This window comes from Microcoleus sp. F10-B2, from assembly GCF_036704965.1.
Taxonomy (GTDB): Bacteria; Cyanobacteriota; Cyanobacteriia; order Cyanobacteriales; family Microcoleaceae; genus Microcoleus.
Genome location: NZ_JAUBTB010000062.1, coordinates 1 through 46,359 on the forward strand (window position 1 = coordinate 1; position 46,359 = coordinate 46,359).

At 44.1% G+C, this 46,359-nt stretch carries 29 protein-coding genes, 3 tRNA genes and 3 pseudogenes; 13 read left to right on the forward strand and 22 right to left on the reverse strand.

The window, feature by feature from the left end; translation table 11 throughout:
* Positions 1-157: 157 nt before the first annotated feature.
* The 3 genes from QUA99_RS22200 to QUA99_RS22210 all read right to left on the reverse strand — a co-directional run bounded on the left by QUA99_RS22200 (position 158) and on the right by QUA99_RS22210 (position 2,152).
* The gene (locus QUA99_RS22200; protein WP_333241064.1) at positions 158-1,423 is read right to left on the reverse strand and encodes a glutamate-5-semialdehyde dehydrogenase; all 1,266 of its coding nucleotides are present in this window, start codon (positions 1,421-1,423) and stop codon (positions 158-160) included.
* A 4-nt stretch (positions 1,424-1,427) separates the two neighbouring features.
* On the reverse strand, positions 1,428-1,832 hold the full coding sequence (locus QUA99_RS22205; protein ID WP_333241070.1) for a hypothetical protein: 405 nt from the start codon (positions 1,830-1,832) through the stop codon (positions 1,428-1,430).
* A 248-nt stretch (positions 1,833-2,080) separates the two neighbouring features.
* A tRNA-Gly gene (locus QUA99_RS22210) sits at positions 2,081-2,152 on the reverse strand.
* Between the two features lie 219 nt (positions 2,153-2,371).
* Between QUA99_RS22210 and QUA99_RS22215 the strand changes: the two genes are divergently transcribed.
* The 5 genes and pseudogenes from QUA99_RS22215 to QUA99_RS22235 all read left to right on the forward strand — a co-directional run bounded on the left by QUA99_RS22215 (position 2,372) and on the right by QUA99_RS22235 (position 5,945).
* Positions 2,372-2,512 carry a hypothetical protein gene (locus QUA99_RS22215; protein ID WP_333241062.1) on the forward strand — a complete coding sequence of 47 codons (141 nt, stop codon included), beginning with the start codon at positions 2,372-2,374 and terminating at the stop codon, positions 2,510-2,512.
* Positions 2,513-2,800: 288 nt separating this feature from the next.
* Complete coding sequence (locus QUA99_RS22220; RefSeq protein ID WP_333241059.1) at positions 2,801-4,621, forward strand: ABC transporter ATP-binding protein; 1,821 nt, start codon at positions 2,801-2,803, stop codon at positions 4,619-4,621.
* Between the two features lie 198 nt (positions 4,622-4,819).
* A tRNA-Tyr gene (locus QUA99_RS22225) sits at positions 4,820-4,904 on the forward strand.
* Positions 4,905-4,961: 57 nt separating this feature from the next.
* Positions 4,962-5,033, forward strand: a tRNA-Thr gene (locus tag QUA99_RS22230).
* A gap of 166 nt (positions 5,034-5,199) precedes the next feature.
* A pseudogene (locus QUA99_RS22235) lies at positions 5,200-5,945 on the forward strand (IS1 family transposase).
* A 300-nt stretch (positions 5,946-6,245) separates the two neighbouring features.
* Here QUA99_RS22235 and QUA99_RS22240 read toward each other — a convergent pair.
* The 4 genes from QUA99_RS22240 to QUA99_RS22255 all read right to left on the reverse strand — a co-directional run bounded on the left by QUA99_RS22240 (position 6,246) and on the right by QUA99_RS22255 (position 25,152).
* A complete protein-coding gene (locus tag QUA99_RS22240; RefSeq protein WP_333241057.1) occupies positions 6,246-12,122 on the reverse strand; it encodes an AAA family ATPase in 5,877 nt (1,958 codons plus the stop codon).
* A 64-nt stretch (positions 12,123-12,186) separates the two neighbouring features.
* Entirely contained in the window at positions 12,187-18,111 is a 5,925-nt protein-coding gene (locus tag QUA99_RS22245; RefSeq protein WP_333241055.1) for an AAA family ATPase, read from the reverse strand.
* A 10-nt stretch (positions 18,112-18,121) separates the two neighbouring features.
* Positions 18,122-23,998, reverse strand: coding sequence for an AAA family ATPase (locus QUA99_RS22250; protein WP_333241052.1), 5,877 nt, complete (start codon positions 23,996-23,998; stop codon positions 18,122-18,124).
* Between the two features lie 167 nt (positions 23,999-24,165).
* Positions 24,166-25,152, reverse strand: coding sequence for an AEC family transporter (locus QUA99_RS22255; RefSeq protein WP_333241050.1), 987 nt, complete (start codon positions 25,150-25,152; stop codon positions 24,166-24,168).
* Positions 25,153-25,406: 254 nt separating this feature from the next.
* Here QUA99_RS22255 and QUA99_RS22260 point away from each other — a divergent pair, with 254 nt between their 5' ends.
* A complete protein-coding gene (locus tag QUA99_RS22260) occupies positions 25,407-27,938 on the forward strand; it encodes a VWA domain-containing protein (protein ID WP_333241049.1) in 2,532 nt (843 codons plus the stop codon).
* 341 nt (positions 27,939-28,279) lie between these two features.
* On the opposite strand, the gene QUA99_RS22265 is transcribed toward QUA99_RS22260, so the two are convergent.
* From QUA99_RS22265 to gyrA, 3 genes are all read right to left on the reverse strand, one after another.
* Positions 28,280-29,572 carry a ribonuclease D gene (locus tag QUA99_RS22265; protein ID WP_333241047.1) on the reverse strand — a complete coding sequence of 431 codons (1,293 nt, stop codon included), beginning with the start codon at positions 29,570-29,572 and terminating at the stop codon, positions 28,280-28,282.
* Between the two features lie 222 nt (positions 29,573-29,794).
* Complete coding sequence (locus QUA99_RS22270; RefSeq protein ID WP_333241045.1) at positions 29,795-30,451, reverse strand: Uma2 family endonuclease; 657 nt, start codon at positions 30,449-30,451, stop codon at positions 29,795-29,797.
* A 118-nt stretch (positions 30,452-30,569) separates the two neighbouring features.
* The gene (gene gyrA, locus QUA99_RS22275) at positions 30,570-33,281 is read right to left on the reverse strand and encodes a DNA gyrase subunit A (RefSeq protein ID WP_333241043.1); all 2,712 of its coding nucleotides are present in this window, start codon (positions 33,279-33,281) and stop codon (positions 30,570-30,572) included.
* Positions 33,282-33,564: 283 nt separating this feature from the next.
* Here gyrA and QUA99_RS22280 point away from each other — a divergent pair, with 283 nt between their 5' ends.
* Positions 33,565-34,488 (forward strand): histone deacetylase, encoded by a 924-nt coding sequence (locus tag QUA99_RS22280; protein WP_333241041.1) that lies wholly within the window; start codon positions 33,565-33,567, stop codon positions 34,486-34,488.
* On the opposite strand, the gene QUA99_RS22285 is transcribed toward QUA99_RS22280, so the two are convergent.
* A complete protein-coding gene (locus QUA99_RS22285) occupies positions 34,485-34,673 on the reverse strand; it encodes a hypothetical protein (protein ID WP_333241039.1) in 189 nt (62 codons plus the stop codon). The two genes, QUA99_RS22280 and QUA99_RS22285, sit on opposite strands and share 4 nt — an antisense overlap.
* 278 nt (positions 34,674-34,951) lie before the next feature.
* Here QUA99_RS22285 and QUA99_RS22290 point away from each other — a divergent pair, with 278 nt between their 5' ends.
* Together QUA99_RS22290 and QUA99_RS22295 are read left to right on the forward strand one after the other, a co-directional pair.
* Positions 34,952-35,140, forward strand: a complete 189-nt coding sequence (locus tag QUA99_RS22290) for a hypothetical protein (protein ID WP_242716917.1) — start codon at positions 34,952-34,954, stop codon at positions 35,138-35,140.
* Between the two features lie 496 nt (positions 35,141-35,636).
* Positions 35,637-36,659, forward strand: a complete 1,023-nt coding sequence (locus QUA99_RS22295) for an ATP-binding cassette domain-containing protein (RefSeq protein ID WP_333241068.1) — start codon at positions 35,637-35,639, stop codon at positions 36,657-36,659.
* Between the two features lie 262 nt (positions 36,660-36,921).
* On the opposite strand, the gene QUA99_RS22300 is transcribed toward QUA99_RS22295, so the two are convergent.
* Together QUA99_RS22300 and QUA99_RS22305 are read right to left on the reverse strand one after the other, a co-directional pair.
* Positions 36,922-37,509, reverse strand: coding sequence for a Uma2 family endonuclease (locus QUA99_RS22300; RefSeq protein WP_333241037.1), 588 nt, complete (start codon positions 37,507-37,509; stop codon positions 36,922-36,924).
* 61 nt (positions 37,510-37,570) lie between these two features.
* A complete protein-coding gene (locus QUA99_RS22305) occupies positions 37,571-38,971 on the reverse strand; it encodes an NB-ARC domain-containing protein (RefSeq protein ID WP_333241035.1) in 1,401 nt (466 codons plus the stop codon).
* 203 nt (positions 38,972-39,174) lie between these two features.
* Between QUA99_RS22305 and QUA99_RS22310 the strand changes: the two genes are divergently transcribed.
* Positions 39,175-39,597 (forward strand): hypothetical protein, encoded by a 423-nt coding sequence (locus QUA99_RS22310; protein ID WP_333241033.1) that lies wholly within the window; start codon positions 39,175-39,177, stop codon positions 39,595-39,597.
* Positions 39,598-39,781: 184 nt separating this feature from the next.
* On the opposite strand, the gene QUA99_RS22315 is transcribed toward QUA99_RS22310, so the two are convergent.
* Positions 39,782-40,249: a hypothetical protein gene (locus QUA99_RS22315; protein ID WP_333241031.1), complete on the reverse strand. Its 468-nt coding sequence runs from the start codon at positions 40,247-40,249 to the stop codon at positions 39,782-39,784.
* A 296-nt stretch (positions 40,250-40,545) separates the two neighbouring features.
* On the opposite strand from QUA99_RS22315, the gene QUA99_RS22320 reads away from it, so the two are divergent.
* On the forward strand, positions 40,546-41,097 hold the full coding sequence (locus QUA99_RS22320) for a hypothetical protein (protein ID WP_333241030.1): 552 nt from the start codon (positions 40,546-40,548) through the stop codon (positions 41,095-41,097).
* A 10-nt stretch (positions 41,098-41,107) separates the two neighbouring features.
* On the opposite strand, the gene QUA99_RS22325 is transcribed toward QUA99_RS22320, so the two are convergent.
* The 5 genes and pseudogenes from QUA99_RS22325 to QUA99_RS33220 all read right to left on the reverse strand — a co-directional run bounded on the left by QUA99_RS22325 (position 41,108) and on the right by QUA99_RS33220 (position 43,321).
* Complete coding sequence (locus tag QUA99_RS22325) at positions 41,108-41,590, reverse strand: DUF433 domain-containing protein (protein ID WP_333241028.1); 483 nt, start codon at positions 41,588-41,590, stop codon at positions 41,108-41,110.
* Positions 41,591-41,717: 127 nt separating this feature from the next.
* Entirely contained in the window at positions 41,718-42,071 is a 354-nt protein-coding gene (locus QUA99_RS22330; protein ID WP_333241026.1) for a putative toxin-antitoxin system toxin component, PIN family, read from the reverse strand.
* Complete coding sequence (locus QUA99_RS22335; RefSeq protein WP_333241024.1) at positions 42,071-42,526, reverse strand: hypothetical protein; 456 nt, start codon at positions 42,524-42,526, stop codon at positions 42,071-42,073. The genes QUA99_RS22330 and QUA99_RS22335 overlap by 1 nt, the downstream gene beginning before the upstream one ends.
* 89 nt (positions 42,527-42,615) lie before the next feature.
* Complete coding sequence (locus tag QUA99_RS22340; RefSeq protein WP_333241022.1) at positions 42,616-42,873, reverse strand: hypothetical protein; 258 nt, start codon at positions 42,871-42,873, stop codon at positions 42,616-42,618.
* A pseudogene (locus QUA99_RS33220) lies at positions 42,836-43,321 on the reverse strand (DUF6972 family protein). The gene QUA99_RS22340 and the pseudogene QUA99_RS33220 overlap by 38 nt, the downstream one beginning before the upstream one ends.
* A 131-nt stretch (positions 43,322-43,452) precedes the next feature.
* On the opposite strand from QUA99_RS33220, the gene QUA99_RS22350 reads away from it, so the two are divergent.
* Entirely contained in the window at positions 43,453-44,343 is an 891-nt protein-coding gene (locus tag QUA99_RS22350) for an ABC transporter permease (RefSeq protein ID WP_333241066.1), read from the forward strand.
* Positions 44,344-44,576: 233 nt separating this feature from the next.
* On the opposite strand, the pseudogene QUA99_RS22355 reads toward QUA99_RS22350, so the two are convergent.
* The 3 genes and pseudogenes from QUA99_RS22355 to petN all read right to left on the reverse strand — a co-directional run bounded on the left by QUA99_RS22355 (position 44,577) and on the right by petN (position 45,592).
* Positions 44,577-44,766, reverse strand: a pseudogene (locus tag QUA99_RS22355) (DUF167 domain-containing protein).
* Positions 44,767-44,811: 45 nt separating this feature from the next.
* Positions 44,812-45,411, reverse strand: coding sequence for a DJ-1/PfpI family protein (locus QUA99_RS22360; protein ID WP_333241018.1), 600 nt, complete (start codon positions 45,409-45,411; stop codon positions 44,812-44,814).
* A 91-nt stretch (positions 45,412-45,502) separates the two neighbouring features.
* Positions 45,503-45,592 (reverse strand): cytochrome b6-f complex subunit PetN, encoded by a 90-nt coding sequence (gene petN, locus QUA99_RS22365; RefSeq protein ID WP_071883976.1) that lies wholly within the window; start codon positions 45,590-45,592, stop codon positions 45,503-45,505.
* Between the two features lie 82 nt (positions 45,593-45,674).
* On the opposite strand from petN, the gene QUA99_RS22370 reads away from it, so the two are divergent.
* On the forward strand, positions 45,675-46,154 hold the full coding sequence (locus QUA99_RS22370) for a hypothetical protein (RefSeq protein WP_333241015.1): 480 nt from the start codon (positions 45,675-45,677) through the stop codon (positions 46,152-46,154).
* Positions 46,155-46,359: the final 205 nt, after the last annotated feature.

Here is a 46,359-nt window from a genome sequence, read left to right on the forward strand (position 1 = left end):
CGTCCCGCCCGTCCAGAAAGGACGGGCGGGACGCCCATCCCACAAATATGTGTAAATTATTTAATTCGCGATCCTAAGGGCTTACGCATCGATAATACTATCCCACTTTTGACTTTGGTTTAATATTCCAATAACCAATCCTCAATAACCTATAAGATTAAAAAAGTCCGTTTCCCTGAACGATTTCTTTAATTGTCGTCAGCGTATCTAACCCGATCAATCCCCGGCGATAACCTTTTTGGTTGGACATTCCCAAAAATATCGCATCTCCCCGATTTTGATAACGCCAAAACCGAGGCGAGGCATTAATAAAAGTTGAGGCGCTGTTAACATCCAGAGCAAATTGGCGACTTTCTAAGTAAGATTCAGTGGCGATACAGTCAGCGTGACCGCTGCTGTAGCGGTTGATCCAGCCGATCGCAATCTCTAAACTATCGACGACTTTAAACGCGATGGTTTTGTTTAAATAAGGTTGAGTCCACTCGTATGGTTCCGCCAGCTTCAAGTCTGGGAAATCTGCGACGAGATCGGCATCGGCGCTAATTTGAAAGCCTTTTTCTTTTAAACTGTTCCAAAGCCTGACTAAGGAAGAAGGCTTTTGGTTGCGATCGATGAGCACTTTCTCGATCGCGTTAACAGGATCGGGAACGCTTTGATGGCTGTCCAAAATCATCCACCTTGCCATCTCCAAACTGCCAGTCGGCGACCAATAAAGGTAACAATTTCCCATTGCCGACCTCAAAACTGGTGCTGTGCACAACCTTACCACCTGCTGCACCAAACTTGGCCTGCCGTAGGGAATAATTAAATTGAGATATTGGTCTTGAGTTACCAATTCTCTGATCGAAGCGCCCCGATCCGGTGGCAGTACCTGCAAACATCCCGAGGGCAAACCGACCTCATCGATCGCCGAAACCAAAGCTTCCCCAATTACAGTATTAGTTTGCCAGCTTTCGCTGCCGCCTTTAAGAATCAAACTGTTAGCGCTTTTGAGAGACAAACCCGCGGCGATCGCCCCCAACTCGGGAAACGCCTCGTAAATGAGAGCGATCGCCCCCAGCGGTAGCGACTGACAGTAAACCTGACAGCGATCGACCTGATAAGAAGCATTGATCACCCTGCCGATCGGATCTGGCATTTCCCCCAACCGTTCCAGAATTTGCACGGTTGTCTTGATCCGTTCCGGCGTCAGCTTCAGCCACTCTACTATCAAGTCGGGAATAGCCATGTCCCGACTCGCTTCTAGATCCAAAGTATTTGCTTCTAAAATGTCATTTTGCCGGCGTTTGAGGGCGCCCGCCATTGCCTGCAAAGCAGCAGCGCGATCGGCACTCTTTGTCGCCGCCAACTCCAAAGAAGCTTGGTAAGCGCGGCGCGCGACATTTGCCGCATCTGATGAATGACTAAAATCCTCTATTATCATCTAGCTAACGCCTGTAAGCAAGCCATACCATCAGCGCCGGCAACATGGCTAGCAGCACGGCGACCATTGCCCACAGAATAATATTTGGGCCCGGGGAGTACAGCGCCAGGGGCAACCAAATCACTAGCGGCACCAAAATCATGCCTAGGGCCAGCGGCAAGTAGTGCGCTTTCAAACCCGGATGCGCTCTGTTCCACTGGTTGCCCGTCCACCGCCAAGCCTGCTTGTAAGGATAGTTTGTCGATAGTTGCTCGATGACGTGTCCGCTTTCATCCAATACAAATATTTGCTGACAGCGGTTGCACCCAAAGGCTTCTGTCAACGTTATGGGGACGAGACGACCCCGCCGCCGGCAAGGGCAGGGGTACTCATCGTTTAAGTCAATCTTTGGGGCTTTTTGAGATGGCACGAGCGATCGGATAAAAAAGCGTTTTTGCAAAAATCATCGTTCACATATCCATTTAATTAAACTTGTTAATTCTGCCCGATCGAGGATTTTAAGTGCCTGTTCCGAGCGATCGCCCACTTGGCAATTTTGACTTACAAGTTCTGCATTCCATATTACCACTAACTTAGGTATTCTCTACCACCATTAGGAGTATACCGAAAACTTTCTGGATCTACTTTCCGGTTTTCTTGAGTTTTTTTTATCTTTAAAGCGGGTGACGCGATTCGAACGCGCGACATTCACCTTGGCAAGGTGACGCTCTACCACTGAGCTACACCCGCATTTCCTGCGGTATTAACTATATTGCCTTAGGTATGTTTGTTTGTCAAGTCTTTTATCTAATTTTTTTTTTACCAAATCAGCCCAGGGGCGATCGCGCCCCACTCCCTTTGACATTTGAGCAGCCTGAATTATTAACTAAATCAGTAATTGCCATCGTTTTGACAGCCATCCGCCGACAGCAAAGCTAAAATCAAGCTGGAATTTGGGAGAACACTGCTATGTCAGACTTAAATCGCGGAATCATGAAGTTCAAGGGAGCTGACAGCCCCATTGCGATCGCCATTTCGGCGATTGTCATTACGGGCGGAATCGGCTTCTTGATCTGGTGGGCCCTGCAATCAGCCTACACCTTCAGCTAACAGACTGCTCAAACGTAAAACTTATCAGGCACTCCTCAGAAGGCAGAATTTAATCAAAATTCTGTCTTTTGCATTTTTTGCCCTTAGTCGTGAGCTTTTTGCCAAGGAATGCCGATAGATGCCTGACCATTAAAGGATGGCCGTAAATCACCCGATCGGGCGAGTCGCTAGCACGATCCAAGATGGCTCTCCGATCGACTACTTTTGTAGTACACTTGTAAACAAGGCGCGCCGAGAGCGCAGTTTTAGATGCAAGTGTTTGCAAGGGTTGTATCTCAACACAAATTTATGGCAAGCTTTCAGGACATCTTCAAATACTACAGTCGCTACTGGAAAATATCAGTTTACAGCATAGGCGCATCCAGCGTTTTGGCGCTAGCCGATTTGCTTGTTCCCTACGCGATCGGTCAAATATTAAACGTATTGTCGAGTCAACCTACAGATACAGTAACCCAAAAACTGATAGCAGCGATCGCCTCTGTTACCGAGAACTCACCCAACAAAATATTATCGCTATCCGTCTTGCTGGGCATAATTTTTCTGGTAACTGTCGCCAAAGCACCGATACAGCCTTGGGTGGGAAATTGGTTCCACTGGGCGATACCGTTGAGGGCAAGGCGCGATCGAATGAGAGGTGCGATCGGCAAAATCCTCACCTTACCTCTAGAATTTTACGACGAAAACAACGCCGGACGGATTGCCAGCCGCATCGCCAAAGGTATCGCCAACCATACTTGGACTTACCCAGAAATTGCGGGCGAATTCATCCCCGAAGTCGTCCGCTTAATCGGCATTTTTGCCGTTATCTGGTTAATTGAGTGGCGGATTGGCTTATTAATTTTGGTTTCATTCCTATTTATCCTCAGTTTCACCCTCAAAAGTCTGCAACGGTTGACTGCGCGGGAAGAAATTCTGGATGAATACATCGAAGATACCGAAAGCCGCAACTCGGAAATTATCACCAACATCAAAACAGTCAAAGCTTTTGCGACAGAAAGCGATGAACTCAAAAGGCAAACAACCAGACTCGATCGCGAATTAAAAGTCGTGATCCACCGCATTCACAAAGGATACGTCACCCTGGGGACATACCAGCAGACAATCGTCCAGTTGTGTTTGTTTTCAGTTCTCGGTTTTAGCCTAGCAGCCACAGTTGCAGGCAAAATTTCCCTCGGATATTTTGTTACCGTCTACACGTTGGCAAGCATGGCATATTCCCAACTGCGTCCGATTAGCATTATCGCCGAATTATTGGCGCGCCGCTATTCTTCAATGATCCGGTTCCACGAGTTTATGCAAACGCCAGACGGTGTTGATGCGGTCAATTTAGCAGAAAATGCTCGATCGGCACAGCCACCTTATCAATTTACCGGCAAAGTTGAGTTCAGCGGTTTGACATTCGGGTACGACAGTCAAAAACCAGTTTTGCAGGATGTGAATTTATTGATTCATCCGCGTCAGACGGTTGCATTAGTCGGGCGATCGGGTTCCGGGAAATCGACTTTAGTTAAACTCCTGTTTCGCTACTTTGAACCCAACGGAGGCCGGATTCTGATCGACGGAGAAGATATTCGCAGCTTAGACGTGACTCGCTACCGCCAGCGTTTAGCGATTGTCCACCAAGAAGTAGACGTTTTTAACGGTACTTTGCTGGAAAATTTGACTTACGGAAACAGAAACGCAACTTTCGAGCAAGTTGAGGATGCTTGTCGCATCGCCAAAGTAGACGATTTTGTGCGGCTGTTGCCCCAAGGTTACTATACCGTAGTCGGGGAGAGAGGAATGCGGTTGTCCGGCGGTCAGCGGCAGCGGTTGGGGATTGCTAGGGCGCTGTTGGTGGAGCCGGATGTGTTAATTTTTGATGAGGCTACTTCTAGTTTGGATTATGAAAGCGAGCGATCGATCCAGGTAGCCATGCAGAATATTCTCGGTACGCGCACCACCATAATTATTGCCCACAGACTGAGTACAATTCGGGAAGCCGATGCGATCGTCGTGCTCGACGGCGGTAGAATCGTCGAAGTGGGCAGTCACGACGAACTCTTGAGTCAACAAGGCATTTACCGCCGCCTGCACTCCCTGCAAGAAACTGGGGAATTAGTGAATTAGGGATTTGGGCTAAGTCTAGACTTGGGGTAATCCGGGCAGGCACCAAGCCTAGACTTAGCAATGCGCACCTGAAACTGTATTCAATTTTCCTGTCTGCCCCTAAATAACTTATGTGTTCTCAACTTAATGATTAAACTTTTAAATATAATGTTGCAAAAAAACAAGAAGCTGCTAGGATGTTTAACTGTGGGTACAAATGGGTCGGTGCCCGAGCGGTTAATGGGGGCGGACTGTAAATCCGCTGGCTACGCCTACGCTGGTTCAAATCCAGCCCGGCCCACCACAATTTAAATAAAAATAAAAAGTTAAAAATTTTAATTTAACATTCTTAATTTTTTATGCCCGTGTAACTCAGTGGTAGAGTACCTCCTTGGTAAGGAGGAAGTCACGAGTTCAAATCTCGTCACGGGCTTACTGGTATCTAGTATATCCCTCAAGGGTTTCAGGTTCATTACATCACAAGAAAATCCCTTTTCCACTCAACTTTCGCGCTAATGGTTTTCGGCGTTGCTGAATTAGAGTACGATCAATTGAGAGTGCGATCGCCCAAAAATAACACTTCACAAAACGAAGAGGTTATGCGTCCTGAATGCCAGTCAACTCATGTTAATAAAAATGGTCATAAAAAAGGTAAACAGAATTATATTTGTGTCGGTGGGGGTAGACAATTTATAGATTGCTATCAACCTCATAAAGTTTACTCGGAAAATGTGCAACGTGAATGTCTCAAAATGTATGTCAATGGTCTGGGTTTTCGAGCAATTGAGAGGATTTGCATGAGTACATCACACAAGCATTATAAATTGGGTATAGCTTGTAGGAGAATTGCTCCCTGATGCTTACGAACCAGACACAATTCCCCTGGTGGGAGAACTTGATGAACTAGAAACGTTTGTTGGTAAAAAGATGTTGGTAAAAAAAAATAAGATTTGGTAAGCGACGGCAGTAAATCACTTTCAGCCAGGGATTTTAGGATGGGTATTGGGAACTCATAGTGCTACAACTTTTCTGCCACTATGGGAGCTAGTTGGCAATTGGAAATGTTACTTTTATATCACAGATGGATGGCCAGTTTACCCCATGTTTATTCCAGATGGAGACCAAATTATCTGTAAAACTTACATGACCAGAGTAGAGGGCGAGAATACGCGACTACGACATTATTTTGCTAGACTTCATCGTAAGACACTGTGCTATTCTCCAGGAGGGAGAAATGCTCAAACATTCAATCAGGTTAGTAATTCATTATCTTAAGTTTTGGGGTGTTCCGGTTCCCTATCCATCGTATCATTTCAATCGCGCTCAAACGAGGCAAATCGGGTAGCCAAAACATCCCTTGACCGCACTTATCATACCTCAATTCAGCAACGCCCAAATTTTTAACGGTGGATAAGTACTCAGGCGATCGATCTTAGTGACGGAGTTGTGCTAGATTTAGCGCTCGTGCAGGCGTATAGCCAGTGGTTGGGTTTTAAAGGGCGATCGCTCCATCGGGTAGAGTTTGATATGCGAAGGGCGATCGTATCCCTAGATAAACCTCTCGGTTTTTTCGGTTTCAGGAGGTTCAGACTCGTGAAAGGCGAAAATTATCACGGTGTGATACTTGAAGGGCGGAATCTGGGTTCTATCTTTTTTCGGTAATAGGTAACACTATCTCAAATTCACTTCCTCCCCCCAAGGTAGAATTCACATTAATTGTTCCGCCGTGGGTTTCGACTACTATCTGGCGGGCGATCGCTAATCCCAATCCGGTTCCTTTTCCCACTCCTTTGGTCGTAAACAAGTGGTCAAATATCTTTTCCTTGACTGATTCATTCATGCCGCAGCCATTATCGGCAATGGCAATTTTTACCCCATCATTTTCCATCGATGTTTCAATGATAATTCGATTGGGATGAGCCTTAATTTCTGCAATATCTCGCCCGGTATTCGCTTCGTCCAAAGCATCGATCGCATTGGCGAGAATATTCATAAATACCTGATTGAGTTGGCCGGGAAAACACTCGATCGCAGGTAAATTTCCATACTTGGTAATCACTTCGATGGCGGGACGTTGGTGATTGGCTTTCAGGCGATGTTTGAGAATTAAAAGCGTGCTGTCGATGCCTTCGTGAATGTTGAAAGGAACTTTATAATCTCGATCGGCACGCGAGAAAGTGCGGAGGCTGGTACTGATATTTTTGAGCCTGTCACACGCCGCCGACATGGAATCCATCATCTTAGGTAAATCTTCTAAGGTATATTCCAAATCAATTTCTTCGGCATGGTCGATAATTTGTTCGCTCTGGTTGGGGAAAGTTTCTTGATAGAGTTGCAAGTGTTCGAGCAACTCGGCAATAGTAGGTTTAGTTTCCAGGAGACTGGCAGCGATAAAACCCAAAGGATTATTCATTTCATGGGCCACACCAGCTACTAAATTACCCAGTGCAGACATTTTTTCACTTTGGATTATTTGTAATTGGGCGTTTTGCAAGTTGTGTAATGCTTGTTCTAATTCGAGTGATTTTTGCTGGAAGGCAAGTTCTGCAATTTTGCGCTCGGTAATATCATCTGCAACCGAAGCAACTCCTATTAACTCGCCATCCGCATTCACAAGCACATTGTTATACCAAGCACAAATAATCGTTTTGCCATCCTTTGTGAGATTTTCATTAATATTGTGATTACCACCCTGCTGCGATATAATATCGGCGCTCACACCCTTTAGTTGTGCTTGAATCGCTTCAGGAACGATGAATGTGAAGTGACGACCCAAAGCCTCCTGTTTGGTATAGCCAAAGATTCGTTCTGCTGCTGGGTTCCAGTCAGTAACCAGAAAATTGATATCCCACTCTATGACGGCTACTGGAGTTTGCTCAACCAATAGCTGGAGTCGTTGCTGGGATGCTTGCAACCGAGATTGTGCTGCACTCAACCGATCGACCGATCGCTCTAGCTGTTGGGAATATTCTAGCGATCGCTCGTACAATTGAGCATTTTCTAGAGAAATAGCAGCTTGGGCGCAAAGCAAATTCAGGAGTTCGACGCGATCGCTCGTAAAAGCCCCCGTTGCTAAGTTATTTTCTATATATAAAATGCCTATCAATTTCCCTTGATGCAAAATCGGGCTGCACAGAATACTATACGGCTGCTGACGGATGATATACGGATCGTTGGCTAAATTCGGATCGGCGATCGCATCTAGCAAGACAACAGTCTGCTTGTTGTGCTTGACTTTGTAGATTAGTTTGAGGGGAATATCCTGACTCTCCTCAACCCGAAGGTTCTGCAACACAACTGGGTTTGTTCCCTCGGTAATTGAGCCTTTAATCAGCAGGCGGTTATCTCGCAACAGCATTAACACGCATTTATCAGCCCCCGCATTTTCGATGACTATAGAAAGCAACGAAGAAAGCAGTTTTTCGAGTTCGATTTCACCTGAGATAGTTTGGGAAGCTTTAAGAATGGCTGCTAAATCAAAAGCCACAGAGACGCTGCTACTGCTGGAACTGGGAGAACTGGTGGAGCTACTCCCCAATGAGAAGATTGTTTCTTGAGTGGAGAGGGGAGAACGGGTTTGCTGGAGGATGGGAGCCAGTAGTTGCCGACAGCATCGCTCCAAGTCGGCGACTTTGGCTTTAGCGCCCCAACGAGCATAGCCATAGTAGGCGTTCGTCATGTATTCGGCAGCAATGCGCACTTTACCCCAGTCGAGGTAAAATTTGGCGGCTAGTTCATTGGCTAGTGCTTCTTCTTGGATGTATTCGTTGGCTTTGGCTCCAATGATGGCGCGATCGTAATATTCAATTGCTTCGGCTTTATTGCCTAAAACCCGATACTTTTCTGCCTCAACTAAATACCATTTATGCTGATGATTGATGGGAGCATTCTGCGCCCACTGTTGCAAAATAGTTTGATGGGTTTCCACCAAGGCGAGAAATTCGGCTTGCTCAATTTCTGACTGCGTGGGGAAAAGTGCCAAATGCGACAGGGCTGTATAGAAATGGAAAATGGGAATCAGCATCAAGCCTGATATTGCCATTAAATGCTGTTTGACTTGAGCGCTATGGTCTAGAGCAGCCGTGTAATTACCAAAACAGTAGGCAAGGAGAAGTTTGTAGAAGTAAGCAAGAGCGATCGCACAAAGATCGTTGTCCTGATGGTGCTTAGGAATCATCGCCCTTTCATCATAAGCATCACCAATTAAGCAATCCGACAGAATATGAGTTTCCCTCAAGTTCTGTATCGCCTGCTGTTTCATATCCAAATAATTCTTGGCAGAATATTGCTTCACCTCTGCCAGAATGCCCCTATAAACTGCGATCTCAGGTTCCCAAGTATCCAGTTCTACCCCACCAAAAAGGTTGGCATTTAAGTAAGTGCCAATGCTATAGCAAGCATTGAAAAAATCGCCAGTTTCTATACCAGCCGTATAGCCATCTTTACCCGTTAGCATCGTTGCTCTCAGAGCTTCCTGACGATGTTGGATAAAAGACCCAAATAGAAGTAGAACCTTGCTCTTGAATTCCCGCACATTCAATCGGTCAATCAAGTTCAATGCCAATCGCCCAAAGCGATAGCCTGTTTCCACTTCTCCCAAAAAGCCACACAGTACCAGACCATGAATTACATATCCCACTGTTGATGCAGGCGAATTCCCAAACTGGATCGATAAACTCACCATCGTCGCGCTCAGTATGGGCACTAATTCTGGCATTGCCTGAATAATAGGTGCAAATAGCATTCCTAACATTTGCATGGCGGCCTGAGTCTGAGGATCGCTCACGATCGGGAGATCGATTAGTTCTTCAATCCGTCTATTGCTTAGTTGGCCTGCAAGAGTTTGTAGCACTTGGCTAATTTTGGCTTCTTCAGGTGCAGTCGGGAGTTCTAACCCCAATTGCCCCAAGGCATCTCTACCTACTAAAATAGCTTTTAACATCTGGCTCTGGGCTGTCAGTGCCATGATTTGAATTTCGTAAATTTTAACTTTGTCGAAAATGGTCTGTGCTTGCTGCAATACCACTGTGGCAAGAAGTTCCATGCCATCAAAGTCACCATTCAAATAGGCAACTTCCACAGCCGTAACATACAGATTCAGAGTCAATTCATACTGATGTTGCCAGCATTTTGTCTGGAGTAATTCCATCCCCGTTTGCAAATAAACCCTTGCTGCGGCGTAAGCTGTAGAATTTCTCGCCTTCACTCCCGCTTGCAAATTCAGTTGAGCTAACTCTTCCCGTTCCCTTGATTGAGCAATTAACTCAATTCCTAAATTCAAATGCCCCACAATATCGAACAGTTTTTCCTCAAGCTCAATCTCTGATAAATTTTCGAGCAATAACCGTCCTATTGTGAGATGAGTCGTTTGTTTGTGGTCATCTGGAATTAGGGAATAGGCCGCTTGCTGCACGCGATCGTGTAAAAATTTGTAGGTAACATTTTGAGATTTTTCTGGCGTAACGGCTTGACTTTCTGCCCCTACATAAAATTTATAAACATCACCGATCGGTAAAATCAAACCTTCTTGCAATGCTTTCCATAAATTAGCTGCGGTTTCTACCTCCGATCGTTCCGAAACAATTGCTAATGTTGCTAGATCGAACTGATTGCCAATACAAGCAGCTAATTTCATAATATTCTGGGTTGCTAAAGGTAACTTTTCTAACTGCAACGCCATAAATTCTACGACATCATCGGTCAAGGCTTGTTGATTAATTTTAGACAGATAGCATTGCCAACAGCTTAACTCCAAGTTAAATTGAATGAGATTTTCTTCGTGTAGGGCTTTGAGAAATTGGGTGGCAAAAAAGGGGTTGCCTTTGGTTTTTTGATAGACTAATTGTGAAAGGTTTAATGTTAAATTTTCTGTAGTTTTTAGAGTGTCAGCGACTAATTGATTGATTTGGAATTGATTCAGGGGTGTTAAAGTAATAGTATTAATGGTTGCTTGTTTTTTTTGAATTTCACTCAAAGTCAGCATTAATGGATGGGCTGGATTGACTTCGTTATCCCGATAAGCACCAATAATGAAAAGATGACCCATATCAGCCATTAATAGCTGCATCAACTTTAATGATGCTGAATCAGCCCATTGTAAATCATCTAAAAATATTACTAAGGGATGTTTGGCGCTAGTAAAGACTTGGGTAAATTTTTGAAACAATAAATTAAAACGATTTTGGGCTGCCGTTCCCGATAATTCTACTGCTGGTGGTTGTTCGCCAATGATTTTTTCTAATTCGGGAATGACTTCAATAATTACCTGACCGTTGTCTCCGACAGTTTCTAATATTTGATTCTTCCATTGCTCTAGTTGGAGATCGCTTTCGGTTAATAATTGCCCCATTAAATCCCGAAATGCTTGTACGAAAGCACTGAAGGGAATATTGCGTTGGAATTGGTCGAATTTTCCTTTGATAAAATAACCGCGTTTGCGAACAATTGGTTTATGAACTTCGTTGACGACAGCGGTTTTCCCAGTCCCAGAAAAACCTGCTATCAGCATCATTTCTTTTGCACCCAGACTGACTCGATCGAATGCTTGGAGTAAAGTTTCTACTTCGGTTTTTCGTCCGTAGAGTTTGTCGGGGATAATGAAGCGATCGCACGCATCTCTTTGAGCAATGGGAAAATCATTAATCTCACCAGTTTCTTGTAGCTGATGCAAACATTTTTCTAAATCGTATTTCAGTCCCCAGGCACTTTGATAGCGGTCTTCCGCATTTTTCGCCATCAATTTCATCACTATGTCTGCCACCACCTGCGGTATTTTTTCTTCTCGACTGCCTTCTAAAAGTGCTGGTTGTTTGGCAATATGAGAATGTACTAACTCCATTGGGTCATTGGATTCAAAAGGTAATTTTCCGGTGAGTAATTCAAAGAAAGTCACACCCAAAGAATAAAAGTCAGTCCGATAGTCAATCCCTCGATTCATTCGACCTGTTTGTTCTGGAGAAATATAAGCTAGTGTCCCTTCTAATACATTGGGATTGATTAGTGTTTGCGTTTCTCGCGGTAACAAGGAGGCGATACTAAAGTCAATTAATTTAACTTGTTTGGTTGAGGAATTAATTAAGATATTACTGGGTTTGATGTCTTTGTGAATGATGCGTTCCCGATATAATAGCTCTAAGGCATTACAGAGGGCGATCGCGATCTCTAAAAAATTTTTCAAAGATAGCGTGTTTTCTCCTTTCAATGCCCATTCTTTCAAGGAAATGCCCCCAAACTCTTCCATCACTAACGCATAGCCATTTCTATAGATTTCTAAACTATAAGTTTGAATGATTTCTGCTTGATGAAGGTTTTTAGCAATCGTATATTGATTGCGAAATTGCACCAGTTCGTTGAAGGTGGGATACTGGTTTTTCAGGAGTTTGATGACAACGGGGAATCGGTCATTAGTACGGATAGCCCGATAAACTAAAGTGCGACTTCCTGAATAAACGGTTTCGAGAACTTGATAGTTGGGAATTTGAACTGTTGAATGAGTGTTAGTGTTTTGGTGGGAGTTATTCATTGCTGTTGTCGGTTGATAATCAATGGGTTAATGGTTATTAAATCAGACGTTATGCTGTCGCAAATTAACTGTTTTGTTCGGCTTTTATTGGGAGGATAATTGTAAATTCGGTGCTTTGACCTTGAGTAGAATTGACGTAAATGGAACCGCCATGTTTTTCGACTATTATAGATTTGGCGATCGCTAATCCCAATCCCGTACCTTTACCGACTGATTTCGTCGTAAATAAATGGTCAAATATCTTTTGTTTCACCTCTTCAATCATTCCTTTACCATTATCTGAAATAATAATTTTCACCACTTCATTCTCGACTGAAGTTTGAACGGTAATCCGGTTATTATTCGCCTTTATTTGGGCAAAACTCTGCCCAATATTCGCTTCATCCAAAGCATCGATCGCATTGGCGAGAATATTCATAAATACCTGATTGAGTTGGCCGGGAAAACACTCGATCGCAGGTAAATTTCCATACTTGGTAATCACTTCGATGGCGGGACGTTGGTGATTGGCTTTCAGGCGATGTTTGAGAATTAAAAGCGTGCTGTCGATGCCTTCGTGAATGTTGAAAGGAACTTTATAATCTCGATCGGCACGCGAGAAAGTGCGGAGGCTGGTACTGATATTTTTGAGCCTGTCACACGCCGCCGACATGGAATCCATCATCTTAGGTAAATCTTCTAAGGTATATTCCAAATCAATTTCTTCGGCATGGTCGATAATTTGTTCGCTCTGGTTGGGGAAAGTTTCTTGATAGAGTTGCAAGTGTTCGAGCAACTCGGCAATAGTAGGTTTAGTTTCCAGGAGACTGGCAGCGATAAAACCCAAAGGATTATTCATTTCATGCGCCACACCAGCTACTAAATTACCCAGTGCAGACATTTTTTCACTTTGGATTATTTGTAATTGAGCGTTTTGTAAGTTGTGTAATGCTCGTTCTAATTCCACTGATTTTTGCTGGAAGGCAAGTTCTGCTCGTTTGCGATCGCTAATATCCAAAAACAATCCATCCCAAATGGTTGAACCATCAGCCTGTCGTTCGCTTCGTGATTCACCGTGAACCCACTTGACAATGCCAGATGGAGTAATAATTCGCCCTTCCCAATGCCAAGGCGCGAACATTTGAACGGTGTGAGTGTAAGTTTGCTGGTAGAAATCCATATCATCTGGATGTACCATTTTGTCGAAAAACTCTGCATTGGCAACAGCTTGCTCTGGAGTAATTTCAAACAAACTGTAACAGTCGGCACTGATGTAATTTAAAGATAGGATGCCATCGGGATTCATGCGGTATTGATACACTACTCCCGGCACGTTATCTACTAAGTTATAAAAGCGAGACTGGGTGGCATTCAATTCATTTAGCGATCGCTGTAGCTGCTGCGAATAGTCTAGCGATCGCTCGTAAAGTCGGGCATTTTCCAGCGAAATAGCGGCTTGAGCGCAAAGGAGATTCAAGAGTTCGACGCGATCGCTCGTAAATGCCCCCATTGCTAAACTATTTTCCAGATATAAAATGCCCATCAACTTGCCTTGATGTAAAATCGGACTACACAAGATACTCTTCGGCTGCTGGCGCATGATATACGGATCGTTGGCTAAAGTAGGATCTGCTGTCGCATTCACCAGCACAACAGCCTGATTGTTGTGCTTGACTTTGTAAATGAGCTTTAGGGGAATTTCCTGACTCTCCTCAACAGGAATCCTCTGCAACACAACTGGGTTTGTGCCCTGGGTAATTGAGCCTTTAATTAGCAGGCGATCGTCTCGTAGCAGTGTTAATACGCATTTATCTGCCCCGGCATTTTCGATCGCCAGAGAAAGCAACGATGAAAGCAGTTTTTCGAGTTCGATTTCGCTGGAAATAGCTTGGGAAGCTTTCAAAATCGCTTTTAAATCTAGGGTATCTAAGATACTGCTGCTAGAAGTGGCCGAAGTTGTGGATGTGACAGTTGCTAATGGGAAGATGGTTTCGTTCGTGGAAAAGATCGAACGGGTTTGCTGTAATATAGGAGCAAGCAATTGAGAGTAGCGTTTTTCTAAGTCGGCGACTTTGGCTTTGGCTCCCCAACGAGCGTAGCAATAATAGGCTTCCTGCATATATCCTGCTGCTACTTTTTCTTTTCTACATTCAAGGTAGAATTTTGCTGCTAGCTCATTGCCGAGTGCTTCTAATTGAATATAGCCGTTGGTTTTGGCAAGAGCGATCGCGCGATCGTAATACTCCGCCGCTTGCCAATTTTGCTTGAGTATTCTGGCTTTTTCTGCCTCTACTAACTCATATTGATGGAGAAAATTTTCCTGCGCATGATTAACCCAAATCTTCATTGTTTGCTGGTTATCATCGACTATTTTCAAGCATTCAATCTGTTGACTTTCATCCAAGTCAGGATATTGAGCCAGTAAAGAGAGTGAATAGTAGAAGTTATGTTCGCTGACAGTTATTAAGCCCGGTGCATTTGCAGCATAAGGTACTGCTAGTGTCATGTAACGAACTGCTTCTTGATATTTACCAATCAAGTACAAAAATAAGGCTGTAAGGAGATAAAAAAGAAAGAGAGTCGTAAAATTTTTATTTGCAATCAGGTCAGACTCTAGTTGTTCAGCCTCTTGAACATATTCAGGCAATGCAAACTGACTAAAGTTATTTTCCTGCAAGTTCAAAATAGTCTGACGACCTATATGGAGAATGGTAGTTCCATATTTATGCTTGAGTTGCGTCAGAATTTGCAAATATTCGTCAAATTTCTTCTCTAATTCTGGCAACGGCAGAGCCAGAAACAACAGACTCACGCAATAATGAATAATTGAATACCCAGCATACTCTATGTCTCCAGTCTCCAAGCCACTACAAAATCCCTGTACGCCAATGGCTAAATCTACATTTTCTTGGGCAGGTTTTTGCCAGTGTCGGATGCAGTTTCCAAAGATATTGCAAACCTTAGCATTGTATGCTTTAGCACCCAGTTTTTCTAATATATCTACCGACATTTGCCCCAATTGATAGCCCCGATCTATATCTGCCATCGTTGCACAAAGTATCATGCCATAAAGACAATAAGCATAGGGTGCATACTTTGAATTACCGTATTGAATGGAGAGGTGAAGCAAAGTATTAATAATTTCCATCAATAATTCAGGTCGTTGAGCATAAGCTGGAGCAGTTAAGGCAATCAAGACCTCCATTGCCGCTTCCTTATTTGGATCGGTCATCAGGGGAAGATTGCTTAGCTCCTCAACTTGAAGTTGCTGCTTTTGAGGTGGATTTGGTTCTAAATTTACGTTAAGTTCTTGCAGACATGACAGCCCAACTTCGATCGCTCGCTCAAACTGAGATTGCACATTATGCAACTGTAACTGTATTCGATACACAGGCACGCGGTCTAAGATTGAGACTGATTTTTTGAGAGTAAAATCAATCAGTTCTTCCGCTTGTTTGTAGTTGCCATTGAGATATTCAACTTCTGAAATAGTTGTATATAGAAGATGAGTCAGTTCGTAGCTAGTCTCCCAACTATCATTCGATAACAGCATCTTACCTGTATTTAAATACTTCAGTGCTGCTTCATAAGCAGTGGCAGCTTTAGCTTTTTCACCCGCCTTTAAGTTCAGTCGGGCAATTAATTCTCGTTCTGATTCTTCTAGTAAAGTCACCCCGTAATTAATCTGGTTGAGAATGCCAAAAATCTTCTCATCCAAATTTTCAGCCGCAGTATTTTGTAATAACAGACGACCGATTTTTAAATGAGTAATCTGCCTTGAATGTTCGGGGATTAAAAAATACGCTGCTTGCTGAATTCGATCGTGCAGAAACTTATAGTAACACTGTTGAGTGTTGGCGGTTGAGTGTTGGGTATCTAGTTCCGAATTTTGATAAAATTTGTAAATTTCGCTCTGCGGTAAAACGAGTTCTTCTTGCAAAGCTTTCCACAATGCTGTGGCAGTTTCTATTTCCGATTGTTCGGAAATAATCGACAGAGTTGCTAAATCGAATTGGTTGCCTATACAAGCAGCTAACTTCAGAATGTTTTGGGTGGCACTGGGTAACTTTTGTAGTTGAATCGCCATGAATTCCACGACATCATCGGTGAGGGAGAGCGATCGCACTTGCGCGACATCGCATTGCCAGGAGCCTGTCTGCCAGTCAAATGTAATTAATCCATCCTCGTACAATGCTTTCAAAAACTGTGTGGTGAAAAACGGATTTCCTTTAGCTTTTCGATATACTAACTCGGTCAGGGGTAGAGCGCGATCGATCGCACAACTAAAAGTATCGGCAATCAGATAATTCACGTCAGATTGACTTAAAGGAATTAGCTCGATCGTATTGACAGTTGCCTTGGTTTTTTGGATTTCCTCCAACGCCAACATCAGCGGATGAGTGGGAAAAACTTCGTTATCCCGATATGCACCTATAATAAATAGATAGCCTCTCTCTGTTTTGCTCATTAACAGCTTCATCAAATTGAGAGATGCTGAATCAGCCCACTGTAAATCGTCCAAAAACATCACCAATGGATGCTCTGGTGTGGCAAACACTTCCATGAACTTTACAAATACTAAATTGAAGCGATTTTGGGCGGCACTACCTGTCAGTTCGATCGCATCTGGTTGTTTGCCGATAATTTGTTCGAGTTCGGGAATTACTTCGATCAAAATTTTGCCATTTTCACCCAAAGCAGAGAGAATTTTAGTTTTCCAATGCTCTAGATGAGCATCACTTTCTCCCAGCAATTGTCCCATCAAATCGCGGAATGCTTGTACTAATCCAGAAAACGGTATGTTGCGTTGAAATTGATCGTATTTTCCCTTGATAAAATAGCCTTTCGATCGCGCAATCGGTTTATGTACTTCATTGACGATTGCCGTTTTGCCAATCCCAGAGAAACCCGTGACTAACATTAGTTCGGAAGCACTATTGGCGACTCTTCCAAATGCTTGCATAAGGATTTCGATTTCCGCTTCTCGTCCGTAAAGTTTGTCTGGGATCAGAAAGCGATCGCTTAAATCTCTCTGTGCGATTTCAAAATCTTCGATCTTTCCTGTTTCCTGTAGTTGCGCTAAACATTTTTCTAGATCGTGTTTGATTCCCAAGGTACTTTGATAGCGATCTTCGGCATTCTTTGCCATCAGCTTCATCACTATATCCGCAAATACCTGGGGAATTTCTTTACTTTTGAATTTATCTGGTTTTTTTGCAATATGGCAATGCACTAAGTCCATTGGATCGTCAGACTGAAAAGGTAGATTTCCCGTTACTAATTCATACCAGGTAATCCCTAATGAATAATAGTCACTGCGATAATCTATACCTCGATTCATCCGTCCGGTTTGCTCTGGAGAAATGTATGCTAGAGTCCCTTCTAAAGCGTTAATACTCTGAATTTGTTGAGTTTCTCTCGGCAGTAAAGTTGAGATGGAAAAGTCAATTAATTTAACTTGCTTTGTATCGGGGTGAATGAGGATATTGGCAGGTTTAATATCCTTGTGAATGACGCGCTGTTGATGGATGTAATGGAGAATATCTGTCAATGACAAGGCAATCTGAATAAAATCTTCGAGTGTCAGCGGATTTTTTTGCGTAAATTGTTGCAACGAAATGCCACCAAAGTCTTCCATTACTAAGGCATATCCGTCGTGATAAGGTTCCAAGCTGTAGGGTTTGACAATGCCGGGAACATCTAAATTTTTGGTAATGCTATACTGATTGCGAAACTGTACCAATTCGCTAAAAGTAGGATATTGCCGTTTCATCAGTTTGATAATTACAGGTAATCCGTCATCAGTCCGAATCGCTCGATAAACTAATGTTCGACTCCCCGCATAAACTATTTGGCTGATTTGATAGTTGGGAATTTGAACGTTTACGTGCGTGTTAACGTCGATTTGCGCCCTATTTTTGTCAAATTTATTCACGATCTTAATTCCTGATTGATGAGTGATTTGGGAAATTTGTTTGAATGCGAAGGTAGAAGGTAAGTTAACGTGCATTTAAATTTTGTTAACTGGGTTTCTCGGCTTGAGTTGGTAAGGTGATTACAAATTCCGTTCCGCCGCCGAATTGAGAAGTGACGTGAATTGAACCGCCATGTTTTTCTACTATAATTTGACGAGCGATCGCTAATCCCAATCCCGTTCCCTTACCCACCGCTTTCGTGGTGAACAGATGGTCAAAAATGTGCTGCTTTACCTCTTCTGTCATGCCAATGCCATTATCGGCAATCTCGACCGTCACCCACTCGTTATCCTTCATTTCTGTCCGAATTGTAATCCGATTAGGATTAGCTTGAATCTCCTGAAAACAGCGTCCCTGATTCGATTCTTCCAGCGCATCGATCGCATTGGCGAGGATATTCATAAATACCTGATTGATTTGTCCGGGGAAACACTCAATTAAAGGTAAATTATCGTAGTTGGTAATCACTTCAATGGCGGGACGTTGGTCATTAGGTTTCAGGCGATGTTTGAGGATTAAGAGCGTACTGTCAATGCCTTCGTGAATATTGAAAGGCACTTTATAATCGCGATCGGCACGGGAGAAAGTACGTAAACTGGTACTGATATTTTTTAGCCTGTCACACGCCGCCGACATGGAATCAATTATCTTAGGTAAGTCTTCTAAGGTATATTCTAGATCGATTTCTTCGGCATGGTCGATAATTTCCTCGCTCTGGTTGGGGAAAGTTTCTTGATAGAGTGTCAAGTGTTCGATTAGTTCGGCAATAGTAGGTTTAGTTTCAAGGAGACTGGCAGAGATAAAACCAAGGGGGTTATTCATTTCATGCGCCACACCAGCCACTAAATTACCTAAAGCCGACATTTTTTCACTTTGAATTATTTGTAATTGGGCGTTTTGCAAGTTGTGTAATGCTTGTTCTAATTCGAGTGATTTTTGCTGTAAAGCAAGTTCTGCTCGTTTGCGATCGCTAATATCTCGCATCACAACTACTGCACCAACTTTGTTACCCCAAGGATCGAAAATTGCTTGTCCGCTAGCTAACAAACTTCTTCGAGAACCTTGCTTCGGCGCAATTACCATTTCGGCATTTTCGACGATTTCTCCTTGCAAAGCGCGAAACAGAGGAATTTCCGTTGTTGATAAGGGTGTTTGACCATCAGGTTGATAGAGTGAAAAATACTCTGTCCATTGTTCCGGCGGTAATGAATCCACTGGTAAGCCGTGAAATTCACGAGTTGCTTGGTTAAATAGAGTCAAAGTCCCACTAGCATCGCAGACAACAATTCCATCGGTAATATTGTGAATGATGGCATTCAAAAACTCTCGTTCCTTAGCTAGAGATGCTTCAGTTTGTTTTAATTGTTCTAGTGATGCTTGTAATGATTTAGATTTTTCCTGTTCTCGCTCATAAAGTCGGGCATTTTCAATAGAAATGGCGGCTTGAGCGCAGACTAAATTGAGCAGTTCGACGCGATCGCTCGTAAAAGCTCCCGTTGCTAAACTATTTTCTAGATATAAAATGCCTATCAACTTACCTTGATGCAAAATCGGACTGCACAAGATACTCTTAGGTTGCTGACGCATGATATATGGATCGTTAACTAAAGTCGGATCGGTACTCGGCTCGATCGACACAGCAGTCTGCTGGTGATGCTTGACTTTGTAAATTAACTTCAGAGGAATATCCTGACTTTCCTCAACCGGAAGGCGTTGCAACAGGACTGGGTTCGTGCCAACAGTAATTGACCCTTTAATTAACAGTCGATTGTCTTGCAAGAGCATTAACACGCACTTATCAGCTCCGGCATTTTCGATCGCAATAGAAAGCAATGATGAAAGCAGTTTTTCGAGTTCGATTTCACCTGAGATAGTTTGGGAAGCTTTCAGAATCGCTTTTAAATCTAGGGTATCTGAGACACTGCTACTGCTAGAAGTAGTGTCATTGGTCGATGTGGCAGTCCCTAATGCGAAAATAGTTTCATTAGTTGAGAGCTGAGAACGGGTTTGCTGTAATATGGGGGCAAGCAGTTGGCGATAGCGTTTTTCTAAGTCGGCAACTTTGGCTTTAGCGCCCCAGCGAGTATAGCCGTAATAGGCTTGGGTGATGTATTCTCCAGCAATGCGCTGTTTGCCCCACTCCAGGTAAAACTTTGCCGCCAGTTCGTTGGCTAAGGCTTCTTCTTGAACATATTGGTTAGCTTGAGCTAGAGAAATCGCCCGATCGTATAGATCGATGGCTTCACTTTTTTGTCCTAACACTCGACATTTTTCTGCTGCTACCAAATCAACCTTATGCTGATAGTTCATTGGAGCATGGTGCGCCCAGTGCTGTAAAAGAGTTTGGTTTTCTGCGACTCGCTCTAATGCGGTTGATACCTCACTAGATGATTGACTCAACTGTGCTAAAGCAATCAAAGAATCATATAAATAAAATGCAGCTTCGCAGACCATTCCCGTAGCTGCCGTTAAATAGTTTCTACCTAAGAGTGCATAATTGTTAGCTGGCTCAATTTCCCCAAACAAAAAGCAAAGGGTCAGCTTATACAAATAGAAGATATACAACCCAAATAGGTCATTTGCAGACAGCAGCAGGGGCAAAAATTCCGTCTCCTGGAGGGCTGAGCCAGACAACAGGGTGGGATGCTCTGCCAAACCTAGTAAATTTAACATAGATTGCCAATAGATCCGGCAGTAATTGGCGGTTATCAATTGGTTAACTTGCACCAAAGCATTGTAGTAGGTGCGCGTCTCTTGCTCTAAAATGTCTAGGGGCTGACTGCACCAAAAAGAATTTAGACACAAACAGTGGCCAGTATACCCGACGATTTCCAGCGATCCGACTTCTAAAGCAGTCGTGTAGCTCTCCCTCAAGAGTGGTAACGTTTCTTTGACATGAGATTTGCGGTGTCGGATACATATTCCCATCGTCATTAATACTTCAGGTTTGGTCGCTTTAGCATCTAATTTTGAGACGACATTCAATGCCAACTGACTAAACTGTGTGGCTAAATCCACATCTTGCAAGAGATTACAGACAATGCTGCTATAGCAAACATAGTTAGAAGCGGAAAGAGCGATGTTGCCATGCTGCAAGGATAATTTGACTGATAAGGAAGTCAGTAATGGAAACAACAGAGAGCCACAGAGGTAAGCTGCCGGCTGGATGCTTGTGGCAATCTGGAGAATGGCAATAACGTAGGCATCAGTCATTATCGGCAGATGAACAAACTCTGCAACTTCCCTGTCGCCAATCAAATCGCTAATCTCTTGGATTAACTGTTGAATATCGGCTGGTGTCGGTGATTCGGTCATCGTTACGCCCAACTGTTGCAAAAGCTGGATACCGATCGCGATCGCTTTTGTCAGTTTACTCTGGGAGGTTTTTGCTCGAATTCTAATTCGATAAACATTGAGCTGTTCCAGTAAAGATCGTGCCTGAGCAAGGACTGTCTCGATCGACTGTTCCATCGCCTCAAAGTCACCGCATAAAGAAGCTAATTCCGCCGCCTCGTCATGGAATGATAGTGTTATTTCATAGTGCTGCTGCCAAGCGTTTTCTCCCAACAAGGATAATCCAGTGCTGGCATATTCGCGACTAGCTTGATAAGCAGTGGCGCTTCTGGCTTTGCGACAGGCAATTAAATTGAGTTGGGCTAATTCTTCTCGTTCTGTTGGTTGGGTAATTAAAGCCGTGCCGTAGTTTAATTGATTGACGATTTCAAAAATACGGTCTTCTCTTGCTGGTGCGGAAATCTGTTGCAGCAGCAGTTGTCCGATTTGGTAATGAGTCGTCTGTTTTTGGTCATCAGGAATCAGGGAATAAGCTGCTTGCTGTACTCGGTCATGTAAGAATTTGTATGTAACAATCAGTTGATTTTCTGATGTAGGTGCTTGATTTTCTTGCCCGACATAAAACTTATAAATATCACCAATTGGTAAAACCAACCCTTCTTGCAAAGCTTTCCACAAAGCCGCAGCCGTCTCAATTTCCGATTGCTGCGAAACAATCGCCAAAGTTGCTAAATCAAAAGAGTTACCAATACAAGCAGCTAACTGCAAGACATCTTGAGTCGATCGCGGTAATTTTTGCAGTTGCCAACTCATAAAAGTTACAACGTCATCTGTAACTGCTTGAACCGTCACTTCTGATAGATTGCATTGCCAACAGCCGATCTCAAAGTCAAATTGGATTAATCCATCTTGATACAGTGCTTTGAGAAACTGGGTGGCAAAAAACGGATTTCCTTGAGTTTTTTGATAAATCAATACAGAAAGATGCCATGCTACATCTTCCGAACATTTGAGCGTGTCAGCCACTAAGTTATTTACTTGCTCTTGACTCAGTGGTGCTAAAGTAATCGTATTAATCTTTGCTTGTGATTTAGCAATTTCATTCAAAGTCAACATTAAGGGATGTCCTGGATTGACTTCATTATCGCGGTAGGCACCAATTATGAAAAGATGACTTGTATCAGCCATTAATAGCTGCATTAACTTGAGCGATGCCGAATCTGCCCATTGCAAGTCATCTAAAAATAGGACTAATGGATGTGATGCACTGGTGAAGACTTGCGTAAATTTTTGGAATAATAAATTAAAGCGATTTTGTGCCGCAGTTCCTGATAGCTCTATCGCTGGTGGTTGTTCGCCAATAATTCTTGAAATTTCAGGGATTACTTCAATAATTACTTGACCATTTTCGCCAACAGCCTCTAAAATTTTATTTTTCCATTGCTTTATTTTGAAATCACTTTCGCTTAATAATTGATCCATCAAATTCCGGAAGGATTGGACGAAGGCACTGAAGGGAATATTGCGTTGAAATTGGTCATATTTGCCTTTAATAAAATAGCCGCGCTGTCTGACAATTGGTTTATGCACTTCGTTGACAACGGCTGTTTTTCCAATTCCTGAAAAACCAGCTACTAGCATCATTTCTGTTGCACCTTGACTGACTCTATCAAATGCTTGTAGCAGGGTTTCTACTTCAGCTTCTCGTCCATAGATTTTGTCGGGTATGAGAAAGCGATCGCACAGATCCCTTTGGGCTATTTTAAAGCTCTCTATTTTCTGAGTTTCTTGAAGTTGACGTAAACATTTTTCTAGATCGTATTTGAGACCTAACGCACTCTGATAGCGGTCTTCCGCATTTTTTGCCATCAATTTGCTGACAATCTCTGAAAGTACAGAGGGAATTTGTGGATTAATTTCGTGTACTAATGGTGTGGCTTGGGCGATATGGCAATGCACTAATTCCATCGGGTCATTGGATTGAAATGGCAACTCTCCTGTCAGTAATTCGTAGAAGGTGACACCAGTTGAATAAAAATCAGTACGGTAGTCAATTCCCCGGTTCATTCTACCAGTTTGTTCGGGAGAAATGTAAGCAAGTGTTCCTTCTAATACATTGGGATTGATGAGAGTTTGGGTTTCTCTTGGTAGTAAAGATGCAATGCTAAAATCGATTAATTTGATTTGTTTGGTTTCCGGGTTAATTAAAATGTTGCTGGGTTTGAGGTCTTTGTGAATGATGCGTTCTCGGTAGAGAATATTTAAGGTGTGGCATAGTGCGATCGCCATTTGCAAAAACTCGCTTAAATCGGGTAGAGTTTTCCCTTGTTGAGTCCATTCTTTGAGAGAAATTCCCCCGAAGTCTTCCATTACCAGCGCATAGCTGTTTTGGTAGGGTTCCAAACTGTAGGTTTCGATGAGGCCGGGGAAGTTGAGGTTTTTGGCGATCGTATACTGATTGCGAAATTGCACCAGTTCGCTGAAGCTGGGATACTTACTCCGCAAGACTTTGATGGCGACGGGCTGTTTGTCGCCTGTGCGGAAACCTCGATAAACTAGGGTGCGAGTTCCTGAGTAAATGCGATCGAGCGTTTGATAACCTGTCAATGTAAAATTTTGAGTTTTCATATTTTTATTATCTGCCTCATCGGCGGGCTGTTTGTAGCTTAACAGAAGAAAAGATAGTTTCCAACTCCTGTGATAGTTAAGTATAATTAATATGACCTAAATCGCTGGGAGTTGTGATTTGTATCACGAAAAAATGCCTTTTTAAAAATAAACCAATCCAATTTTATTTAAAAATTAAATAGCCTCATCCATAGGGGAATAGTGAATAATAAACTAAGGCAGCCCATGCCGATCGCAGTTACGGCTAATTCGCGATCGAGATTGAAAGCTTCTGCCAGCAATGTAGTACCAAAAGCAGGAGGCATTGCCATTTGCAGCACTAGCACAAGTCGCGGCGCGCCCGCGATTCCAAAAAATGTTAATCCCGTGCCAATTACCAAGGGAATTAACAGCATTTTAATCGCCAGACAAGCCAAAACTTGTTTGAGGTTGTGCAAGGAATTCAACTTGCTCAACTGCATCCCGATCGTAATTAAAGATAAAGTAATGACAGTCCAAGCGCCTGTGGTTAACAATTCTGCGATTTGTGCCGACAGCGGCAAGCTGCGCGAGACAAACCCCAGACCAAAAGCCCACAGTGCCGGATTCAGAAAAATTGCCCGCACCGGACCTAACCAACTCTGACGGCGATCGCTTTTACCGCAGACAGAAGCAACAGCTACTCCCAGTATATTGATTGCCATGGTAGTGCCTAGCAAGTCGTAAAACAACGCCCAGGCAAAGTGTTCCGCGCCTAATAAGGACAAGGTGACGGGAATGCCTAAAAAACCCGTATTACCAACCATCGCTGCCAATAAGAAGCTGCCTTGAGCGGGCAAACTCCAAGCGCTGGTTTGTTCCGGGCTATTTTGGGCGATCGGATTAAGAGTCTTGAAACGTTCGTCGCCGACATCGAAATTTATCAAAATCCCAGCGAGTCCTCCACCTGCTAGAATTGCCGCCCAAGCTATCAGCGGCGCCATCCAAATAGCACCCGACAAATTGGCGCTGCGGATAAAAGCAACAATGCTCAATGGCGTGCCAAAGAAGAAAAGAAACTTGGCTAAATATGTAGAATAGCTTCTCGGTAACAGGCGGCCGAGAAAAAATCCCAACGCCACCCATCCGAACAGATTTAGATAAAGTTTGAGCAGCGGATTTTCTAAATAAACCATGATTGACTAAATATTTTAGGACTGGCGCCGATAGTCAGAAACCGGGTTTTTTTACGAAAATATTTCGTTGTTACCCGCAGATTCGGTAAAAAACCCGGTTTCTGTGGCCTTGATGCACATCCACTACTTTTGGCAACCTTTGCTAAATATTAATGCTTATTCAGCTTCGCAGATAATTTTCCAGACAGGCCTTGACATCCACAGAAGCGCGTGCAATCATAAAGTTGAGGAATAAATCAACATAGGTGAAAACTATGGCACGGCAAGCAAAACAATCATCTCAAGTTAAAAGTTCCAGCAGCCAAGCAGCCTCCAATACTCGCACCAAATTTACCCTCTACAATTTTGCCGGAAACGCAAAGGCATTCTATCTAGTCGATCGCATTAATTTAGAAAGAACACCAGGCGATATCCCTGAAAAATCAGTCGCTCACAGCATCATCATCATCGACCGTTCCGGCTCAATGTATTATGACTTAGAACCGCTGAAAGAAACTCTAATCAAGCTTTTGACCTTAGACGAATACAACAATTACCAGCTAATTGTCAGCCTGATTTCCTATGCTGACAAGGGGGACGTAATTTGTCACTTCCAGCGAATTCCCATTCAAGAAGTGCTGAAGTTTGACTCTCAATACATCAAAGAAATTCAAAAAATCCACACGGCTGGCTGTACCTGCATATCGCAGTCGATGCAACTCGCTAAATCTCTGGTTAAAGCCGGAGAAATGACAGCGATTAATTTGCACACAGACGGCTATGCAAATGACCCGAGTGCCAGTTATGAAGCTGCAAAATTAGGGGAAATTTGCGAAGAACTCAAAGACATGGATGTGTTTGCAAATACGATATCTTATGCCTGTGCAGACTTCAAACTGCTCTCCAAAATTGCCAACACCTTATCTGGAAATTGCATCCGCGCTGGCGAAGTCAAAATGGTTTATGATGCTCTTTACGACAGCACAAAACTGTTAGGCAGTTCCGTTGCGCCGCCGTTGGAAGAACCGTTAATCAAGGAATACGATTATCAAGTTTTTGTTTCCAAAAGTGGGAAAAAAATCAACGGTTCATCGAGCACGCTGAAAATCTGCGGGCTGAAAGCAGACGATCGGGGAATTTTTTACAAATATCAGAAAGTCGCCAAAGATGAGTATGACAAATTAGATGTTCCCGTTGCTCAAACTGATGAGTCAGTGTTTGCTTTTGCGAAAGCTAACCTCGCTGACGGCAATTTAAATACGGCTAAGTATGCGCTGGCGAGCACCTTCGACGCTACTTTGACGGAAAAACACGCTAAAGCTTTGACAAATGCCCAAATAGCGGAGTTTACGGAAGATTTGGAACAGGCTGTTTTTGCGCCTGATGTGTTGAAAAATCATGAAATTGGCGATCGGGTAAAAGTCAGCGAGAAAATTTCCCTGCTGGAGTTGATCGAGATATTGGAGGAAAACAGCAGCAGCATCATCATCAACTTGAAACACTTGCAAGAAAATTATCAGCGAAAAGGTTTGAAGCGAATTGAAGGAAAGCGAGACGAAAACGGCAACCTTGTCAAGCCTTGGCTGAAAACTGAATTCTTAGATGGTGGCGAATACGTGCAAATGGGTTCATTTGCCATCAATCAAAATACCGCTACCATCAATATGCTGATTACCCGCAAAGCTAAGCTGGTAAAAGTTGAGGATGAAACTTTAATCGCCGAAGTGGCGGGAATTCTAGTTACAGACCTCAATACTTTCAACAATTATACCATTGTCAGCGACGGCGAAGTTAATATCAAGTCGCTGCGAACCAAAATCAGCAGCAAACCAGTGTTTGATTTGCTCAAAAAATGCGGTGTCCTTGAAAAAGACGGTTCGCCCGTGCAAGAATTTGACTTCCGTTCAGAGTACGATATTAAGTTAGAGACTTTGCCCCTCGTGCCTTTTGACGGGCGTTACGGCAGCCTTGACGGAGTGTTTGAGGAACTCGCAAACATTAAAATTATCTCTAGCATCCTCTCGGCTCATTTGAAGGAGGAATCCGAGGCTTACACAGCGGAACAATTGGAAGAATTGAAACAGCATTATCTGTCAAAAAGCCTTTACATCAACTTTCCGACGACGACGGAATACACAGATTTAAAAAGTGCGATCGCCAAAGGTTCAGTAGATTCGCGAGTCAGCTACAAAATCGACATCGGCAGCAAAAACATTCTCAACTTCGGCAAATTGCACTCGGCCAACAAATTTCTCGATCGCCTTTATGAAGTTTACCACAAAAACACGGGCGAAAAGCTAGCAAAACCGACCTTTGACATCACGTTAGATGAGCCTGTTGTCTTCGCACACAAAACGCTGTCATCCCGAACAAAAATCACCAAAGTTGACGACTTGATGAAACTGATTTTCGATGAGTTTTTGGGGTTGGAGGATAACGGAATTGTGAGCGCTACTTTAGCCAAAGTTGGTGCAGATAGTTTGCTGCGCCTTTTGCAAGCGAAATGGCAGGAAGAAGATGTCAAGCGAGACGAATTTGTCGCGGCTTTAGCTAATGCAAACGAGCGACTGGAAGCTTATGCTGAAAAAGTGTACAGGGAAAAAGTTTCACCGCTGGTTTTCTATATCGGTTCTACCGGACTTATCCCGGATGAAATGGAGGCAAAAGCGGCGACTGCTGAGGAAATTAATTCTAAATACGGCAATTTGCAATTTTCTAAAGATGAGCAAGAGGGGATGTTTTTTGAAGTGGGAGACTGCATTATTAGCGTGTATGCTAAGAATGAGTATTTCACGGTAGGGAAGTAGGAATTAGGGTGAAGGTATAGGGTGCGCAGTGCGCACCTTAGCGCTGTAATCACTCGCCAGCGAGACGCACGCTCGGTATGATTCCGATATAATTGAGATGTTGCACCCTTCTCAATAAGGCTTTTACGGGCGGGTTTTCCGGCCCGCCGCACAACAAATTCATTCTTCGCTTCACAGGCGCGAAAGCCTGTTAAGGGAGAATGGTGCAAGATGTGAGCATCGGAATTAATGTTACCCACAGTCAGGAAACGGCAGTGCCGTTTCCCTACAATTAATCGGCGTAGGGAAACGGCACTGCCGTTTCCTCGGTATCATTCCGATGCAACCGCAAACGATATTACTTAAAACGGGATTTCTTCATCTTCATCTTCCACAGTCTTAGCCGTCATCCGCCAACTCGTAATATACTCAATTTGCACGTCAATTTTGTTAATAGCTTCCCCTAACCGCTTTTGGATGTATTGAGTCAGCGTCACCATAAAATCTAACTCAACTCCCACAGATAGGGCAAGTTTTGCCAAGCTAGCAAAATCTACCTTCAAAATCGAGGAACTGGATAACTTAAAATGGGGAGTATTTTCCTTATTTTGCACCAACATTGCTTTTTTAATGCGCTCTTTCAGATGATCAACTTCTGAATCCAGCAACTTCCATTCAGGCAAAATTTCTTTGTACCTTTCCCCCAATGCTGTTAAATCTTCACTCTCCGGTTCCGGTGCAATCTTCTTAGTAGATTTTCGCCGCTGCTGTACATTAGAATTCAACCGCCAACTAGCAATATCCTCCACTTCCAAACATGGATCATCGATGAGTTTGCCTAACTGTTTTTGAATTTCTTTCGTCAGCGTCACCGGAAAATTTAACTCAATTCCCTCAGTTTGCGTCAATCTTGCCAGGGTGAGAAAATCTACTTTCATAGCTATCGAACTGGAAAGCTCAAAATAAGAACTGTCTTTGAGCTTTTGGGCCAGCATCCCGGCTTTAATGCGTTCTTTCACTTCAGCGATTTCTGAATCTAGCGGCTTCCACTGAGATTCTATTTCCTGATATTTTTCCCCCAATGCTGTCAAGTTTTCCGTTGCCGGTTCGGGGTAACATTGGCCAAGGATTTCTAGCAGGCGGCGATGCACTCCAGCTAAATAAACCGCGTCCATCTTGGCATATTCTAGCTGCTTCTGGGTCAGAGGACGCTTTGCCCAATCGCCGCTTTGTTCTGTTTTATCAACATAAGCAATATCGCAAAGTGTTTCTATTAAAGTTTTGAGTTGTCGGTTGGGTAAGGGCAGGATGTAATAAGGAATCTGTCTCGCCATTTTCAATGTGCAAGTGACATTTTGAGCGTCGTCATTGCCTAGGAATCGGATGTCATAGCTGGCGTTGTGCAAGACTTTTTCAATATCTGGATTGACCATGATTTGGTTGATGAAATCTTTTGCTAATTCTGGTTGATCCAATACATCTAGTAGAAAAGTGGCATCTCCACTCGAATCAGTGGAGTCAGCTAACACCTGAATCAGAGATAATCTGGGGTTGGATTTATAGTCTGCTATTTCTGTGTCAACCCACAGGATTTTAGCTTTGGCAAATTTAGCTATGAGTGCTTTGATGTCGTTTGCTGCTGTTAAATAAGGCATTATTACAGACTTTTGCTATTAACTTTATGATTCTCTTATGCTATAGCAATTATCGGATCGATTGTCAACGATTCAAGCGCCGGACATGGCTGAACCTTAGTCATGGACACGCGCAGACCTCCGAAACCCGGTTTCTTCCTATATTTCTCGTTTCTGTTGGCAAAACTTGTAGAAACCGGGTTTCTAGCCTCCAGTTTAAAAAAAAGAATGCAGTCGATCGCACTATTGAGGATTGTCGCGAACTTCCTCTAAAAACCAGTTGCCTACTTCTGTATTTTCCGTCTGGCGACTGCGGCGCAAACCTTCCTCTAATAAAGCAACTTTTAGTCCCGGCAAAACTTGAGATTCCGTCAGACGTTCGCTTCCCCGGTTAGCAATTATTTTGAAAGCAATAACTTGCGCTTTTTGTACGTCTACTACCCAATACTCAGACACTCCTAATTCTTCATAAATCATTCTTTTGGTTCCCAAATCGTCAACGAGAGAACTGTCGGCAATTTCAATTGCTAAATCTGGGGAAACTGCGCTATCTAAATTCACTACTGAACTGCCGCGAGGTGCCGTTTGTACTCGATCTCCGATGTAGTAAGAAGCATCAGGTTGAGCGCCTCTGACACCCGTTTTGGCGTAGCTACAGTTGACCAGCAGTCTCATTTTTATACCTTTAGCAATGCCAAATAAATTGATTAAGATGACGATAATTCCGTTGTCATCAGCATGATCGGCCCCGACTGCTGCCATTTCAATCCTCAACTGTCCGTTGTAGTAGTAGCATTTTGCTCGATCGTACTCCGGCTGTTTAATAATTTCTATATATTCATCCCAAGTCGCTGTAACCCAGGTATCAGTTAGTAGTTTGGTTTGGAGTTGACTCATCATTACCTCACCGGAAAAAATCTTTGACTTTTGAGGGAAAACTTCTGAGTAGGGGCGAGCGCATTTTTATGATTCAGCAGTAAGGTACGCAGCGCGCACCTTACAAACTATTAACCTATGACTATTCTGCCACTTCCTCAGATTCCGATTCTTCGGCCGATTCTTCACCTGCAGGCGGCACTAAAGCCACAGCTACGATCGAATCATCCTCGTCCAACCGCTGCACCCGCACGCCCGTTGCTGTGCGCGATTGAGTAGAAATTGCACTCACAGCCTGACGGATAATAATACCTCGGTTGGTAACGATCATCAACTCGTCATCTTCGTTGACAATTCGCAGCGCCGCTACGTAATCTTTAGCCTTTTTAGACTTAAATTTAGTAGCCGTCAATCCCTTGCCAGCCCGTCTTTGCAGTCGGAATTGAGAAACTGGAACCCGCTTGCCGTACCCGTTGGTTGTGATTACCAACACGGAAGGAACTCCGCTGCTATTTTTCTGAATTTCTTCGGCTTCTTCGCCTTCTATTTCCTCGGCTTGCAGTTCTAATTCTTCATCTTCCAATTCCGCCTCTTCATTTTCCAATTCAGCAATTTCTGCCCCTTCAAATTCCGAGTCTTCAGTTTCTAATTGAGCAATATTAGCTCCCTCAAATTCCGAATCTTCTGCGTCCAATTCCGCAATCTCGGCAACAATTGAACTGGGCAAAATGTCCATGCTGATCAACTCATCGCCCGATCGCAATTTCATTGATTTTACACCCCGCGTCGCGCGGCCGACTGGGCGCAACTGTTCGTGATTGGTGCGGAAATGAATTGCCATCCCTTGGCGCGTGCCGATGATGATGCTGTCGCCCACTTTTGCTCTCCGCACCCAGCGCAGTTGGTCGCCTTCTTCTAGAGAAATCGCGATTAATCCGTTAGTGCGGATGTTGCCAAAAGCCGAAAGTGCGGTTTTCTTGATGTAGCCGCCGCGAGTCAGCATGACCAAATATTCTTCGCTGGTGAATTCTGTGACTGACACCATAGAAGTGATTTTTTCTTCTATTGGAATCGGCAGCAGTTGCACCACGGGAGTGCCGCGGGCAGTGCGGGAACAGACGGGGATTTGATAAGCTTTGACAGAGTAAACTACGCCCCTGTCGCTGAAGAACAAAACGCTGTCGTGATCGCAGCAGGAAAGGAAATGTTCTACTCCGTCGTCTTCTTTCATTTTCGCGCCTGCTTTGCCGCGAGTAGCGCGACTTTGGGCCTCGAAAGTGCTGACAGGCATCCGCTTGATGTAGCCTTGCTCGGTGATCAGAATAATTGCTTGTTCGTTGGCAATTAAATCTCTTTCATCGATTTCTCCTTCGGCGTGTTCGATGACGCTGCGTCTAGGAGTGGCGATTTTGGTTTGGATTTCGACTGCTTCAAATTCGGCGATTTCTAAGATGCGTTCCCGGCGCGCTAAGATATCTTCCAAATCGGCGATTTTAGCTCGCAATTCTTCGTGTTCTTGCTGAATTTTTTGCGCTTCTAATGCTGTCAAACGCCGGAGCTGCATTTGCAGAATTGCATCGGATTGCTGATCCGAAAGACCGTAATTATCCATCAATTCCTGTTTGGCTGCTGCGGAGTCGGCAGCGGCGCGAATTAGGTGAATAATTGCATCTAAGTTGTCTAGGGCAATTAATAAGCCTTGCAGAAGGTGGTCGCGTTCTTCTGCTTTGCGGAGTTCATATTGAGTCCGGCGAGTAATTGTCTCAATGCGGAAGTCTAGGAAGACATTGAGGAATTGGGAGAGCGTAAGTAGTTGGGGTTCCCCGTTTACTAGCGCTAACATATTGGCTCCAAAGTTGGCTTGGAGGGGTGTTTGTTTGTAGAGGTTGTTGAGGACGACGCGGGGATAGGCGTCGCGCTTGAGTTCGATCACGATGCGCATTCCGTCTCTGTCGCTTTCGTCGCGAATGTCGGAAATTCCATCTAATCTTTTGTCGTTGACAAGTTCGGCAATTTTCTCAATTAGCGCTGCCTTGTTTGTTTGGTAAGGCAATTCGGTGATAATAATTGCTTCTTTGTCGGGGCGGCCGGGATGTTCGATGGTTTCAATACCGGCGACTCCGCGCATTGTAATCGAACCGCGCCCGGTGGTGTAAGCATCGCGAATGCCACTTCTGCCGAGAATTTGCCCTCCGGTGGGAAAGTCCGGGCCGGGGATGTACTGCATCAATTCCAGGTCGGTAATTGCTGGATTGTGGATTAGTGCTACTAAACCGTCAATTATTTCGCCTAAATTGTGCGGCGGAATGTTGGTTGCCATCCCTACAGCAATCCCCGAGGAACCGTTGAGCAAAATTTGGGGAATGCGTGCCGGGAGTACGAGGGGTTCTTGCTGGGAACCGTCGAAGTTGTCGCCGAAATCAACTGTTTCCGAGTCGATGTCGCGCAGCATGGAGTCGCTAGTGAGAGCTGTGAGGCGACACTCGGTGTAACGCATCGCAGCGGGCGGGTCGTTGTCAACGGAGCCGAAGTTGCCGTGGCCGTTGATCAGGCGTTCCCGCATGGAGAAATCCTGAGCCATCCGCACCAGGGCGTCGTAAACCGCTGTATCTCCGTGCGGGTGATACTTGCCCAGCACCTCCCCCACGACGCGGGCGCATTTGCGGAAAGGTCGATCGGGAGCCAAGCCCAATTCGTTCATGGCGTAGAGAATGCGTCGGTGAACGGGCTTGAGACCGTCCCTGGCATCTGGTAGCGCCCGACCGACTATTACGCTCATGGCGTATTCCAAGTACGATCGGGACATCTCATTACCCAGATCCGTCGGGATTATCCGCGACTCAGAGGTGCTCATAGGTTGAAAAACTCCGTTAAAACTTTAAATTTGACCGCTATAAATGCCAAAAATGCGATAAAATCGGTTTGGATTCAGTAGAGCTGCCAAATATTGCAAATTACTCCTGAAATTATATCACAATTTGCCTTTGACTTTATGGGAAAATAGCCATAAAAATTAAGATAATTGTTGTTTAGTAAAACAGGCTGCTTTGTGAAGGGGAAAAAATAGTCTAAAATCTAAAATCTGAAATCTGAAATCTGAAATCTGAAATCTAAAATCTAAAATCTAAAATCTCCTGATGCTACCCGTCATCTACTCCGAAGATTTCTTGCTGCACAAGACTGGAATGCTTCACCCAGAGCGACCAGAACGTTTAACGGCGATCGCCAATGCTCTGAAAGCTGCTCCCTGGGCGGCTCAAATTGAGTGGCAACTGCCCACCCCAGTGGCGCAGCGCGAACAAGAACTGTTCGGGGCTATCAAAAAAGTTCACGCCCAAAGATACATCAAAGAAGTCGAACATTTGGCTAATCGGGGAGGCGGCTATCTCGACGGCGACACGCCGATTTCTGCTGAAAGTTACGACGTAGCGCTGCTGGCGGCGAGTGCTTGGCTCGATGGGGTCGATCGAGCGATCTCCGGAAGCGAACCGGCTTTTGTGCTGGCCAGGCCGCCGGGACACCACGCCGAAAACGCCCGCGCGATGGGTTTTTGCTTGTTTTCCAATGCTGCGATCGCCGCTCACTACGCCCTGGAACAGCCGGGAATCAACCGCGTCGCCGTTCTCGACTGGGACGTGCACCACGGCAACGGCACTCAATCGTTGGTGCAAAACTGCCGGCAAATTGCCTACTGTTCCCTGCACCAATCTCCTTGCTATCCGGGAACGGGAGATACCGACGAGCGCGGGGCCTACGACAACGTGCTGAACATTCCCCTGTATCCGGGCGGCGGCATAGCTGAATACCTGAGCGCCTTTGAATCTCTTGTCGTGCCTTTTTTGTCAAACTTTCAACCGGATTTGTTGATTGTCAGCGCCGGTTACGACGCTACTGCGTCCGATCCCTTGGCTAGCATGACTCTGGATCCGTCAGATTACGGTACTTTCACCGGATACTGCCTGCAAATCACCCGCCGCATCGCCTTTGGTTTGGAGGGGGGTTACGCGCTCAAAGAGTTGGCCGAGTCGGTTGTGGCAACTATTGACCGATGCCTCAATTAGCTGGAAAATTGGAAGAGGGGAAAATGACTTTGACAAGCGGTTAGAAACCGATTCAGAGCTTTTGAGGGCATCAGCGAAGCGATTATTTGGCGATCGCGCTTGATAGCCTTTTTCCCTCTTCCTTCTGACAAGCGAATTTCAAAGGTGGTACCCGCCACGCGATCGATCAGTGGGATCGATCCCAAATCGAAAATCTAAAATCCTCAAGCCCCCGAATTTATCCGTGCGGTCAATCCAAAATCCTTGCATCTAAAATCTAAAATCGAATGACTTGCGTGACAAACATCACAAATTTAAGAGATCCAAGTCACTTGGCATCAAAGTCTCGGTCACAGATTTTTAGCCAAAAAATCACACCGTGTCAATGTGTTCGATCGCCTTTGGAGTCGCTCGCAGAGAGCATAATAGGATTACAATTAGGCTGTAAAAATTTTATCTGTCTCAATCAACTAGGAGGTTTATCATGTCAGTATCCCAAATGACACTCGAAGAGTTATTTGGTCAGGTCATGTTCTCCAGTGTCGTGACTCGCCACGACCGGAGACAGCTCAGATCTGCCCTCTTAGAAAGAACACTGAATGATGATGAATATGCCATCATCAACCGACTGCTGTACAACGTGCGCCGCGGTTGGGTAAAAATTGTCGATTAAAGACGCAGCAGTCAACTTTCTGGAGGGGATCTAAAAGTAGAACTTGCCACCTCGGGAAGTTTTTTCGGTATTTAATACTTGGCTCGAAAGTTAGATGTGTTTGACAACGGTGTTAATTATCAAAAGCGCGCTAAACATCAGTCTATAGGTAGAGATAATTATAAAATAACAGGTTTTGGGTGCATCTCTACTTGTTGAAAAATTGTGAGTTTTGAGTTTTTAACTGAGAAGTTATAATAAACTCAAAACTCATAATTTTTTGCAGGGGAGATGTGAGATTAGAAATTGGGAAAGACTGATGCGCTAGGGGTTGGGAACCGCTATAAAGTTGATATTTGTTAAACGGGGATCGAAAATCAAAACTATCAGCAGTTTCCCGTTGAGGACGATTGTGCTATCGTTACAAGCACAGCGAGTCGCATTGGTCGATCGAACATTCCGGCAATTTGAGCCCGGAAGTGTCAAAATATTAACAACCTGTTCATCCCCAAAATATATGGCTCCCGCCGTTTTAATTGAAAATCTTCAGAAACGCTACGGCAATGTAGAAGCCGTTAAAGATGTTTCCTTCAAGGTAGAACCGGGGGAAATATTTGGTTTGCTAGGCCCCAACGGTGCAGGCAAAACCACAACCCTGCGGGTACTTTGTACTTTAACATCGCCAGACAGCGGACGCATTGAAGTGTCTGGTATTTCTGCTGTCAGCCAGCCGAGAATTGCCAGACAAAAACTCGGCTACGTCGCCCAAGAAGTTGCTCTCGATAAGGTGCTGACGGGGCGGGAACTCCTGCAACTGCAAGCAGCGCTTTACCATTTGCCGCGCAATACGATTAAAGGGCGGATTGCCGAAATGGTGAAACTCCTCGGTTTGGAAGAGTGGGAAAATAAAAAGACGGGTACTTATTCCGGCGGTATCCGCAAACGCTTGGATTTGGCTGCTGGATTGCTGCACCAGCCGGATGTTTTGGTATTAGACGAACCGACTGTCGGGCTGGATATTGAAAGCCGGGTGGTGGTGTGGGATTTCCTGCGGCGCTTGCGGGAGGAAGGTACGACGGTGTTGATTACGAGTCACTATCTCGAAGAAGTTGACGCTTTGGCCGATCGCGTGGCGATTATTGACAAGGGTACGGTGATTGCTGAGGGTACGCCGGAGGAGTTGAAAAATCGGGTTGGAGGTGATCGGGTGACTCTGCGGATTCGGGAGTTTTCGCCGATCGAAGAAGCCGAAACAGCTAAAAATCTGATGCAATCGCTGCCTTTTGTGCAGGAAGTAATTGTCAACGCGGCTCAAGGAAATTCTCTCAATTTAGTAGTAACACCGCAAAGCGATGCGCTGGTGACTATTCAGCAAGCTTTAAAAAATGCGGGATTGCCTACTTTTGGGATTGCTCAATCTCGGCCGAGTTTGGATGATGTGTATTTGGCTGCGACTGGTAAGACGCTGTTGGATGCGGAGTTGGCTGCTGCTAGCAACCGCGATTTGAAGGCGGAGCAAAAACAGGCGATGCGATCGTAGTTTAGTTTAATAAACCTCTCCAATAATTATTGTGGAACAGGCATCTTGCCTGTTCGAGACGCTCTTTCCCAGATCCCGTCAGGGGTTGAAACCCCTGCCTCAAAGCTAAAGTCCTCTCAAGAGGACTGAAGAAATCATTACTCATTAGTCCTCTTTAGAGGACTTTAGCTATTAGCCAGGGAATTAATTCCCTGGCGGCCTTTCGGTTGAAGCGAAAACCAATGAGCAATACTTTATCCTTATCTTTTCGGCAGATTTGATATCATACATCTAACACTTGCTCTGCTGTCAGCGCTAATTCTGGGAAAGTTCGGGATATAATGCGATCGCTCCCTCGGTAAGCAGTCATTTGATAAACGCCATTTTCATCAAGCAGGTAAACAAAAACAGTCGGCTCTTTCGGGTTGCCCAAATAGTTTCTGCTACCCAAAGCTAAATAATCGACAATCCAATATTCAGAAATTCCCAGCCGCTGATATTCATCCAGCTTGTCGATATAATCATCTTCCCAATTTGTTGAGACAACTTCTACAACTAATTGTGGTGGTTCTGTTAGTGCTGAATAGGCGAAGGGCTGCGACTCCCAGAGAGTTTTGTCTACTACAGTAACGTCAGGATGGCGGCCTTGTTCTTTACCATTTGGAGTTAACGTCCTCACCACAATTCTGCCAGATAGCCTGTAATTCAGGTGGAGTCTTTTTACCTCGTCGTGAAACGTATTTTCAATAAAATCCGCTACATTTTCGTGCAGTCTTATTGTTGGTAAGATTTGGACAATTTCTCCATTAACCAGTTCATAGCGTCCGTCTTCATCTGGAAGTTGCTTGATGAATCGATCGAAAGTGAGCATTTGTTTAGGTTTGGTAGGAGTTGCGATCGTGGTTTTATCTCATTGAGCTAGATATTTAAGACTATTCTGCAACCATTTTAACATACTGTTTTAACACAGGTGGGATCGTGAAAACTATTTCAGATTCATAGCTCAATTTTTCGATCATTCCCCGTCTTGCTAAAGATTGAATTGCTTGACATAATTCGCGCTGCGAACCTTGACATTTTGCCATGAATTGGGGAAACGAAACAGGTTCTATTTCATTACTAAGTTGCGAAATCGCCTGTTTTTCTATTTCCGACAACCGCTGATAGTGCTGCTGCAATATCGGTGTCAATTCGTCACCTAAAAATACTGGTTGATAACTCAAATAGTGAGAGACTCTACCGCCAAATAAGTGGTTAATGGTTTGAGCGACTAATTTTAACCAGAGGGGATTACCTTGATAAAGGTTAATCAATTCTGGCCAGGTTTCTTCATCCAACAAACCCTTTTGTCTAAGAATTTCTGTTGCTGCTTCACTTAAACCGGTTAACTGTAATGAACGTACTGCTGAATTATCGTCGGTGAATGTGATGATGTCTGAGGGAGGTTCCCAACTATTGAGGATTAAGCAGCTATGGTGGGGAATTTCGCCGATGAGTTTAAATAGGGTTCCGTAGTTTTCATATCCGGGTTTATAATTTCCTGCAAGTTGCCCGCTGCTGAGAATTTGCTGCACGTCATCTAGGATGATGAGACAGCGATTTTCGCGCAAAGTTTCTATTAGGATTGACAACTGATCATCCGTGTTTGTGGAAAAGTTAATATCGGTGCGATCGCAGATAAATTGAATAATATTTTTGAGGGTTGTTTCGAGGGGTGGGGAGGTGCGGAGACTGCGCCAGATGATGCGATCGAATTGAGTTTGAATTTGGGGGATGAGGTTACGGGCGATCGCACTTTTGCCGGTGCCTGTCATGCCTGTGATGGTGAGGAGGCGGCAGTTTTGGCGGGCGATCGAGTTTTCGAGGGCGGTGAGGGGTGAGTTGGGGTAGTTATAGAATGTTCTGAGCTCCGGTGCATCTCTTAAATCGAGTCGCGGTTTCTGTTGGGTGTCGTCTTCAGTTGAGGTTTGTGCAGGGGGTGAGTGTTGTGGAGTTTTTGGAGGGTTGGATGTTTCTGTGCAGACATTCATGCTACCAATTGATACATCTTTCCAAAAAGAAGAAATATTATTAGAGAAATCCATCCTATCTAATGTAGCTTTAAAATTAGATTTATTCACATCTTCATCTAACGTTGCTGAGAATAGCTGCCATATTTCTGAGGCGACTTTTTTAACATGGTTCTCAGTACAGTTACAAGTTTCGGCTATCTCCCCATATTTTTGACTAGACCAAACGCCAGTTAGTATTGTTTCCTGCAAACTACTTAAGTGTTTGCCCTTTTTGGTAAACACTAGCTCGTCTGCCCACTTCAAAACTTCTTGAACGTCCATAGGTTAGGTAGATGGGGAAATTTTGACGATTATCCCATTTTTTGCTACTTTTGGCAATCATAAGGTACTAAATAATACTTTTTACTATCTTTATAAAGGAGTAACTTTAGGAAAAATTTATGTAATTCCCTACTTTTTCCTACTGACACAACTCTATAAATGCTCAAAAATAAATTAGACCTAATTTCTTATTACTCAAAACAATGAGCAAAAATTTGACTATTTTCAGTTTAATTATTTTGCCTTACCTGGCTGGTGCAGTAGTATTATCTAACTTAACTACCGGCTGTACTGCAATAACGCAGACTCAAGCACTTTCCACAAGTAAAGCACAAAGAATGGTAGACAAGTGGGGAAATTCTAAGGGATCTATCCAAGTAATGGGTGTTAGAGAAGACTCAAACAGTAGTGCTGTGGCAACATTGCAAGTCTCAAATTTAAAATTTCTAGTTGATAATTATTTTACCAAGGGACAAAAACAAGTCAACTACTCTGGGCCAGGGCAAGCAAAATTCTCTCGTTATACAGATGGCACTTGGGTACTAACATATTTAGAGTTTAATAAAGGAGATGGCGATCTGCAAAATGCTTTTGTTATTAAAGACTTAAATATAAAAGATAATTGAACCAAGCCAGAAATCAAGGTGGTTCTTTGGCTAATAATTAATTATTAGCCAAAGAACCACCTTAATATATTTAAATTATCAAAAAAAACTATTTCAACAATTCATAATTGTGGGAAACGGTTTGATTTAGGTTTTTAGGAAGTACGGGCGATCACTGCCATCTCAGCAAAGCCGAAACCCTCTATTAATTATAGTCCCAGTTTTGAATAGCGTAAATACTAGCGTCTCTGCCTGAGCCTCTATAACCGACTTGTTCATAACTTACACTAAAATTAGTAACACCCCGCAGATCAACAGAAAAAGGAGTCACAACTCCTCGCACAACATTCACTGTTTTAGCTAACTTGCCCTCGATATAGACTTGTATTTTCACAGTTTGAATTTCGGAAGTATCAGGAATAGCTAAACTCACATTGGCAACACTTACCTTTTCTAACAATTTACAAGTTAGTTCGTACGGGTCACTCAAACTAAGTCTGGCATCAGGATTATAAATTTTTCTACCAACAACAATAGAACCATTAAACGTTTCCCAGTCAAAACGACTGGCGACTTTCACACATTGTAGTTGAGCCTGTCTTGCTTCTACTGGGGCAAAGGGGAGCATAGAAGAGCTTAAAATAATTCCTGCTGATAAGACTTTTTTCCACATAGTGAATACTCTCTAAATATCTAAGTAGACTAAATTATTGTCAACTTTAAATTGTGCAAGACTTACCCCCTACACCAAAGTGTCCAAGGTTTTATAATAGCCTTTAACCTCACTTTGCTGTTGCTTTTTGTCTGGAGAGGTAACTGCCAATATAGATGCTAATGCAACCTCCCAGAAAGAGCAAGGTGGAAAAAGGCGGAAAAAGGCGGAGCTTTTATTAACATACTTTACAAAAGTCGGATAATGGCGGATAATGGCGGATGTGTCCTAGACCATCAAAATCCTAAGCCCCAACTATGGACGTGCAAGAGGTGTTTAAATATATAGACGAACTAATAATGGCCCAAACTGGAAAGCAGCTTGATACTCTGCAATTGGCGATCCTTAAAGGTGTACTTAAGGGACAAAAATATAAGGACATAGCTGAGGAATATAATTGCACTCCTGGTCATGCTAAAGATGAAGCCTACGAACTCTGGGGTATTCTATCTAAAACCTTGGGTGAAGATGTAAATAGAGCTAATGTGCGTGCTAGAATTGAAAGGATTGTCATAAAAAATTCTCCAAGTTTACAATTTCCTAATTCTTTTAATATCAATTTTTGTTCTAATTCTACGCCGACTTCTAAGACTTACACACCAGAGGATCTGGAATTGGTTGGCGGTGATAATACAAGTGACAATACAAAAAATTATCCGACCAAAAATCAGGAAAATATCATAGAAAATGCCAGACGAAAAGCTAAATTAGAAACTGTCCCCCACTTGGCACAAATGGGATTAACCGCATCACAAATCGCACAAGCGTTAGATTTACCATTAGCAGAAGTGCAGGAGTTGATGTCTTGAGTTTTAGTATTTAGGAGTGAATTAAATCTCCTGCTTCTAATTCTTGCCATTCTCTATCTTCCTGGTAATGTTGCAACATTACCTCAGCTTGTTTTGCTAGAATATTTCGTCTCTCTTCTAGCGGCAATTGCATAAATTCTCGGCGACTGGGATAGTCGGCTAGTGTTGGTATTTCTAAAGCTATATCGGCGGGGTGCTTTTGAATCTGACCCTTGCAAATCAATGCTTCTATTCGAGATCCTTCTGCTTCTTCCGCCGCAATGTCAGCATCAATTTCCTCTCGGTTAGCATGGTAATAAGTCAAAGCTGCATAGACTTGGGTGAGAGTTAAATGCCCGATGCGATCGGCAATTTCTTCTGCACTCAAACTTTGCTTCTTGTACCAAATAGCAAGGCGCCGGACTGTAACACCCGTTCCGGCAATAATTGGACAGCCACCATGTATGTCAGGCTGACGGCTAATTAGAGTTCCTATATCGGTGATAGTTGACAAGATTTTTTCCTCCCTATTCCGATCGCTCTCTTATCTAGCATAGCACTGTCACAGCAAGCGCGATCGCCCCTAATTTTCTGGAAAATAACGCTCCAAAAATTCCTTAGCCGTAACAATAGGAATCCCCTCATATTCCTGCAACACTAACAAATCCAGATCGCCCGTAACATATTGCATCGGCACCAGCAGCGATCGCAGTTCCTAAAATAATATTGTCATTAGCATCTCGTAACTCAGGCACGTTGACAGTAGAAATCGGATAAATCTCCACTAACTCTCGTGTTCCGCTCATTAAACCATTAACGGTAAAATTCAAAGACTGTAATCTCGCCTGGAGTTTTTGTTTGGTCAAAGTATTCTCTAATTCTGCTAGTATTGGTTCAGAAGCACAAATTATGAGTTGACGAGTTCGAGCTAATCTGAATAAACGAGCTGGGATACCTCCCCACAGCCAGCCTGACACAAAGATATTAGTATCCACTACAATTTTGATTTGTGCGACTCTTTTTCAGAACGTTTCTCCCGACGCACTTCCCGCACAAGTTCGCAAATTTCTTCCATTGTTAACTCATCAGGATCTGGACTCGCTGCTTCTATTCGCCGTTCCCATTCCTCCCAGTCGAAACCTGCTACCTTTGCGATCGGATTAGGATCGACGGGTAAAGACTCTCTACGCCGCCGCAGTTCCTCCCAGTCGAAACCTGCTACCTTCTGAAAAACAATACTATCCCCTGTCACTGTAACTGCATATCGATCCCCAGGCTTCAATTGAGCCTCAATCTCAGCGGGAATTTCTAACTTACCACCGGGACTCACAGGAACTGTAATATTTGATTTCAGAATGTATTCTCGCAGGTGTTCGACGACTCTATCTTGCAGAGTTTCCGGCAGAGATTCCATCATCTCGACCAAAGTGGCGATCGCCCTTAATGACATCAGCCAATCCTCCTAGTAAATCACTTTTTTATTTAGCATCGTTGATGATAGCTTATGCTAAATTTTAGCACTATATTACTATGAAAAATTTAACAAACTTCTTCCGCTAAAAGCCGACCATCGCAGCGCTCATATTCATCTTCCAAAAGCCATGAATGAGCCTCATCATAGCTTGAGCTTAAAAACAGAGACTTATAGTTTGCTGATGGGTCATAAATACAAAAAAATCCATTCTTTCCACTCACTAACATCAAAATACGAGGCGGAAAAACAATCGGATCTACCCACAATTCGATAAATTCCCAATCATTAATTTGTTCGGCGAGGTCTGGTGCGTGGGATAACATGATATTTATCTGTTCCTTTGATAATTTTTATTTCAGCGTAATAAAGGGGAATACGACTACCATCTGATCTAATTTGATAGCCGATCGCATCGTCAAAGTAGAGTCCATAACGTTCATACAGCGGTTCTCGGAAAGATGAGGTATTCACGAATTAATTAACAATTCCCCAATCCCCCAATCCCCCAATCTAAAATCTAAAATCTAAAATCTAAACTTGTACCTCATCTTTCTGAGAAAGCCTATAGTCATCGGTTTCATCCTCAACTCCTGTCAGATATCCTCTGTCTATAATAGCTTCCGTCACTGCATCTAGTGTAGCTCTGTCATTGAAAACATGAGCTTTTCCCTCTTTCCTTAGCAGTCGTTCCACCTGTGACGTACCGGGAAGATGTTTGTCAAATAAACTACTTCTAGCGTCTGGTGTTAGTTCGCGTTTAATGCCACTCATCAACTAATTAGACAGGTAACAGGACATTCAGTTTACCAAAACCCTACACAAAGACCGATCGCCCGCCCAACACCACCAATACCTCCAGACTTGCTACTGTAAAGATAGTGAGATTTAATCAACAAGCAATTATGAGCGGTACTGTTACATCCCCCAACAACCTCAACCAGCAGCGGCCACTCTCCACGGCATCCGCTGACACTTCCAGTTCCCTGCTGGGCGACTTCATCCAAGAAACACTCGCCTTAACCAAGCGCCTGTTTATTCAATTGCAGCGCCGCCCCTCGACGCTAGTTGCAGGCATTATTCAGCCGCTGATGTGGTTGGTTTTGTTCGGAGCTCTGTTTGAAAATGCACCCGCAGGCTTGTTCGGCGAAAGCCAGAATTACGGACAATTTCTCGGCGCTGGTGTAATCGTTTTTACGGCATTTGCCGGGGCGCTCAATGCCGGTTTGCCGATTATGTTCGATCGCGAGTTCGGATTTCTCAACCGCTTGTTAGTCGCGCCCTTGGCTTCCAGATTTTCGATCGTCCTGGCTTCGGCTATTTTCATCGTCACCCTGAGTTTCATCCAAACCGGCGCAATCGTTACGGCGGGAGCGTTTTTGGGCGCGGGATTCCCCGGAATTGCCGGACTGGGGGCGATCGCCCTAATAGTCCTGCTGTTAGTTTTGGGCGTCACCGGCTTGAGTTTGGGTTTAGCCTTCGCTCTTCCCGGTCACGTAGAATTAATAGCGGTAATTTTTGTTACTAACTTGCCGCTGTTATTTGCCAGCACAGCCCTCGCGCCGCTGTCGTTTATGCCTCACTGGCTGCAAGTTGTGGTGACTCTCAATCCCCTGAGTTATGCGATCGAACCTATTCGCTATTTGTACCTGCACAGCGATTGGTCGCTAGCAAGTGTCGTGATGCAAGCTCCTTGGGGTAACGTTACCTTTGGAGGAGCGCTGTTAGTATTGCTAGCCTTTGATGTCGTAGCGCTGCTGAGCATTCAACCGCTGCTGAGACGCAGGTTTGCTTAGGGCGATCGCAGCAAATAAGCGGGCGATCGTTTAACCTGCACTGTCAATTGTAGGGACACGGCCATGCCGATATGTGTCCCTACAGATATTGCGTACAACCTACAGCAGATTCGACATTTATGAAGACCGCCCCAGATTATTCTATCCCCGTAGGGACACGGCGAAAGCCTTTGTCCCTAAACTTCATCAATCTGGAATACGCTGTATCTCGATCGCTAATTTTGAGAATTACTCTAAGTTGCAGGTTCGATTGGAACTTCCACAACTTTATTTCTCGAAGAAAAACCGGATTTAATGCTGATCGCCGATTTCGGCACTTTAAACTTTTTCGCCAACAGCACGATTAATTCTTGATTGGCTTGTGCGATCGACTGGCGGCGATTTGAGATGTACTGTGAGGCTGCAGTCGGGTTGTTCTTCGATGCTTTGCTGTTTGGAATTCGGTTTAACTTTGACTGTGAAAAATAGTCATACTTCGACTTTTTCTGAATGTTCGATTTTTGTCCCTAAAACTTTCAGAAATTCAGCCAGCCAATTAGGATGAGCCGGCCACGCGGGGGCGGTGACTAAATTGCCATCGACTACAGCGTCGGTAACGGGAACTTCTGTATATTTGCCGCCGGCCCGGAGTACGTCGGGGCTGCAAGCGGGGTATGCAGTGCAGCGTTTGCCTTCGAGTACGCCGGCGGCAGTTAGGACTTGCAAGCCGTGACAAATAGATGCGATCGGCTTTTTGCTGTTGGCAAAGTAGCGGGTAATTTGCAGCACTTGTTCGTTGAGGCGGATGTATTCTGGGGCGCGTCCTCCGGGAATAACCAAAGCGTCGTAGTCTGCCGGGTTGATTTCGTCAAAAGTCGCGTTTAAAGTGAAGTTGTGACCGGGTTTTTCGGTATAGGTTCGATCGCCTTCAAAGTCGTGAATTGCGGTGCGAATTTTTTGGCCTGCGGCTTTTTCCGGGCAGACGGCGTGGACGGTGTGACCTACCATTTGCAGTGCTTGGAAGGGAACCATTACTTCGTAGTCTTCTACAAAGTCGCCGACTAACATTAAGATTTTTTTGGCTGTCATGTTTCCAACTCCTGTTATTTTGAGTGTGTTAAATAGGGTTTAAAAAAATGCGGGGCAGTTAAAAAGCTTGCCCCGCAAGCTATTGTGGAATCTAGAAACCGTTGCGTCCCCAAATGACCATTGAAATTGAGAAGGAGAACAGAACTAGCACCGAAACCCAACCGAGTGACAAAATATCCATAGCTATTTATTGAACAAACTGTACAAAGTGACTCCAAACCTTATGATAAGTCAATTTGAGCCATTTTTGAAATGAGGGCGCTGTGAAAGACTCGTCAAATTTTAGTGCCGCTGAACGGGTAGAATCTTTGAAAGCAGGGAGTGTTGCTGCTTTGTCTTGTTTGCTGGCTTTTGGGGCGATCGCCCTTGGTAATAGCTTAATTCTGGCGGATAGGTTGGATTCTCTGGCGAGTTTGCAGGTAAGGGAAATTGACCTAAATTTTGCCTTGAGAGGGACTATCGCACTTTTGGGCGGTTTTTTGTTCGGCGTGACTTACCGCTATGCGATTCGCCGAGATGTTAACCCGCAGCTTAAATCTGGTGCAGTGTTGGCTTTTGGGTTGGTGCGCGCTTTTGGACAGTTGGATGCTGGATTGTTTTTTGAACCCGGGAAGATGCCCGCCCTACAGGAGTTATTGCCGTTTGCTGTTCGCGGTGCCGAGAGTGTGGTATTGTTCGCGATCGCGAGTTTGGTTTTGGATTGGGCAATGGGGCGATCGTGGATTAAGCCCTTTGATTCTTGAGTGCCAAATCTTGCAGCATTTTTAGGAACAGGCTTTCGGGCCTGTTCCACAAAAGTTCAATTTTCCGGTCGGGCGGGCGCAGCATTTTTAGGAACAGGCTTTCGGGCCTGTTCCACAAAAGTTCAATTTTGGCGTTGCTGAACTAGGGTATGATGAAGTGGTCGTCGGAGCGTCACAAATCACACACATTTAAAAGGAATATTAT

Excerpts from the sequence above, each read along its gene's own strand:
- QUA99_RS22200 (WP_333241064.1), bottom strand. The coding sequence starts at position 1,423 with ATGATAATAGAGGATTTTAGTCATTCATCAGATGCGGCAAATGTCGCG.
- QUA99_RS22215 (WP_333241062.1), top strand. The coding sequence starts at position 2,372 with ATGTCAGACTTAAATCGCGGAATCATGAAGTTCAAGGGAGCTGACAGC.
- QUA99_RS22220 (WP_333241059.1), top strand. The coding sequence starts at position 2,801 with ATGGCAAGCTTTCAGGACATCTTCAAATACTACAGTCGCTACTGGAAA.
- QUA99_RS22240 (WP_333241057.1), bottom strand. The coding sequence starts at position 12,122 with ATGAATAACTCCCACCAAAACACTAACACTCATTCAACAGTTCAAATT.
- QUA99_RS22245 (WP_333241055.1), bottom strand. The coding sequence starts at position 18,111 with ATGCACGTTAACTTACCTTCTACCTTCGCATTCAAACAAATTTCCCAA.
- QUA99_RS22250 (WP_333241052.1), bottom strand. The coding sequence starts at position 23,998 with ATGAAAACTCAAAATTTTACATTGACAGGTTATCAAACGCTCGATCGC.
- QUA99_RS22255 (WP_333241050.1), bottom strand. The coding sequence starts at position 25,152 with ATGGTTTATTTAGAAAATCCGCTGCTCAAACTTTATCTAAATCTGTTC.
- QUA99_RS22260 (WP_333241049.1), top strand. The coding sequence starts at position 25,407 with ATGGCACGGCAAGCAAAACAATCATCTCAAGTTAAAAGTTCCAGCAGC.
- QUA99_RS22265 (WP_333241047.1), bottom strand. The coding sequence starts at position 29,572 with ATGCCTTATTTAACAGCAGCAAACGACATCAAAGCACTCATAGCTAAA.
- QUA99_RS22270 (WP_333241045.1), bottom strand. The coding sequence starts at position 30,451 with ATGATGAGTCAACTCCAAACCAAACTACTAACTGATACCTGGGTTACA.
- gyrA (WP_333241043.1), bottom strand. The coding sequence starts at position 33,281 with ATGAGCACCTCTGAGTCGCGGATAATCCCGACGGATCTGGGTAATGAG.
- QUA99_RS22280 (WP_333241041.1), top strand. The coding sequence starts at position 33,565 with ATGCTACCCGTCATCTACTCCGAAGATTTCTTGCTGCACAAGACTGGA.
- QUA99_RS22290 (WP_242716917.1), top strand. The coding sequence starts at position 34,952 with ATGTCAGTATCCCAAATGACACTCGAAGAGTTATTTGGTCAGGTCATG.
- QUA99_RS22295 (WP_333241068.1), top strand. The coding sequence starts at position 35,637 with ATGGCTCCCGCCGTTTTAATTGAAAATCTTCAGAAACGCTACGGCAAT.
- QUA99_RS22300 (WP_333241037.1), bottom strand. The coding sequence starts at position 37,509 with ATGCTCACTTTCGATCGATTCATCAAGCAACTTCCAGATGAAGACGGA.
- QUA99_RS22305 (WP_333241035.1), bottom strand. The coding sequence starts at position 38,971 with ATGGACGTTCAAGAAGTTTTGAAGTGGGCAGACGAGCTAGTGTTTACC.
- QUA99_RS22310 (WP_333241033.1), top strand. The coding sequence starts at position 39,175 with ATGAGCAAAAATTTGACTATTTTCAGTTTAATTATTTTGCCTTACCTG.
- QUA99_RS22315 (WP_333241031.1), bottom strand. The coding sequence starts at position 40,249 with ATGTGGAAAAAAGTCTTATCAGCAGGAATTATTTTAAGCTCTTCTATG.
- QUA99_RS22320 (WP_333241030.1), top strand. The coding sequence starts at position 40,546 with ATGGACGTGCAAGAGGTGTTTAAATATATAGACGAACTAATAATGGCC.
- QUA99_RS22335 (WP_333241024.1), bottom strand. The coding sequence starts at position 42,526 with ATGTCATTAAGGGCGATCGCCACTTTGGTCGAGATGATGGAATCTCTG.
- QUA99_RS22340 (WP_333241022.1), bottom strand. The coding sequence starts at position 42,873 with ATGTTATCCCACGCACCAGACCTCGCCGAACAAATTAATGATTGGGAA.
- QUA99_RS22350 (WP_333241066.1), top strand. The coding sequence starts at position 43,453 with ATGAGCGGTACTGTTACATCCCCCAACAACCTCAACCAGCAGCGGCCA.
- QUA99_RS22360 (WP_333241018.1), bottom strand. The coding sequence starts at position 45,411 with ATGACAGCCAAAAAAATCTTAATGTTAGTCGGCGACTTTGTAGAAGAC.
- petN (WP_071883976.1), bottom strand. The coding sequence starts at position 45,592 with ATGGATATTTTGTCACTCGGTTGGGTTTCGGTGCTAGTTCTGTTCTCC.